This window comes from Sphingobium sp., assembly GCF_041987595.1.
Lineage (GTDB): Bacteria > Pseudomonadota > Alphaproteobacteria > Sphingomonadales > Sphingomonadaceae > Sphingobium.
The window spans coordinates 218-53,901 of sequence record NZ_JBHIWJ010000018.1 but is presented as its reverse complement, the minus strand read 5'-3'; the positions used below and the strand labels follow the sequence as shown (position 1 = coordinate 53,901).

The 53,684-nt window shown below is 65.1% G+C and carries 61 protein-coding genes (1 of these 61 cut by a window edge); 32 read left to right on the top strand and 29 right to left on the bottom strand.

Annotation, left to right across the window (positions count from 1 at the left end):
• Positions 1-22, top strand: partial view of a hypothetical protein gene (locus ACFC3J_RS07155; protein WP_375195508.1) — the 3' portion only. Its footprint begins 1,796 nt before the window's first position; only the last 22 of its 1,818 coding nucleotides appear in the window; its start codon lies off the left edge, out of view; it ends in the stop codon at positions 20-22.
• Here ACFC3J_RS07155 and msrB read toward each other — a convergent pair.
• Genes msrB through ACFC3J_RS07140 form a run of 3 tightly spaced genes read right to left on the bottom strand, consistent with a single transcriptional unit; the run spans position 19 to position 2,679 of the window.
• A complete protein-coding gene (msrB, locus tag ACFC3J_RS07150; RefSeq protein WP_375195513.1) occupies positions 19-495 on the bottom strand; it encodes a peptide-methionine (R)-S-oxide reductase MsrB in 477 nt (158 codons plus the stop codon). The two genes, ACFC3J_RS07155 and msrB, sit on opposite strands and share 4 nt — an antisense overlap.
• A 19-nt stretch (positions 496-514) precedes the next feature.
• Positions 515-1,705 (bottom strand): ABC transporter permease, encoded by a 1,191-nt coding sequence (locus ACFC3J_RS07145; protein ID WP_375195507.1) that lies wholly within the window; start codon positions 1,703-1,705, stop codon positions 515-517.
• Complete coding sequence (locus ACFC3J_RS07140; protein ID WP_375195506.1) at positions 1,702-2,679, bottom strand: ABC transporter ATP-binding protein; 978 nt, start codon at positions 2,677-2,679, stop codon at positions 1,702-1,704. Before ACFC3J_RS07140 ends, ACFC3J_RS07145 begins: the two co-directional genes overlap by 4 nt.
• Before the next feature lie 22 nt (positions 2,680-2,701).
• On the opposite strand from ACFC3J_RS07140, the gene queG reads away from it, so the two are divergent.
• Positions 2,702-3,751, top strand: a complete 1,050-nt coding sequence (queG, locus tag ACFC3J_RS07135; protein WP_375195505.1) for a tRNA epoxyqueuosine(34) reductase QueG — start codon at positions 2,702-2,704, stop codon at positions 3,749-3,751.
• Positions 3,752-3,755: 4 nt separating this feature from the next.
• On the opposite strand, the gene ACFC3J_RS07130 is transcribed toward queG, so the two are convergent.
• Together ACFC3J_RS07130 and ACFC3J_RS07125 are read right to left on the bottom strand one after the other, a co-directional pair.
• Entirely contained in the window at positions 3,756-4,130 is a 375-nt protein-coding gene (locus tag ACFC3J_RS07130; RefSeq protein ID WP_375195504.1) for a hypothetical protein, read from the bottom strand.
• A complete protein-coding gene (locus ACFC3J_RS07125) occupies positions 4,127-4,804 on the bottom strand; it encodes an EI24 domain-containing protein (RefSeq protein WP_375195503.1) in 678 nt (225 codons plus the stop codon). Before ACFC3J_RS07125 ends, ACFC3J_RS07130 begins: the two co-directional genes overlap by 4 nt.
• Before the next feature lie 115 nt (positions 4,805-4,919).
• Between ACFC3J_RS07125 and ACFC3J_RS07120 the strand changes: the two genes are divergently transcribed.
• Entirely contained in the window at positions 4,920-5,921 is a 1,002-nt protein-coding gene (locus ACFC3J_RS07120) for an adenosine kinase (protein ID WP_375195502.1), read from the top strand.
• A 39-nt stretch (positions 5,922-5,960) separates the two neighbouring features.
• On the opposite strand, the gene ACFC3J_RS07115 is transcribed toward ACFC3J_RS07120, so the two are convergent.
• The 3 genes from ACFC3J_RS07115 to tsaD are packed head-to-tail and all read right to left on the bottom strand — an operon-like array spanning position 5,961 to position 9,536.
• Positions 5,961-7,487, bottom strand: a complete 1,527-nt coding sequence (locus tag ACFC3J_RS07115; RefSeq protein WP_375195501.1) for a lipopolysaccharide biosynthesis protein — start codon at positions 7,485-7,487, stop codon at positions 5,961-5,963.
• A 46-nt stretch (positions 7,488-7,533) separates the two neighbouring features.
• Positions 7,534-8,505: an NAD(P)H-dependent glycerol-3-phosphate dehydrogenase gene (locus ACFC3J_RS07110; RefSeq protein ID WP_375195500.1), complete on the bottom strand. Its 972-nt coding sequence runs from the start codon at positions 8,503-8,505 to the stop codon at positions 7,534-7,536.
• Positions 8,502-9,536: a tRNA (adenosine(37)-N6)-threonylcarbamoyltransferase complex transferase subunit TsaD gene (tsaD, locus tag ACFC3J_RS07105; protein WP_375195499.1), complete on the bottom strand. Its 1,035-nt coding sequence runs from the start codon at positions 9,534-9,536 to the stop codon at positions 8,502-8,504. Before tsaD ends, ACFC3J_RS07110 begins: the two co-directional genes overlap by 4 nt.
• A 45-nt stretch (positions 9,537-9,581) precedes the next feature.
• On the opposite strand from tsaD, the gene hemC reads away from it, so the two are divergent.
• The 4 genes from hemC (at position 9,582) to ACFC3J_RS07085 (ending at position 12,948) form a co-directional block, all read left to right on the top strand.
• Positions 9,582-10,508, top strand: a complete 927-nt coding sequence (gene hemC, locus ACFC3J_RS07100; RefSeq protein WP_375195498.1) for a hydroxymethylbilane synthase — start codon at positions 9,582-9,584, stop codon at positions 10,506-10,508.
• A complete protein-coding gene (locus tag ACFC3J_RS07095; protein ID WP_375195497.1) occupies positions 10,505-11,173 on the top strand; it encodes a uroporphyrinogen-III synthase in 669 nt (222 codons plus the stop codon). The genes hemC and ACFC3J_RS07095 overlap by 4 nt, the downstream gene beginning before the upstream one ends.
• A 28-nt stretch (positions 11,174-11,201) precedes the next feature.
• Positions 11,202-12,089 (top strand): hypothetical protein, encoded by an 888-nt coding sequence (locus ACFC3J_RS07090; protein WP_375195496.1) that lies wholly within the window; start codon positions 11,202-11,204, stop codon positions 12,087-12,089.
• Positions 12,090-12,198: 109 nt separating this feature from the next.
• Positions 12,199-12,948, top strand: a complete 750-nt coding sequence (locus tag ACFC3J_RS07085) for an esterase/lipase family protein (RefSeq protein ID WP_375195495.1) — start codon at positions 12,199-12,201, stop codon at positions 12,946-12,948.
• A 9-nt stretch (positions 12,949-12,957) separates the two neighbouring features.
• On the opposite strand, the gene ACFC3J_RS07080 is transcribed toward ACFC3J_RS07085, so the two are convergent.
• The 3 genes from ACFC3J_RS07080 to ACFC3J_RS07070 form a co-directional block, all read right to left on the bottom strand.
• A complete protein-coding gene (locus tag ACFC3J_RS07080; RefSeq protein ID WP_375195494.1) occupies positions 12,958-13,272 on the bottom strand; it encodes a YdeI/OmpD-associated family protein in 315 nt (104 codons plus the stop codon).
• Positions 13,273-13,388: 116 nt separating this feature from the next.
• Positions 13,389-14,717 carry a glutamate--tRNA ligase gene (gltX, locus tag ACFC3J_RS07075; protein ID WP_375195493.1) on the bottom strand — a complete coding sequence of 443 codons (1,329 nt, stop codon included), beginning with the start codon at positions 14,715-14,717 and terminating at the stop codon, positions 13,389-13,391.
• Positions 14,714-16,375: an NAD+ synthase gene (locus ACFC3J_RS07070; protein ID WP_375195492.1), complete on the bottom strand. Its 1,662-nt coding sequence runs from the start codon at positions 16,373-16,375 to the stop codon at positions 14,714-14,716. Before ACFC3J_RS07070 ends, gltX begins: the two co-directional genes overlap by 4 nt.
• Before the next feature lie 119 nt (positions 16,376-16,494).
• On the opposite strand from ACFC3J_RS07070, the gene ACFC3J_RS07065 reads away from it, so the two are divergent.
• Complete coding sequence (locus ACFC3J_RS07065; RefSeq protein ID WP_192670056.1) at positions 16,495-17,430, top strand: ribose-phosphate pyrophosphokinase; 936 nt, start codon at positions 16,495-16,497, stop codon at positions 17,428-17,430.
• A 103-nt stretch (positions 17,431-17,533) separates the two neighbouring features.
• Here the strand turns inward: ACFC3J_RS07065 and ACFC3J_RS07060 are convergent, their stop codons facing one another.
• Positions 17,534-17,770: a hypothetical protein gene (locus tag ACFC3J_RS07060; protein ID WP_375195491.1), complete on the bottom strand. Its 237-nt coding sequence runs from the start codon at positions 17,768-17,770 to the stop codon at positions 17,534-17,536.
• Positions 17,771-17,825: 55 nt separating this feature from the next.
• Positions 17,826-18,254, bottom strand: coding sequence for a VOC family protein (locus ACFC3J_RS07055; RefSeq protein ID WP_375195490.1), 429 nt, complete (start codon positions 18,252-18,254; stop codon positions 17,826-17,828).
• Between the two features lie 78 nt (positions 18,255-18,332).
• Between ACFC3J_RS07055 and hisN the strand changes: the two genes are divergently transcribed.
• Complete coding sequence (gene hisN, locus ACFC3J_RS07050; RefSeq protein ID WP_375195489.1) at positions 18,333-19,139, top strand: histidinol-phosphatase; 807 nt, start codon at positions 18,333-18,335, stop codon at positions 19,137-19,139.
• An 8-nt stretch (positions 19,140-19,147) separates the two neighbouring features.
• Here hisN and ACFC3J_RS07045 read toward each other — a convergent pair whose 3' ends face one another.
• A complete protein-coding gene (locus tag ACFC3J_RS07045) occupies positions 19,148-21,322 on the bottom strand; it encodes an AsmA family protein (protein WP_375195488.1) in 2,175 nt (724 codons plus the stop codon).
• 157 nt (positions 21,323-21,479) lie between these two features.
• On the opposite strand from ACFC3J_RS07045, the gene rpmI reads away from it, so the two are divergent.
• The 6 genes from rpmI (at position 21,480) to ACFC3J_RS07015 (ending at position 27,050) form a co-directional block, all read left to right on the top strand.
• Positions 21,480-21,683 carry a 50S ribosomal protein L35 gene (gene rpmI, locus ACFC3J_RS07040; RefSeq protein ID WP_007689506.1) on the top strand — a complete coding sequence of 68 codons (204 nt, stop codon included), beginning with the start codon at positions 21,480-21,482 and terminating at the stop codon, positions 21,681-21,683.
• Positions 21,684-21,696: 13 nt separating this feature from the next.
• A complete protein-coding gene (gene rplT / locus ACFC3J_RS07035; RefSeq protein WP_007689504.1) occupies positions 21,697-22,059 on the top strand; it encodes a 50S ribosomal protein L20 in 363 nt (120 codons plus the stop codon).
• Between the two features lie 89 nt (positions 22,060-22,148).
• Positions 22,149-22,769 carry a LysE family translocator gene (locus ACFC3J_RS07030; protein WP_375195487.1) on the top strand — a complete coding sequence of 207 codons (621 nt, stop codon included), beginning with the start codon at positions 22,149-22,151 and terminating at the stop codon, positions 22,767-22,769.
• Between the two features lie 68 nt (positions 22,770-22,837).
• On the top strand, positions 22,838-23,929 hold the full coding sequence (pheS, locus tag ACFC3J_RS07025) for a phenylalanine--tRNA ligase subunit alpha (RefSeq protein ID WP_375195486.1): 1,092 nt from the start codon (positions 22,838-22,840) through the stop codon (positions 23,927-23,929).
• Positions 23,926-26,340 (top strand): phenylalanine--tRNA ligase subunit beta, encoded by a 2,415-nt coding sequence (pheT, locus tag ACFC3J_RS07020; protein WP_375195485.1) that lies wholly within the window; start codon positions 23,926-23,928, stop codon positions 26,338-26,340. Before pheS ends, pheT begins: the two co-directional genes overlap by 4 nt.
• Positions 26,337-27,050, top strand: a complete 714-nt coding sequence (locus ACFC3J_RS07015) for a DUF4386 domain-containing protein (RefSeq protein WP_375195484.1) — start codon at positions 26,337-26,339, stop codon at positions 27,048-27,050. Before pheT ends, ACFC3J_RS07015 begins: the two co-directional genes overlap by 4 nt.
• On the opposite strand, the gene ACFC3J_RS07010 is transcribed toward ACFC3J_RS07015, so the two are convergent.
• Positions 26,998-27,525: a hypothetical protein gene (locus ACFC3J_RS07010; protein ID WP_375195483.1), complete on the bottom strand. Its 528-nt coding sequence runs from the start codon at positions 27,523-27,525 to the stop codon at positions 26,998-27,000. The two genes, ACFC3J_RS07015 and ACFC3J_RS07010, sit on opposite strands and share 53 nt — an antisense overlap.
• Before the next feature lie 93 nt (positions 27,526-27,618).
• On the opposite strand from ACFC3J_RS07010, the gene ACFC3J_RS07005 reads away from it, so the two are divergent.
• From ACFC3J_RS07005 to ACFC3J_RS06995, 3 genes are read left to right on the top strand one after another with little or no spacing between them, the layout of a single operon-like run.
• On the top strand, positions 27,619-28,500 hold the full coding sequence (locus ACFC3J_RS07005) for an aldose 1-epimerase family protein (protein ID WP_375195482.1): 882 nt from the start codon (positions 27,619-27,621) through the stop codon (positions 28,498-28,500).
• A gap of 44 nt (positions 28,501-28,544) precedes the next feature.
• Positions 28,545-30,122 carry a peptide chain release factor 3 gene (locus ACFC3J_RS07000; RefSeq protein WP_375195481.1) on the top strand — a complete coding sequence of 526 codons (1,578 nt, stop codon included), beginning with the start codon at positions 28,545-28,547 and terminating at the stop codon, positions 30,120-30,122.
• Positions 30,119-30,739 carry a glutathione S-transferase gene (locus tag ACFC3J_RS06995; protein ID WP_375195480.1) on the top strand — a complete coding sequence of 207 codons (621 nt, stop codon included), beginning with the start codon at positions 30,119-30,121 and terminating at the stop codon, positions 30,737-30,739. The genes ACFC3J_RS07000 and ACFC3J_RS06995 overlap by 4 nt, the downstream gene beginning before the upstream one ends.
• Here the strand turns inward: ACFC3J_RS06995 and metW are convergent, their stop codons facing one another.
• Together metW and ACFC3J_RS06985 are read right to left on the bottom strand one after the other, a co-directional pair.
• Positions 30,740-31,327: a methionine biosynthesis protein MetW gene (gene metW / locus ACFC3J_RS06990; protein ID WP_375195479.1), complete on the bottom strand. Its 588-nt coding sequence runs from the start codon at positions 31,325-31,327 to the stop codon at positions 30,740-30,742.
• Positions 31,324-32,460, bottom strand: a complete 1,137-nt coding sequence (locus tag ACFC3J_RS06985) for a homoserine O-acetyltransferase (protein WP_375195478.1) — start codon at positions 32,458-32,460, stop codon at positions 31,324-31,326. Before ACFC3J_RS06985 ends, metW begins: the two co-directional genes overlap by 4 nt.
• 66 nt (positions 32,461-32,526) lie before the next feature.
• Between ACFC3J_RS06985 and ACFC3J_RS06980 the strand changes: the two genes are divergently transcribed.
• The 3 genes from ACFC3J_RS06980 to ACFC3J_RS06970 are packed head-to-tail and all read left to right on the top strand — an operon-like array spanning position 32,527 to position 35,519.
• Positions 32,527-33,477: a 2-hydroxyacid dehydrogenase gene (locus ACFC3J_RS06980; protein ID WP_375195477.1), complete on the top strand. Its 951-nt coding sequence runs from the start codon at positions 32,527-32,529 to the stop codon at positions 33,475-33,477.
• Positions 33,478-33,516: 39 nt separating this feature from the next.
• A complete protein-coding gene (hisC, locus tag ACFC3J_RS06975) occupies positions 33,517-34,614 on the top strand; it encodes a histidinol-phosphate transaminase (RefSeq protein ID WP_375195476.1) in 1,098 nt (365 codons plus the stop codon).
• Positions 34,614-35,519, top strand: coding sequence for a prephenate/arogenate dehydrogenase family protein (locus ACFC3J_RS06970; RefSeq protein WP_375195475.1), 906 nt, complete (start codon positions 34,614-34,616; stop codon positions 35,517-35,519). Before hisC ends, ACFC3J_RS06970 begins: the two co-directional genes overlap by 1 nt.
• On the opposite strand, the gene ACFC3J_RS06965 is transcribed toward ACFC3J_RS06970, so the two are convergent.
• Genes ACFC3J_RS06965 through ftsE form a run of 4 tightly spaced genes read right to left on the bottom strand, consistent with a single transcriptional unit; the run spans position 35,511 to position 38,359 of the window.
• The gene (locus tag ACFC3J_RS06965; RefSeq protein ID WP_375195474.1) at positions 35,511-36,206 is read right to left on the bottom strand and encodes a lysophospholipid acyltransferase family protein; all 696 of its coding nucleotides are present in this window, start codon (positions 36,204-36,206) and stop codon (positions 35,511-35,513) included. The two genes, ACFC3J_RS06970 and ACFC3J_RS06965, sit on opposite strands and share 9 nt — an antisense overlap.
• A 13-nt stretch (positions 36,207-36,219) precedes the next feature.
• Complete coding sequence (locus ACFC3J_RS06960; RefSeq protein ID WP_375195473.1) at positions 36,220-36,750, bottom strand: YdcF family protein; 531 nt, start codon at positions 36,748-36,750, stop codon at positions 36,220-36,222.
• Positions 36,747-37,649, bottom strand: coding sequence for a cell division protein FtsX (locus ACFC3J_RS06955; RefSeq protein ID WP_375195472.1), 903 nt, complete (start codon positions 37,647-37,649; stop codon positions 36,747-36,749). The genes ACFC3J_RS06960 and ACFC3J_RS06955 overlap by 4 nt, the downstream gene beginning before the upstream one ends.
• Positions 37,649-38,359: a cell division ATP-binding protein FtsE gene (ftsE, locus tag ACFC3J_RS06950; RefSeq protein ID WP_375195471.1), complete on the bottom strand. Its 711-nt coding sequence runs from the start codon at positions 38,357-38,359 to the stop codon at positions 37,649-37,651. The genes ACFC3J_RS06955 and ftsE overlap by 1 nt, the downstream gene beginning before the upstream one ends.
• A gap of 178 nt (positions 38,360-38,537) precedes the next feature.
• Between ftsE and ACFC3J_RS06945 the strand changes: the two genes are divergently transcribed.
• Positions 38,538-39,374 (top strand): MJ0042-type zinc finger domain-containing protein, encoded by an 837-nt coding sequence (locus ACFC3J_RS06945; RefSeq protein ID WP_375195470.1) that lies wholly within the window; start codon positions 38,538-38,540, stop codon positions 39,372-39,374.
• 46 nt (positions 39,375-39,420) lie between these two features.
• Here ACFC3J_RS06945 and ACFC3J_RS06940 read toward each other — a convergent pair whose 3' ends face one another.
• The 3 genes from ACFC3J_RS06940 to ACFC3J_RS06930 are packed head-to-tail and all read right to left on the bottom strand — an operon-like array spanning position 39,421 to position 41,370.
• Positions 39,421-40,326, bottom strand: a complete 906-nt coding sequence (locus ACFC3J_RS06940; protein ID WP_375195469.1) for a pirin family protein — start codon at positions 40,324-40,326, stop codon at positions 39,421-39,423.
• On the bottom strand, positions 40,323-41,030 hold the full coding sequence (locus ACFC3J_RS06935) for a glutathione S-transferase (RefSeq protein ID WP_375195468.1): 708 nt from the start codon (positions 41,028-41,030) through the stop codon (positions 40,323-40,325). The genes ACFC3J_RS06940 and ACFC3J_RS06935 overlap by 4 nt, the downstream gene beginning before the upstream one ends.
• A 52-nt stretch (positions 41,031-41,082) precedes the next feature.
• Positions 41,083-41,370 carry a BolA family protein gene (locus ACFC3J_RS06930; protein WP_375195467.1) on the bottom strand — a complete coding sequence of 96 codons (288 nt, stop codon included), beginning with the start codon at positions 41,368-41,370 and terminating at the stop codon, positions 41,083-41,085.
• A 44-nt stretch (positions 41,371-41,414) separates the two neighbouring features.
• On the opposite strand from ACFC3J_RS06930, the gene ACFC3J_RS06925 reads away from it, so the two are divergent.
• The 7 genes from ACFC3J_RS06925 (at position 41,415) to ACFC3J_RS06895 (ending at position 48,302) form a co-directional block, all read left to right on the top strand.
• Positions 41,415-42,047 carry a J domain-containing protein gene (locus ACFC3J_RS06925; protein ID WP_375195466.1) on the top strand — a complete coding sequence of 211 codons (633 nt, stop codon included), beginning with the start codon at positions 41,415-41,417 and terminating at the stop codon, positions 42,045-42,047.
• Positions 42,048-42,131: 84 nt separating this feature from the next.
• Positions 42,132-43,424, top strand: coding sequence for an Hsp70 family protein (locus tag ACFC3J_RS06920; protein ID WP_375195465.1), 1,293 nt, complete (start codon positions 42,132-42,134; stop codon positions 43,422-43,424).
• Positions 43,425-43,513: 89 nt separating this feature from the next.
• Positions 43,514-44,521, top strand: coding sequence for a cobaltochelatase subunit CobS (gene cobS, locus ACFC3J_RS06915; RefSeq protein WP_192670008.1), 1,008 nt, complete (start codon positions 43,514-43,516; stop codon positions 44,519-44,521).
• 1 nt (position 44,522) lies between these two features.
• Positions 44,523-44,945, top strand: coding sequence for an OsmC family protein (locus ACFC3J_RS06910; protein WP_375195464.1), 423 nt, complete (start codon positions 44,523-44,525; stop codon positions 44,943-44,945).
• Positions 44,942-45,721: a tyrosine-protein phosphatase gene (locus ACFC3J_RS06905; RefSeq protein WP_375195463.1), complete on the top strand. Its 780-nt coding sequence runs from the start codon at positions 44,942-44,944 to the stop codon at positions 45,719-45,721. The genes ACFC3J_RS06910 and ACFC3J_RS06905 overlap by 4 nt, the downstream gene beginning before the upstream one ends.
• Positions 45,721-47,547, top strand: coding sequence for a cobaltochelatase subunit CobT (gene cobT, locus ACFC3J_RS06900; protein WP_375195462.1), 1,827 nt, complete (start codon positions 45,721-45,723; stop codon positions 47,545-47,547). The genes ACFC3J_RS06905 and cobT overlap by 1 nt, the downstream gene beginning before the upstream one ends.
• A gap of 284 nt (positions 47,548-47,831) precedes the next feature.
• Positions 47,832-48,302 (top strand): GreA/GreB family elongation factor, encoded by a 471-nt coding sequence (locus ACFC3J_RS06895; RefSeq protein ID WP_375195461.1) that lies wholly within the window; start codon positions 47,832-47,834, stop codon positions 48,300-48,302.
• An 86-nt stretch (positions 48,303-48,388) separates the two neighbouring features.
• Here the strand turns inward: ACFC3J_RS06895 and ACFC3J_RS06890 are convergent, their stop codons facing one another.
• The 3 genes from ACFC3J_RS06890 to ACFC3J_RS06880 all read right to left on the bottom strand — a co-directional run bounded on the left by ACFC3J_RS06890 (position 48,389) and on the right by ACFC3J_RS06880 (position 49,912).
• A complete protein-coding gene (locus tag ACFC3J_RS06890) occupies positions 48,389-48,880 on the bottom strand; it encodes a Dps family protein (protein ID WP_375195460.1) in 492 nt (163 codons plus the stop codon).
• A gap of 118 nt (positions 48,881-48,998) precedes the next feature.
• Positions 48,999-49,565: a TMEM165/GDT1 family protein gene (locus ACFC3J_RS06885; RefSeq protein ID WP_375195459.1), complete on the bottom strand. Its 567-nt coding sequence runs from the start codon at positions 49,563-49,565 to the stop codon at positions 48,999-49,001.
• A 17-nt stretch (positions 49,566-49,582) separates the two neighbouring features.
• On the bottom strand, positions 49,583-49,912 hold the full coding sequence (locus ACFC3J_RS06880) for a hypothetical protein (protein WP_375195458.1): 330 nt from the start codon (positions 49,910-49,912) through the stop codon (positions 49,583-49,585).
• Positions 49,913-50,129: 217 nt separating this feature from the next.
• On the opposite strand from ACFC3J_RS06880, the gene rpmG reads away from it, so the two are divergent.
• On the top strand, positions 50,130-50,297 hold the full coding sequence (rpmG, locus tag ACFC3J_RS06875) for a 50S ribosomal protein L33 (protein ID WP_007687342.1): 168 nt from the start codon (positions 50,130-50,132) through the stop codon (positions 50,295-50,297).
• A gap of 198 nt (positions 50,298-50,495) precedes the next feature.
• Here rpmG and ACFC3J_RS06870 read toward each other — a convergent pair whose 3' ends face one another.
• Both ACFC3J_RS06870 and ACFC3J_RS06865 read right to left on the bottom strand, forming a co-directional pair.
• A complete protein-coding gene (locus tag ACFC3J_RS06870; protein ID WP_375195457.1) occupies positions 50,496-52,373 on the bottom strand; it encodes a PhoX family phosphatase in 1,878 nt (625 codons plus the stop codon).
• Positions 52,374-52,534: 161 nt separating this feature from the next.
• Complete coding sequence (locus tag ACFC3J_RS06865) at positions 52,535-52,897, bottom strand: response regulator (protein WP_375195456.1); 363 nt, start codon at positions 52,895-52,897, stop codon at positions 52,535-52,537.
• Between the two features lie 73 nt (positions 52,898-52,970).
• Between ACFC3J_RS06865 and ACFC3J_RS06860 the strand changes: the two genes are divergently transcribed.
• Positions 52,971-53,267, top strand: coding sequence for a DUF3572 domain-containing protein (locus ACFC3J_RS06860; protein ID WP_375195455.1), 297 nt, complete (start codon positions 52,971-52,973; stop codon positions 53,265-53,267).
• Positions 53,264-53,684 (top strand): HAD family hydrolase (locus ACFC3J_RS06855; protein ID WP_375195454.1); only part of this gene is annotated, 421 nt, incomplete at its 3' end. The genes ACFC3J_RS06860 and ACFC3J_RS06855, both read left to right, overlap by 4 nt.

Genomic DNA, 53,684 nt, shown 5'->3' with positions numbered 1-53,684 from the left:
AATTTACAGGGTCGTTCCTTAGTCCGGAGCGAAATTGAGCGCGACGCCGTTCATGCAATAACGCTTGCCCGTCGGCTTTGGGCCATCGTCGAAGACATGACCCAGATGCCCTCCGCAGCGGGCGCAATGGACTTCGGTGCGCGGATAGCCGAGGGTGAAATCCCGCGACGTGCCGACGGCCTTGGGCAAAGGCGCCCAAAAGCTGGGCCAGCCGGTGCCGCTGTCGAACTTGGTCTTCGAACTGAAAAGCCGCTGCCCGCAACCGGCGCAGGTGAAGGTGCCGGATCGATGCTCCTTGTTGAGCGGGCTGGTGAAGGGATGTTCGGTCGCCTCATGGCGCAGCACGTTATAGGCCAGCGGACTCAGGCGTTTGCGCCATTCGGCATCGCTCAGCACGAACGGATAGGCCGCCTCGGCCTTGCCCAGACCAGCCTGCCACAAGAACAGCGTCATCGCCGCCGTTGCCCCAGCGCCCATAAATTGCCGCCGATTCATGGGCGCCGCCATAGCAGGATCATCCTGTCGCGCTTCTGAACAGCTGTTTCCACCAGCCGCCGCCCGACTTCAACACATGGCGGCGGAACAGCAGCACGCCGATTCGGATGATGAGCGCCACCCACAGCATCTGCCAGCCGATCGCCAGCAGATGAGGCCAGAGGGCATCGACCTGCGCGGCGCGGGCGATCATGGCGAAGGGCGAGGAGAAGGGAAGCACGGCCGCCGCGATTTCCGGCGGCGACCCCATTTTGTCGACGGCATAGGTGGCGAAGAAGAAGATCAGCATCTGCCCCATGGTCACGGGCATGTTGAGCGTCTGGACTTCCCGCACGGTGGCTGCCTGCGCGCCAATGCCCAGGAAGAGCGAGCCGAGCAGCGTATAGGCCATGCCGAAATAGATGACGGCCAGCATCAGGAAGAGCGGCCAGCCGATGGCCGGTTCCGCCAGGCTGACGCCGGGGGTCTTCAATGCCAGAAACACGCAGAAAGCCGTGCCGCCCCAGAACAGGATGCCGACGAAGCTCATCGCCAGCATCGCTATCAGCTTGCCGAGGAAAATCGCGTCCACCGGCACGGCCGCGGCCAGAATCTCTATGATCTTGTTGGTTTTTTCCTCGACCAGATTGGACAGGATCATGCCCGCCAGCAGGATGGTAAGGAAGAAGATCACCACCTGCGCGATACGGCCAATGACCAGACGGCCCTGCGTCTGCGCACCGACGCTGGTCGAAACCTGCTGCGGTTCGACATGCACCATATGCAGCGATCGTTCGGCTACGGCTGCGCTGGCGATCAGGCTGATGTCACCCTCAAGACGCTGGATATCGTCCGGCTGGCCCGTGATGACCGGGCGAGAGGGCGAACCCGACACGATCACCACGACATCGGCGTGAGGCTTGGCGAGCTGTTCTCGAGGCGCAGGCGACAAAGGGACCCGATGGAGTCTGGGAAGCGCCTTTTCTCCCATGCGTTCGGCCAGCCGTGCCTGGGCGCGCTCCATCCGGGCAGCGTCGGGCGCCGGCATTGCCAACCCTACGACGGGGCGCAGGTCCGTGTTGGAAATCCGGTCGCCCAGCCCACCAAAGGCCATGCCGATGATGATCGGAAACAGCGGCCCCAGCAGGAACAGGATGAAGGTGCGGGACAGCACGACGGCGGTAAAGTCCCGCCGGGCGATGACGAAAGCGGCGCGCATCAATTCCCTCATGCCGCCGCCTCCCGCGCCTGATCGTCCTGCATCTGCCGCGCCGCCGCTTCGCCCACAATGGCGACGAAGGCGTCGTGCAGGCCGGGGCGCTCGATCGACAGGCTCTCGATCCCGGCATTACCGTCGAGCAGGGCGCGCAGCAGCGGTTCGATCCCATCCTGCGGCAAGGCGAAGTGCCAGGCGCCATCCTCGGCCAGCGTTTCGGGCGGAAGCGCGCGCCGCCAGTTCCCGTCGCTGAGCCGCGTGCGCAGGCGGACCTGCGGGCGGAGCCGATCGCGGGCTTCAGCGACCGTGCCGTCGAATCGCACGCGGCCGCCCGCGACAATGGCGATCCGTTCGCAAAGTCGCTCGGCATGGGCGATGACATGGGTGGAGAAAAGCACGGTGACGCCGCGCTTGGCCTGTTCGCGGATCAGGCTTTCCAGCTTTCCCTGATTGAAGGCATCCAGCCCGGAAAAGGGTTCGTCGAGTACGATGAGCCGGGGTTCATGGACAATCGTGCCGAATAGCTGGACGGTCTGCGCCATCCCCTTCGACAACTGGCGGATTGGCTTTTCGGCCGACGCGCCCATGCCGTAATCTTCCAGCATCGCGCGGGCGCGCTGGCGGCCGACCTTCAGCGGCAGCCCGCGCAGCGCGCCCATGAAGGCGACCGCTTCAGAGGCTTTCATCGAGGGGTAGAGGCCGCGCTCTTCGGGCAAATAGCCCACATTGCGCGCCTGTCGCAGCGGGACGGGATCGCCGAGCAGCGCGCGATGTCCTTCATCCGGATCGATGATGCCCAGCAGCGTGCGCAGCAGCGTGGTCTTGCCCGCGCCATTGGGACCCAGAATGCCGTAGATCGACCCTGCGGGAACGGCGATGTCGATCCCGTCGACCGCCCGGAAATCGCCGAACGTCTTGACAAGACCATGGCCTTCGACGGCATAGCTGGGTCCTGAGGTCATGGGAGAAGCCGGAAGGTCGCCGATCATTCGCCTCTGATAGTCGCACAATATGCCAACGCAAAACGAAACCTTGGAAAAGCGGCTGAAGGCCGAAGCGCGGCGGCTGGGCTTTGCCGCCTGCGCCATCGCGCCCGCCGACGCCGCGCCGCGTTCGGCGGAGCGGCTGCGGCAATGGCTGGACGCCGGCCACCATGGCGACATGCTTTGGATGGCGGAGCGCGCCGGTCAGCGCGGATCGCCGCGGGGACTGTGGCCACAGGTGCGCAGCGTCATCATGCTGGGGATGAGCTACGCGCCGGGGCGCGATCCGCTGGTCCTTGGGGACGCGGGCGACCGGGGGCGGATCTCGGTCTATGCGCAGGGGCGGGACTATCATGATGTGGTCAAGAAAGGGCTGAAGGCCCTCGCCCGCTGGCTGGTCGAGCAGCAGCCGGGCGCGCTCAAGGTCTTTGTCGATACGGCCCCGGTGATGGAAAAGCCGCTGGCGCAGGCGGCGGGACTGGGCTGGCAGGGGAAGCACAGCAATCTCGTCAGCCGGGCGCATGGCAGCTGGCTGTTTCTGGGCGCCATCTACAGCGAGATCGCGCTCACCCCCGACGCGCCGGAGACGGACCATTGCGGCAGTTGCTCCGCCTGTCAGGCCGCCTGCCCGACCGATGCCTTTCCTGCTCCCTATGTGGTGGATGCGCGGCGATGCATCTCTTACCTCACTATCGAGCATAAGGGGCCGATCCCGGAGGAATTTCGCAAGGGAATCGGCAATCGCATCTATGGCTGCGACGATTGCCTCGCCGTCTGCCCGTGGAACAAGTTTGCCGACGCGGCGGCCGCCAACCGGGCCTTTATCGGGCGGGCGGAGCTGGCGGCGCCGGAGCTGGGCGATCTGCTGGCGCTGGACGATGCCGGTTTTCGCGAGATTTTCTCCGGATCACCGATCAAGCGGATCGGGCGGAACCGGATGGTGCGCAACGCCGCCGTCGCGGCGGGGAACAGCGGTGACGCCCGGCTGATCGAGCGGTTGCGGCCGCTGACCGGCGACGATGATCCGGTGGTGGCGGAGGCGGCGCGCTGGGCGCTGGCGCAACTGCGCGCCGGATAGAAGCTTATTTCGCCTGAAGCGCGGCGGCGCAGCTGGCCGGATCGACGTCCGCGCCTGCGGGCGTGCGCGCATCGACATGGGTAACAAGCGGCTCCTTTCCCTGCGGCGGGACATAGAGATAGGCGTCGAGCACGCAGCGGCCATTGGCGAATTGCAGCTTGCGCACCGTGGTTTCGCGAACGTCGAGCCGGGGCTGGCCGAACATCTGCATGAGGTGGCGGGCGTCCGACCCGATCAGCGGACCGGGCCGGGTGAAGGCGCTGGCCGGGGGGCCGGCGGGCGGACGGCTTATCTGCGTCGCCGGGGGCGGCACGACGCCTCCGCAGGCGGCAAGAGCCGACGACAGGGCCACGGCAAGCGCCAGACCGGAGCGGTTCATGGGATTTTCCTTCGGGCACCGTGCAGCATGTGCACCGCCATAGCCGCGCTCCAGATCGGCGCAAGCAGGTTGAGGACCGGCACCATGAACAGAAGCGCCGAAACGAAGCCCATGCGCCACCGGCTGCCGCGCGGGATCGGCGGCAGGCCAGGGTGGCGCGGCTCGACCATGTCGGCAAGGTCGCGGCCCAGCAAAATGGCGTTGAGGATCAGGAACAGGCCGATCGTGCCGACGCCCGTCACCAGCAGCAGCACATAGGCGGGCAGTGCGAGCAGGTTCCACCCGATGGTGCGCGCCAGCGAACGCAGGGCGAAATGCAGGCTGCGCCCCCAACCGACCGGGTGGGCGCGAGCAGCGGCTTCCGGATAGCTGTCGCGCTCGACGGCAATGATGATGTCGTCGGCGAACAGATTCATGATGGTCATGGCAACCGCGCGGAACAGCAGCCACGCGGCGGCGGCGATGCCGACCGCCGTGGCGGCGGCTTCGGCCCAGCCTCCCCACGCCGTCGTGCCCCAACCGAAATGCAGGCGGGCCGCATGGAGGGCGAACCAGAGCGCGAACCCCAGCAGGGCGAAGGCCATCAGGCTGAGCAGCAGCGTCTTCAGCGCGAGCCGCAGGGCGGCGCCGTGAAAGATCGAGGGAAAGGCGCGCAGGGCAGCGGTCAGGACCATCGCGCCTTCTTCGCCCGGCAGGCGCTGGCCGTCAATCAGCGCCGTTGCGCCGGACGCCCCGGATAGCTAGAGACAGCGGGATTTTTCCATTCCATTGAATCATGAAGGAATATGCGTGACCGCTGCTGCCCCCACGCTTGACGTTGTTGCCATCGGCAACGCCATTGTCGATGTGCTTGCCCGGAGCGATGACGGATTTCTCGCTGAACATGCGCTGACGAAGGGCGGCATGCAGCTGGTCGACGCGGAAACCGCCGAAAGCCTCTACGCAGACATGGGCGCGGGCAAGGAAATCAGCGGCGGGTCGGCGGCGAACACGCTGGCGGGACTTGCTGCGCTGGGCAAGAAATGCGGCTTTATCGGGCAGGTGAATGACGATCAGCTGGGCGCGGTGTTCGCGCATGACGTCCGGGCGCTCGGCATCCGCTACGATACGCCTGTGATGCAGGGCGACGTGCCGACCGCCCGCTGCCTGATTCTGGTCACGCCTGACGCGCAGCGGACGATGAACACCTTTCTGGGCGCCTCGCAATTCCTGCCTGAAGCCGCGCTGGACCTGGATCTGATCCGTTCAGCCCGCATCCTCTATCTCGAAGGCTATCTGTGGGACCCGGAACAGCCGCGCGCGGCGATGCGCGCGGCGATCGATGCGGCGCGGGGCGCAGGACGCAAGGTGGCCTTCACCCTGTCGGACAATTTCGTGATCGATCGCCATCGCGCCGATTTCATCGATCTGATCGAGCAGGGCCTGATCGACATATTGTTCTCCAATGAGGGCGAAATTCAGTCGCTCGCGCAGGTCGACGATTTCGAAAAGGCCGTGGCGGCGATCGCGGGCAAGGTGCCCATGTTGGTGTCCACCCGCAGCGAAAAGGGGGCGATCGCCGTGGCTGAGGGCACGCGCTATGAAGTGCATGCAGCGGCGGTGTCCGAAATCGTCGACACGACCGGCGCGGGCGACCTGTTCGCGGCGGGCTTCCTGGCGGCGCATCTGGAGGGGCTGGATGTCGAAAAATGCCTGAAGCTGGGCGCCGCTGCCGCGGCCGAGGTGATCTCGCACTGGGGCGCGCGGCCGGAAGAGGATCTTCAGGCGATCCGGGCCCGGACGCTGGGGTAAGAACCGAAAGGCCGGGCGGAAGTCCGGCCTTCTTTTGCGTCAGGCGGCCGCCTTCTGTTTGCGGAACAGGGCGCGATCTTCAGCACCGAAGCCCCAGCGCCAGATCACGAAGCCATAAACGCCGAGGATCGTGAAGACGCCGAAGACCAGTTCGACCCATTCGAGACTGGGGGGCAGCGCGACGAAGGCGGCGCCCACGACGCAGGCCACGCCGGAAGCGCTGAGCAGCGGCCAGCGCCACGCATTGACCTTGGCACCGAGCAGGTGCGAGAGGAGGCGGGCTTTCACCAACGCACTGATGCCCAGCGCAATGCTGAGCGCGAGCGCGGGGGCGGCGGCGATGGCTTCAGGCTTGAGGCCCATGTCGCGGGCGATGAGGATCAGCGCGAAGCTGAGTCCGGCCTGGAGTCCGATCATCAGCAGCGAGATCATCAGATTGCGGTGGCGGGCGATATAGACCAGCGCGGATTCGCTGACGACGGCGGTGGCGGCGACCACTTCGGCCAGCAGCAGGAAGGCGAGCGCCCCCGTGCCACCGACGAAATGCGGGCCGACGAGGCCCATGACCGCTTCGCCCGGAATGCCGAGCGCCAATGCTATTCCCGCCTGCGCGGCGATGATCCAGAAGCCGACCTGACTGACCTGCTTCGCGATGGCGGTCAGATTGCCTTCGGCCAGGTTGCGCGTGATGACGGGGCCGAGGATGGGGTCGAAGCTCGTCTTGAGCTTTTGCGGGAGAGAAGCGACCTGCTGGGCGACATAATAGATGCCGACCACCGCCGGGCTGACGAACAGGCCAAGGATGGCCATGTCGAGGCGGCGCGAACCCCATTCGACCCCATCCGCCGCCGCAAGCGGCAGGTTGCGGCGGGTAAGGCGCCAGAGTCTCCCGAAATCGGGGCGCCAGCCATAGGGGATGCCATAATGGCGAGTCATCGGAATGATGGAGGCGATGAGCGCCGAGACCATCGAGAGGACATAGGACAGGATCAGCCCGTCCCGCAGCGAATAATAAGCGAAACCGAAGGCGCCGATGCTGATCGCCCACGGCTCGATGACCGATCGCGCGCGTACGGTGGCGCCAATGTCGAAGCGGTAGGCGCAGGCGGCGAGCGCCACGTCTGACCCGGCGACGGCGATGACGATCAGGGCGAGCAGGCGGTCCAGACCATTGATGCCGCTGTTCGGGAACATCGCCTGCGGGAAGGCGACGAGGACCGCGCTGCCGATGAGGGAGGCGATCAGCGTCACCAGCATCGCGTCGGTCACGACGTGGCTGTGCGGGCGTTCGGTCTGCGCAAGAGCTCCGGCGAGGCCGCGTTTCAGGCCCAGCGTGGCAAGCTGGGCGACGAATTCCACCACCAGCACCGCATAGGCGAAGCGGCCCAGCGCATCGGCGCCATACCAGCGGCCAGCGATGAACAGGAACGGCAGGCGCGCGGCAAGACGGAGCAGAAAACCGAACACGTTGGTCCGTCCACCCTTGGCGAGCGCCGCAATATCATCCTGCTGCGCGGGAGAGGCCCCATCAGCCGCCAAAGAACTATAATCCCCCTGTCGCGTCATTCTGTGGAGCCGGATAGTAGCAATAAATGAGGATGGGGCGATGAATTTATTCGGCGCGCAGCGGACGGGCGAGCAGCGCGTCCATCACCTGGGCCAGCGGCGCCGCGTCTTCGAGCAGCGCGCAGACGGCCTCGACCACCGGCATTTCGACGCGGGCAGCGCGGGCAGCTTCGCGCAGGACGGGGGCGGTGAAGGCGCCTTCCGCTACGGTCCGCCGGTTCGACAGCAGCTCTCTGGCGGACCGCCCCTCCCCCAACCCTTTGCCCAGCGAGAAGTTTCGGCTGTTGGTGGAAGAGCAGGTGAGGACCAGATCGCCGAGGCCGGAAAGGCCTGCAAGGGTTTCGGGGCGGGCGCCGCGAGCCAGGCCGAAGCGGGTCATTTCGGCAAAGCCCCGGCTGATGAGCGAGGCGCGGGCGTTGAGGCCAAGACCTGCGCCCTCCGCGACGCCGCAGGCGATGGCGAGGACGTTTTTCACCGCGCCGCCGATTTCCGCGCCAACCACGTCATCGGAAAGATAGGGGCGAAAGGCAGGGCGCGCGATGCGGGCGGCGATGTTCGCCGCGAGGGCGGCGTCCGCGCAGGCGAGCGTAATCGCGGTGGGCAGGCCCCTGGCCACCTCATGCGCAAAGGTCGGGCCGGAAAGGACGGCAATAGGGGATGTCGGCTGCGCCTGCGCGGCGACTTCGGACATGAGCAGGCTGGTGCCCGACTCAATGCCCTTGGAGCAGAGGATGAGGGGCTTGCCTGCCGGAGCGTCCGCAACGACCCTGCGCAGATGCTGGGCCGGGCTGACGATCAGCAATATGTCGCGGTCGGCCATGCCGGACATGTCGCCGGTCGCTTCGATTGAGGCGCTGAGCGGGATGTCGGGAAGATAGAGCGGGTTCTGGCGGTCCTTGTTGACGGTCTCCACCACTTCCGGCTCGAGCGCCCAAAGACGAACATGCTGGCCGTCCGCCGCCAGCGTTTGGGCGAGCGCGGTGCCCCAGGCGCCTGCGCCGATCACTCCGGCCTTCATGCTTTTACTCCTGCTCCGCGCGCTTTTTCCGCGCCGGGGTCGAGCGGCCAGCGCGGGCGGGCCGGAACGGTGAGGTCATCGATCAGTCCAGCCGCGTAGCGCTCGGCGCCCGCCCAGGCGATCATCGCGGCATTGTCCGTGCACAGCCAGAGCGGCGGCGCGACGAAGGGCAGGCCGTGCCGGGCCGCGAGGGCTTCCAGGGCGGCGCGGATCGACTGATTGGCCGCGACCCCGCCCGCGACGACGAGGGCAGTCATGCCCCGATGCTCGGCCAGCTGCTTTTCGGCGCGGTCGATCAGGCAGTCGATCACCGCCTGCTGGAAGCTCGCGGCGATATCCTCGATCGAATATTGTCCGGACTGGACAGCGCGCATCACCGCGCTCTTGAGGCCAGCGAAGGAGAAATGGGGTTCGGCCGTGCCGACCAGCGGACGCGGCAGAGGGACGGCCTTGGGATTGCCCTGCGCCGCGGCTTTCTCGACCGCCGGACCGCCGGGATAGCCGAGGCCCAGCAGCTTCGCCGTCTTGTCGAAGGCTTCGCCGCTGGCATCGTCGATGGTGGTGGCAAGACGGCCATAATCGCCCGGGCCGCGCACCTCCAATATCTGGCAATGGCCGCCCGACACCAGCAGCAGCAGATAGGGGAATTGCAGGCTGGGGTCCGCGAGGCGCGGCGAAAGGGCGTGGCCTTCGAGATGATTCACGGCGATCAACGGCTTGTTCGCCGCATGGGCGAGCGCCTTGCCGGTGACGAGGCCGACCATCACCCCGCCGATCAGACCGGGACCGGCGGTGGCGGCGATCACGTCGACCTCGTTCAGGCTGAGGTCCGCATCCCTGAGCGCCGCTTCGATCAGGGGCACAAGCGCCTCGACATGGGCGCGGGCGGCGATTTCGGGGACGACGCCGCCATAGGGGCGATGCGCCTCCTCCTGCGTGGCGAGGCGGTGGGCGAGGATCCTGCCCTCCGCCGTCACGAGCGCCGCTGCGGTTTCGTCGCAGCTTGATTCCAGGCCGAGGATGATCGTCATTGCTGCTTCCATCTAATGCCCGCGATCATTAGAGCAAGCGGGATCATGCAAAAGCCTTCCCGCCCTCTCCGCCTTGGCACCCGTGGTTCTCCGCTTGCGCTCGCGCAGGCGCATATGACGATGGCGGCGCTGCGCGCGCGCCATGGTTGGGATGAGAGCTCGGTCGAGATCGTGGTGGTGCAGACCAGCGGTGACCGGATTCAGGACCGGGCGTTGGCCGAGATCGGCGGCAAGGCGCTGTGGACCAAGGAGTTGGACCGGGCCCTGCTGGCGGGCGAGATCGATTTTGCCGTGCATTCGATGAAGGATGTCGAGACGCTGCGCCCGGCAGAAATACGGATCGCCGCGATGCTGCCGCGTGCCGATGTCCGCGACCGGCTGGTGGGGGCGGGCAGTTTCGAGGCTTTGCCCGAAACGCCGGTGGTGGGGACCAGCTCGCCGCGCCGGGCGGCGCAGGTGAAGCGCTTGCGGCCTGATGCGCAGGTCGTGCTGTTTCGCGGCAATGTGGCGACGCGCTTGAGTAAGCTGGCGGCGGGGGACGTCCATGCGACCCTGCTGGCGGCGGCGGGACTGGACCGGCTGGGTCAGGGCGATGTGGGCGTGACGATCCCGGTGGAGACGATGCTGCCCGCGCCGTCGCAGGGGGCGGTGGGGATCGAGACGCTGAGCGGCAATGAGGCGATGCTGGAATTGCTGGCCACGATCAGTGACGCGGATACGTTCGACTGCGTGATGGCGGAGCGGGCGGTGCTGGTCGGCCTGGGCGGCACCTGCCATTCGCCGATCGCCGCGCTCGCGCGGCTGGAAGACGGCCGAATTCATCTGCGTGCGGAAATCATCAGCCCCGATGGACTGGAAACTGTGGGCCAAGAGGATCGGGTTGCGCGAGGCGATGCCGCTGCGGCCGAAGCCCTTGGACGCGGGTTGCTCGGGCGGGCAAGTCCGGCGCTGCGGGCGCTGTTCGAGGCGTGACACGGGTCGTCATCCTGCGGCCCGAGCCGGGCGCCAGCAGGACCGCCGCTCGCGCAGCGGAGCTAGGACTGGTTGCGGAAGTTCATCCGCTGTTCGCGCCGCGTGCGATCGATTGGGCGGCTCCATCCCCTGACCGATTCGATGCCCTGTTGCTGACCAGCGCCAATGCAGCGCGGCTCGCCGGAGCGCGGCTGACAGACTATCGGGTCTTGCCGACCTACGCGGTGGGGCGGGCCACAGCCAGGGCATTGGCGGAGGCGGGACTGGCCGGCGCCGTCGCCGGGGACGGAGACGGAACCGCGATTGCGCGAAGGATTGCCGACGACGGGCATCGCGTGGTTCTGCATCTCGCCGGACGGACGGTTGCGCCGATGGAAGCCGGTTTGCTGACGATCGAGCGCGTCGCCGTCTATGAAATGCGGCGCACCGACGAGGATGGGCTGGCCGACCGGCTGGAGCCGGGCAGCATCCTCCTGGTCCATTCCCCGCGCGCGGGCGGGATATTGGCGGAGCGGGTGAGCGTTGACCAACGCGGCGGCCTGCACCTGATCGCGATCAGCCCTGCCGCGCTGGCCGCCTGCGGCGCGGGTTGGGCGAGCGCCGAGGCGCCCGATACGCCCGATGATGAGAGGATGCTGGCCCTTGCCGTCCGATTATGCGAATGATTCGCCCCCAAATGAGGAAAGGCCTTTGATGAGCGATCCGGACGGCTTGGCCGTTGCCCCCGTAGCAGGTGGACCGGAGACGGATGCGCCCGTGCGGCGGCGCAGCCTCTGGTTGATGCTGATCCTGTTGCTGATGGCGTTTGCGATCGGGGTGGTCCTCACGATTCTGGCCATGCCGCAGCTTCAGCGCTGGCTGGGCAACCCCAAGCCGCAGACGGCGATGACCGATCCGTTGCTGAACGCTGTCACGCCGGGCGTGCCGATGCGACCGCTTAACGGCGATGCCGCCCAAATGCTGGATGCGCGGGTGATGCAGCTGGAGGAGCGGCTCAATCGCATAACGGTCGAGGCGCAGGCGGCTTCGGGCAATGCCGCGCGGGCAGAGGGCCTGCTGGTCGCCTTCGCGGCGCGACGGGCGCTCGATAGCGGGACGCCGCTTGGCTATATTGAGGGACAGTTGAGACTCCGTTTCGGGCAGGCCCAACCGCGCGCAGTGGCGACGATCATCAATGCGGCGCGGGAGCCGGTGACGCTGGCGGATTTGCGGGCCGGGCTGACGGCTCTGGGTGATCAGCTGACGGTTCCGCCCGCCAATGCAAGCTGGTGGGAAGCGCTTGAGCATGAAGCGCGGGAGCTGATCTCCTTTCACAAGGAATCCACCCCCTCGCCCCGGCCGCAGGCGGCGCTGGACCGGGCGATTCGCTATCTGGACGGGTCGCGCGTGGGCCCGGCGCTGGCCGAGGTGGAGAAGATGCCGGGACGGGCTGCGGCCGACCGCTGGATGCAATATGCCCGGCGCTATCTGGAGGCGCGGCGGGCGCTGGACCTGATCGAAACCGCCGCGATCCTGGAGCCGCGGCAGTTGCGGGCGGCAGACGGCGGGACGGTGGCCCAGACGTCGCCTTTGGCGCCCTGAAAGACTGTCACAAACGACAAACGGTTGAAACTTGTCGATGAAAGGCGTGGACGCGCGCCTGCCTGTCATGAGAATGTCATCTTTCCCTTTGGAAACAGGATGCCTTCTCTTGCCGCCTTATGCCGACACCATAACCAGCTTCTGGAAAGGCCGTCTGGCCAGCGGCCCGCGGGCGGCTGAACGCCCCTCGCTCCAGCATTTGCTGGGCAATGCTTCGGTACCGTTCGATCTGGTTCGGACCAGAGCGCAGGCTGCGACGCTGGCGCAAGCGATGCGTGGCGATGGACGGAAAGTGCTGCTGCTCCCCGGTTTGCTGGCGTCGGAGAAGCGGATGGAGCCTTTGCGTCATGTGCTGAATGCAGCGGGCTATGAAGCGCATGGCTGGGGCATGGGACGGAATTTCGGGCCGAAGCCGGAGACTCTGGAGCAGATCGACCGGCGGGTGGATTTCATCCGCCACCGGAGCGGCGCGCCGGTGACGCTGGTGGGCTGGAGTCTGGGTGGGTTGTTTGCGCGCGAATATGCCAAGTTCGCGCCGAACAAAGTCAGCGGCGTGGTGACCATGGGGACGCCCTTTTCGGGCGATCCGCGCGCCAATCATGCCTGGCGGCTCTATCAGCTCGTTTCCGGCTTTCCCGTGGACCGGCCGCCCTTTGCCTGCGATCGCGAGGCGAAGCCGCCGGTGCCGACCGTAGCGCTCTGGTCCCGGCGGGACGGGGTGATTCTGGCCGAATGCGCGAGGGGTCGCGCCGGGGAGCGCGACCGGGCGATTGAAGTGGACTGCACGCATATGGGCTTTGCCGCCGCGCCCGAGGGCATTCTCGCGGTAGGCAAAGCGCTTGAGGCGATGCGGGACTGAAAGCCCCGCTTACGGCCTGCCCTTCGCCTGCCGATCGATCAAAACGGCCTGTTGCCATCGACCCGGCGCCTTATCGGTGCGATGTATGCAGCCCGCCCAACAGCAGGGACGTTTCCTGCCCTCCAACAATTCCTCGCGGGTTCGCTCAATGCGGCGTAGCCGCGTCTTCGGCTGTTTCGCGTCGTCCACCCAGCAGATGAACTCGTTCCGGCCAAGCGGCGTCAGGCCTTCCCACAGGGCAAAGATTTCGGGGTCCGATCGCAAGGCCGTTTGAAGGTCCTCGCCTGCTTCGTGCACGGTGCCGTGTGGGAAGGGGTTTGCCATAGAAACTCCAGGATGCCGCCCGCAAACCGGGTTCACCGCCTCTCCCTGGAATGACGGCTTTCCAAGTCTGCCCCCCTGAACGATGGAATGTCCACCGTCGGCAGAAAACCGAACCGTCAGAGGCTGAGGCGTTTCAGTGCCTCATCCTTACCGATCAACGGCAGCAACAGGCCCATGTCTGGACCATGATCCAGTCCCGTGAGCGCGCGCCGGAGAGGCAGGAACAGCGCCTTGCCCTTGCGGCCCGTTTCCGCTTTCAGCCTTTCGGTAAGGCTGCGCCAGACGGTAGCGTCGAAGTCGCCTGTCAGCAGCGCAGCGTGCGCGAGGGCCAGGAATTCTCGATCTTCCGCGGCCGGTTCGGGGGTGTCGATGGGGCCGGTGACGATCTGCCACCATTCCGAAGCTCCCGAAACGGTTTCGAGATTGGGGCGGATGGCTTCCCAGGCGGCTTCGTCCATGCCCTCGGGCAACCGGCCGAACACGGCGTCATAGGGCAGGATGTGGACGATCTTCTGATTGAGGGTCGCCAGTTCCGCCTCGTCGAAGCGCGCAGGGGCGCGGCCGAAATGGGCGAAGTCGAAACTGTCGATCAAGGGCTGCATGTCCGAGAACGGTTCGATCGGCATGGAACTGCCCAGACGGGCGAGCAAAGACGCGATGGCGGCCGGCTCGAGGCCCATCTCGCGGAAATAAGCGACGCCCAGCGAGCCGAGACGCTTGGAAAGCTTGCCCTCGCTGCCGGTGAGCAGGGCTTCATGGGCAAATGCCGGAAGCGGCGCGCCCAGAGCGGTGAACATCTGAATCTGGGTGGCGGTGTTGGACACATGGTCCTCTCCGCGCAGGACGTGGGTGACGCCCATGGCAATGTCGTCGATCACCGAGGGGAGCATGTAGAGCCAGCTGCCGTCGGCGCGGCGGATCACCGGGTCGGAGAGCAGTTTCGGGTCGAAACGCTGCTCGCCACGAATAAGATCAGTCCAGACGATGGACTGGTCGTGGTCCAGCCTGAAGCGCCAGTGAGGCTGGCGGCCTTCGGCCTCGTAGGCGGCGATCTGCTCGGGGGTCAGCGAGAGAGCCGCGCGGTCATAAACCGGCGGCAGGCCCCGGCCGAGCAGTATCTTGCGGCGCAGTTCCAGTTCCTGTTGCGTCTCATAGGCCGGGTAGACATGGCCCGACGCTCTCAGGGCTTCGAATTTCTCTTCATAAAGGGCGAAGCGGTCGGACTGCTTTTCCTCCCCATCCCAGTGGAGGCCGAGCCAGTCCAGATCAGCCTTGATGCCTTCCGCATATTCCGGACGCGAGCGCTCGAGATCGGTGTCGTCGAGGCGCAGCCAGAACTGGCCGCCGCTTTTGCGCGCAAACAGCCAGTTGTGCAGCGCGGCGCGGATATTGCCGACATGGAGGTTGCCGGTCGGCGACGGGGCGAAGCGGGTGATGACGGTCATAGGGTCCGGAAGGCGTTGGTGATGGGATAGCGGCGATCGCGGCCGAAATTGCGCGATCCCAACTTCACGCCCGGGGGCGACTGGCGACGTTTATATTCGGCGACGTAGAGCAGTCGCTCGATGCGGGAAACCATGTCCTTGTCGAAGCCGCGGGCGACCAGTTGCTCGACCGACAGTTCCTCTTCGACCAGACCGTAGAGGATCGGGTCCAGCACCTCATAGGGTGGCAGGCTGTCTTCATCCTTCTGATTGTCGCGCAGTTCGGCGCTGGGCGGCTTGGTGATGACGCGCTCGGGCATGACCGGACCTTTGGGACCGAACGCCTCGCCCAAGGACGGGACATTCTCGTTACGCCAGCGGCAGAGATCGAACACCGTTGTCTTATAGGCGTCCTTCAGCACCGAATAGCCGCCCGCCATATCGCCATAGATGGTGGCGTAGCCGACCGACATCTCGCTCTTGTTGCCGGTGGTCAGCAGCATATGGCCGAATTTGTTGGAGAGGCCCATCAGCGTCACGCCCCGGATGCGGGACTGGATATTTTCTTCGGTAAGGTCGCGCTGGCGGCCGGCGAAGACGTCGGCCAGCATGGAATCGAAAGCGGCGACCGCCGGTTCGATCGGGATGGTGTCATAGCGGACGCCGAGCAGCCGGGCGCATTCCACCGCGTCGTCCAGGCTTTCCTGACTGGTGAAGCGCGAGGGCATCATCACGCACCAGACGCGGTCGGCGCCCAGCGCGTCAACGGCGACGGCGGCGGAGAGCGCGGAATCGATGCCGCCCGACAGGCCGAGGACCACGCCGGGGAAACGGTTCTTGTTCACATAGTCGCGCAGGCCGAGCACCATGGCATTATAGATATCGGCCGGGCGCGGATCGGGTTGATGGCGTTCGCCGGGCAGGCAGACCCACTGGCCGTCCCATTTTTCCCAGTTGGTGAGGACCAGCGCCTCCTCCCAGTCGGGAAGCTGCTGGGCGAGGCTCAAATCGCCGTTCACGACGAAGGACGCGCCGTCGAACACCAGTTCGTCCTGCCCGCCGACGCGGTTGAGATAGATGAGCGGCAGGCCGGTTTCGCGGACGCGGGTGCCCGCGACGGCGTTGACGCGGCGGTCGTCCTTGTCGACCTCGAACGGAGAGCCATTGGGGCTGATCAGGATTTCCGCGCCCTCTGCCCGCAGATGCGCGGTGACGAAGGGGAACCAGATATCCTCGCAGATCGGAACGCCGATCTTCACCCCCTTGAAATCGATCGGCGCGGGCAGCGGGCCGGGCGCGAAAAGGCGCTTTTCATCGAATGTCCCGTAATTGGGCAATTCGCGCTTCTGACGGATGGCGGTGACGGCGCCTTCTTCCAGCAGGGCGACGACATTGAACAGCACCCCCTGCGAGGCGACCACCGTGCCGACCAGCATGGCGGGGCCGCCATCAGCCGTGGCTTGGGCGAGCCGGTCGAGTTCATGGTTGGCGCGGTCGACCAAGGCGGGCTTCAGCACCAGATCTTCAGGCGGATAGCCGATCAGTTGCAGTTCGGGATAGACGATGAGGTCAGCATCCATCGCCCGCGCACGCCATTCCAGCATCGCGTCGGCGTTAGCGGTGAGATCGCCCACCGACTGCGTCATCTGGGCAAGGGCTATCACGAGTTTGTCGGTCATAGGAAGCGCCCCTAATCCATTTTGCGGCAACGCGCAAAAGCGCCTTTTCAGCGAGAGGTTCGACCGCTAAAGGGGCCGCGTTCCGACCAGCGTCATCAATTCGTCACAGGGGTTTGGCCATGAAACTCATGACCGGCAATTCCAACAAGCCGCTTGCCGCCGCCATTGCCGACTATATCGAAATTCCCCTGACCGACGCGAGCGTCCGCCGCTTCGCCGATGAAGAAGTTTTCGTGGAAATTCATGAGAATGTCCGCGGCGAAGATGTGTTCGTGCTGCAATCGACCAGCTATCCGACGAACGACAATCTGATGGAGCTGCTGATCATGATCGATGCGCTGAAGCGCGCGTCGGCCAAGCGAATCACGGCGGTCGTCCCCTATTTCGGCTATGCCCGGCAGGACCGGAAACCCGGTCCCCGCACCCCGATTTCGGCCAAGCTGGTCGCCAACCTGATAACCACCGCGGGCGCGGACCGCGTGCTGTCGGTCGACTTGCACGCCGGACAGATTCAGGGCTTTTTCGACATTCCGACCGACAATCTGTTCGGCGCGCCGGTGATGTCGGCGGACATTCAGGCCCGCTTCGGCGACAAGAATATCATGGTCGTGTCGCCTGACGTGGGCGGCGTGGTCCGTGCGCGAGCGCTGGCAAAGCGCCTCGACAACGCGCCGTTGGCCATTGTCGACAAGCGTCGTGAGCGCGCGGGCGAATCGGAAGTCATGAACATCATCGGCGATGTTTCGGGCCGCTTCTGCATCCTGATCGACGACATCGTCGATTCGGCCGGCACGCTCTGCAACGCGGCGGCCGCGCTGAAGGCCGCGGGCGCCGAGGACGTCGTCGCCTATGTCAGCCATGGCGTGCTGTCGGGCGGCGCCGTCGCCCGCGTCGAGGCGTCGGAACTGCGCGAACTGGTCATCACCGATTCGATCCAGGGCACCGATGCGGTGAACGGGGCGAAGAGCATCCGCCACCTTCCCATCGCCCCGCTGCTGGGCGAAGCGATCAAGCGCATTGCAGACGAAAGCTCGGTTTCCAGCCTGTTCGACTGAGGGGACGGATCATCCGCTTTTTTGAGCGCCGCCGGTGGCTTCGCCGGCGGCGTTTTTTTGGCCGAACCCCGGCTGCCAGCCAAAGTTGCGCGGCGCGACTTTGTCAGTTTCGAGGAAAAAGCAGCAGCGGCAGGCTGCACACCAGCGCCATGACCAGGAAAATGCGCTGGCTGAATGAAATGCCGAGAGGCTTTTCCCTCCAGAGCAGCGGGCAACTGAGCAGCGAGAGCATGAACAGCATGTTCGCCAGCATCGGCGAACCATCGGCAGGCATGTCCTGCCATAAAGCCAGCCCGCCAAACAGGGCTGCGAAACTTATGATCCAGCCGACCAGCGCCACGCGCAACTCCCACCGATGAATATCAGCCAGTAGGACGGATTGGCGCCGGAAAGCTTTAAACGGAATTTGCCCAGGGGTCGTAAGTGCCGAAGCTCCAGACATTGCCCTCCGGGTCCAGCGCCTCATAGCCGCGCCCCGGATAGCCCTGATTGTCGTGCGGTTCGCTCACCACCACGGCGCCTTCGTTGCGAGCGTGGAGGCAATGGGCGTCGGCATCGGGCACCACCACATAGATGCAGGTGGTGACGCCGCCCAGTTCCCTCGGCGTCGTCCAGCTGTAAAGCGACTCCCCTTCCCCGTCGCGGGCGCTGCCCAGCATCACCATCCCTTCGCCCAATACGAGTTCGGCATGGTGGACGACATGCGGGTCGGCCTCATCCTCGTAGCAGGCGCGGACCTCAAAACCGAAGGCGTCGCACAGAAAGCGGATGGCAGCGGGCGCATCGGCATAGCGCAGGCCGGGGATGACGGGTGAACCGGGCATCTGTTCCCTCCTTGATTTTCGAGGAATCGGGATGGCTTAGCCTAGCGCGGGAGGCGCTTTACCGCTAGGTCCAGCGCCATGACGACCCGCGATGATCTGGCTCTTGCCAACCGCCTTGCCGATGCCGCCGGGATGGCGATCCGGCCCTTTTTCCGTGCCCGCTATGACATGGAAATCAAATCCGACAAATCGCCGGTGACGGAGGCCGACCGGGCCGCAGAAGCCGCGATTCGGGCCATATTGGAGAAGGAACGGCCGCAGGACGGGATCATCGGCGAGGAATATGGTTCTGTCCGCACCGATGCCGAGCGGGTGTGGATCCTCGATCCGATCGACGGAACCCGCAGTTTCATTGCCGGACGGCCGATCTTCGGCACGCTCATCGCCTTGACGCAGGCGGGGTGGCCGACCATCGGCATCATCGACCAGCCGATTGCGCAGGAACGCTGGGCTGGCATGTCGGGGCAGCCGACCACCTTCAACGGCAAGCCGGTGCGCACCCGTTCCTGCCGGGAACTGGAGGGCGCAGGCATCGCCACCACCAGTCCGCACCTGTTCGCCGACGGCGATGTGCCCCATTATATGGCGCTGGTCGCGGCGGTGTCGGGCGGCGCACCGCGGCAGGGACCGGTCTATGGCGGGGATTGCTATAATTACGGCCTGCTCGCTTCGGGCTTTCTCGACATCGTTATCGAATCGGGGCTGAAAAGTTATGATTTCGCCGCACTGGTGCCGGTGGTCGAGGGCGCGGGCGGCCTGATGTGCGACTGGAATGGCGAGCCGCTGACCGCGGAAAGTGAAGGCCATGTGCTGGCGCTGGGCGATCCGGCGCGGCTGGAAGACGTGCTGGAAGCTTTGCACGCGGCCCACGACCATCATCATTAGGGCGCTAATTATTTTACGCCGGTGCCCATGAATTTCTTCTTCTCGTCCTTATTCTCCCTTGCAACGCCCTTGCCCGCCTCTTCCTTCGCGGTGGTGCCGTGGCCGACATCGTCGCGGGACTTGCCGCCCCTGGTGCGCTGGGCGGCGGCGGTCGCGCCCGCGAGCACGGGGCCGCAGGCGGCGCTTTTCGCGTCGCCAATATCGACAAAGGCCAGCATCCCGGCGAGTGGGCTGGCGGCAATGCCCAGCGCTGCGCCGACGCCACCGCGGGCGATCAGCTGAGGGCTGATAACGTCGATATGGGGTCTGGCGAAAGTGCCGTCGAGGCCGACCGGCGACTGGCCGGAGAAAAGGCTGAACTTCTTACCGTCGGCGCGGAAGGCAAGGTCTAGGCTCTCGTCGCGGAAGGAAAAGCCGCCCCGCCCCAGCAGCACATTTTTTTCGGTGTCGATGATGATCGGGTCCGCCGCCGCCACGCCGTTGCGCACGGTAAAAGCGATGAGGCCGCAATTGATCTGCACGGGCTTCTTCAGCTTGCCGGAAAACATCTTGGTGACGAAGGTGCCGATATCGAGTTCGGACAGCTGGATGTTCCGGGTCCACATCGACCCGGCGGGCAGTATGACGGCGATGCGGCCGTTGGACGTGCTGAGCGAATCGTGCAGCGTGTCGCCAACGCCCGCCATCTGGACCCGCGCCTTGATCGTGCCCGAGGTTCCGGATTCCTCCACTCCCCAGCGCGCCAGCAGTTTGCCCATCGGCGTGGGCGAGAGGCGAATATCATAGCGGGAGCGAACGGGGTGGCCGCGCGCGTCGATGGCAATGTCGGAACTGACATGGCCGCCCGACATGTCAAAAGTCAGCGGCGACATGGTCAGCAGGCTGCGCTCCAGCGCCAGGGTCAGCCCGATATTGGAGATCGGCACATGTTCGGCGCGGACGCGACGGACATTATAGGTGAGCCGGGCGTCGAAATTGCGCAGCGCCTCGACCCTAAGCGGCGCGTCGGGCAGGATGCGCGGCGCGCCATTGACGGTGCTGATCGCGCCGTTCGCGCCCTGCCTCTCCAGCTTCTGCGGATCGTAGCCGATGAAGGGGCCGACATCGAGAATGTCGAGCGTCCGGGTGGAAAGATCGGCCCTCATCAGCAGGCGATCGTTCGGCAACGAAACCGTCAGACGCCCCGCCAGATCGCTGTCGCCGAAGCGACCCTTGAGATGGGTGAAGCGCCACTCGCCCCCCTGTTTGGTAAGGGCCGAAGTCAGACGGTAGCTGCGGGTTTCGGGGATGGCGACGCCGAGAAAATCGAACAACAGGGCGAGATTGGGGCCATGGGCGGCAAGACGCAGATCGGCGCCCTCGATCTCGGTCGCGCCAGGCAGCGTGCCGCTGACCTCCAGCACGGTCGCACCTGCCTCCGCGTGCAGGGCGAGGCTGTTCCTGCCGCCCGTCACCGTCTCGTCGGGCGACAACAGCCCGCCGCGCAGGATGAAGGGGCGCTCGCGCATCGTGCCGGTGCCGGAAAAGCGCACATCGTTGGCAAAACGCGTGTCATGCGCCTTCACCGTTTCGAAGCCGATGTCGGTGGCCAGATGCATCCTGGGATCACGGTAGCGCAGTGTCGCACCCGCCAGCAGCGCGCGGCGGATCAACGGCAGGTTGAGCGGCTTGCCCTTTTTGTTGGGGTCACCGAAGGTCCATGTGTTGCTCTTTCCGTCGCGGTTCCATTCAAGATCGGTTGCGGCGTTGCGCAGTTCGAGCCAGCGAACCTTATATTTGTCGCCGAAGAGGAGACTGAGCGGCGCGATCCGGCTGTCGATCAGATCTGCGCGAAAGAATTCCCTGCGGCTGGCCCATGGCGTGTTGGCGATCGCCATTTTTTCGGCCCGGAACTTGAGGGTGATGGGATCGAAATAGAGCTGGAAGTCGCCTCCCACCTTGACCGGGCGTTCAAGGCGGTGGGTCAGGAAACGTTCGAACGGGTGTTTGAGAAAACGCCCCTTGGTGATGAACAGGATCAGCCAGAGAGCGAAGATGATGCCGATGATCCAGAGCAGGATGCGGAGTGGCAGCGGCATTTTGCGCCAGCGTGCATGCGCGCCGCTCACATAATGACGCACGCCGCGATAATGCGGCACCGTTTGCGCCGGGCTGTCCGGCCGGAGGGGATCGGCATCGGCCATGGCGGTTCAACGCCGAGCCGCGATTTTGGGTCCGAATCGCTTGCCTTTCGGCGCGGGTCCGACTATGGGCCGCCCTTCGCGATATTCGGAAGGACCGCCCGGCTAACTAGGGCTGCCGTGGCTGTCCGTAATCGTCGCGCTGAAGAAGGAGACGAAAATGCCCAAGCTCAAGACCAAGAGCGGTGTGAAGAAGCGCTTCAAGTTCACCGCTTCCGGCAAGGTCAAGCACGGCGTCGCTGGCAAGCGTCACCGCCTGATCAGCCACAACGCCAAGTATATCCGCCAGAACCGCGGCACCTCGGTCATGTCCGACGCCGACGTCGCTCATGTGCGCCTCTGGGCGCCCTATGGCCTCAAGTAAGGAGTAGGGACTCATGGCACGCGTAAAACGTGGTACGACCACCAAGGCGAAGCATAAGAGGATTCTGGATCAGGCGAAGGGCTATTATGGCCGTCGCAAGAATACGATCCGCATCGCCCGCCAGGCTGTCGAAAAGGCCGGCCAGTACGCCTATCGCGACCGCAAGGTCAAGAAGCGGACCTTCCGTGGCCTGTGGATTCAGCGCATCAACGCTGGCGTCCGCGCCGAAGGCCTGACCTATTCGCAGTTCATGCACGGCCTGAAGCTGGCCGGCGTGGAGCTGGACCGCAAGGTTCTGGCCGACATTGCGATGCACGAAGGCGAGGCGTTCAGCGCCATCATCGCCCAGGCGAAGGCTGCGCTGCCCGCGGCCTGAGTTCAGAACGATCGCTTGGATCGCAAAGGGGCGCCGGGGCAGATGCTTCCGGCGCCCTTTTTCGTTTCCGAGCCTCTGGGAGAATCCCCATGTCGCTGCATATATGGTGGTTGTACGTCACGGCGGTTTTCCTGATCTCGGCCACGCCGGGACCAAATATGCTGCATGTGATGACCCAGAGCATCCATCATGGACCGCGACGGGCCATCGCCACCATGGCGGGGCTGATGAGCGCGATCCTGCTGTGCCTGATCGCTTCGGCGTTGGGTTTGGGGGCATTGCTGAAAGCCTCTCCACGCCTGTTTGATATTCTGCGCTATGCAGGGGTGGCCTATCTGCTCTGGCTGGGTATCAAGGCGTGGCGCGCGCCAGTCGGCGAAGCCGGGGAAGTCGGCGCGACGCGGACGCGCTCGCTGCGGGCGCTTTATGGCACAGGGCTGCTGACGGGGTTATCCAATCCCAAGCTCATCATCTTCGCCGCCGCGCTGTTTCCGCAGTTCATCGATACGGACCGGCCCTTCGCGGTGCAGCTGGCGATATTGGTTGTCAGCTTCGTCGCCATCGAATTCGGCTGGCAGTGCGTCTATGCGCTGGGCGGGGTGAAGCTCGCCCGCTGGCTGGCGCCCGCGAACCGGCAGCGGCTGTTCAATCGGGGGACGGGGCTGATGTTCATCGGTTTCGGCGGGGCGCTGTTGGGCGCCAGGTCCTGACCCTTTCCTTGTGCGGCGCGCCCCGCTAAGGCGCCCCCATATTTCCGCCTTCTCAGGAATGATTTTGGATGAGTGAGATTGCCAATCTGAAAGCCGGCCTGATCGCCGACATTGCCGCCGCCGATACGCTGGAGGCGTTGGAGGCGCTGCGTGTCGGTGCCATGGGCAAGAATGGGGTGGTAACGGGGCTGCTGAAGACCCTCGGCCCGATGAGTCCGGAGGAGCGCCTGGAGAAAGGCCCGCCGATCCAGGATTTGCGGGAGGGCGTGACGGCGGCGCTGGCCGAGAAGAAGGCTTCGCTGGAGCAGGCGGCGCTGGACGCGAAGCTGGCGGCGGAGAAGATCGACATGACCTTGCCCGCCGAGATCGGCCCGCAGGGGTCGGTCCATCCGGTGTCGCAGGTCATGGATGAGCTGGCAGAGATTTTCGCAGATCTGGGTTTCTCCGTCGCGACCGGGCCGGAAATAGAGGACGACTGGCATAATTTCACCGCGCTCAACATTCCGGAAACGCATCCGGCGCGGGCGATGCATGACACTTTCTATTTCCCCGATGCGGGGGACGGGAAAAAGATGCTGCTGCGCACCCACACGTCGCCGGTGCAGATCCGCACGATGATGAATGGCGAGCCGCCGATCCGCATCATCGCGCCGGGCCGGGTCTACCGCTCCGATTCCGATGCGACGCATACGCCGATGTTCCACCAGATCGAGGGGCTGGTGATCGACAAGGGGATCACGCTCGGCCATCTCAAATGGACGCTGGAGACTTTCCTCAAGGCCTTTTTCGAGCGCGACGATATCGTGCTGCGGCTGCGGCCGAGCTATTTCCCCTTCACCGAGCCATCGGTCGAAGTGGACGTCGGTTATACGCTTGCCAACGGCCAGCGGGTGATCGGCGGCAACGGCGATGCGCCCGGCGGCGGCTGGCTGGAAGTGCTGGGCAGCGGCATGGTCAACCGCCGCGTGATCGAGGCGTGCGGGCTGGACCCGGATGAATGGCAGGGCTTTGCCTTCGGCACCGGCGTCGACCGGCTGGCCATGCTGAAATATGGGATGAACGACTTGCGCGCTTTCTTCGACGGCGACCTGCGCTGGCTGAAACATTATGGCTTCTCGGCTCTGGATGTTCCTACTCTCAGCGGAGGAGTGGGCGCATGAAGTTCACGCTGAGCTGGCTCAAGACGCATCTTGCGACCGATGCGGACCTGCCGACGATCCTGAAGGGCCTGACCAATATCGGGCTGGAGGTCGAGGGCGTCGAGAATCCGGCGGAGAAGCTGGCGCCGTTCCGCATCGCCAGGGTGCTGACCGCGGAGCCGCATCCCCAGGCGGACAAGCTGCAGGTGCTGACCGTGGATGCGGGCGCCGGCGCGCTGCAGGTCGTGTGCGGCGCGCCCAACGCCCGCGCAGGTCTGGTCGGCGTGTTCGGCACCGAGGGTGCGGTGGTGCCGGTCAACGGCATGGTACTCAGGAAAACCGCCATTCGCGGTATCGAATCCAACGGCATGATGTGTTCGTTCCGCGAACTGGAACTGGGCGAGGATCATGATGGCATCATCGAGCTGAACCCGGATGCGCCGGTCGGACAGGTCTATGCGCAATGGGCAGGGCTTGACGATCCGGTCATCGATGTATCGATAACGCCGAACCGGCAGGACTGCATGGGCGTGCGCGGCATCGCCCGCGATCTGGCGGCGGCGGGTCTGGGTACGCTGAACGCGATCGTCGTGCCGACCATCGAGGGCGTCGGGCCGGGTCCGGACGTGCGGGTCGAAGATGCTGATGGCTGCCCCGCCTTTTTCGCGCGGACGGTGAGGGGCGTGAAGAATGGCGCGTCGCCCGAGTGGATGGCGAAGCGACTGAAGGCCATCGGACAGAAGCCGATCAGCGCGCTTGTCGACATCACCAACTATATCATGATCGACCTTGGGCGGCCGCTGCATGTCTATGACATGGCGACGCTGAAAGGTCCGCTGGTGGCGCGCAGGGGCAAGGCCGGTGAAGAGGTGCTGGCGCTCAACGGCAAGACATACACCGTCGACGAGACGATGACGGTCATCGCCGACGACGATGCCGTGCATGACATTGGCGGCATCATGGGCGGCGAACATTCGGGCGCCACGGAAGCCACGACCGACGTGCTGATCGAATGCGCCTGGTTCACGCCGGAGCGGATCGCGGTGACGGGGCAGAAGCTGGCCCTCACCTCCGACGCGCGCGGGCGGTTCGAGCGCGGGGTGGACCCGGCCTTCCTCGACGATGGCCTGTCGATCGCGACCTATCTGGTGACGGAACTGTGCGGCGGCACGGCGAGCGAGGCGACGCGGGCGGGAACTCCGCCGGTGACGAACAAGGTCGTGACCTATGAGCCTTCACAATGTCTGGCGCTGGCCGGGGTCGATGTGCCCGAAGGCGAGCAGAAGCGCATCCTCGAAAGCCTCGGCTTTGGCGTTCAGGGGAATGATTCGACCTTCGAATATCAGGATGGCATGCCGGTGACGACACCGGCCAACTGGACCGTCAGCGTGCCGAGCTGGCGCCGGGACGTCGATGGCTGGCCCGATATCGTCGAGGAAGTGGTGCGCATCGTCGGGCTGGATCAGGTGCCGTCCACCCCCCTGCCCCGCGCACCCGGCGTCGCAAGGCCGACCGCCACGCCCGAGCAGACCATCGAACGGAAGGTCCGCCGGACGGCGGCTGCGCGGGGACTGGCCGAAGCGATCAACTGGTCCTTCATTTCCGAGAAGGAAGCGGCTTCGGTCGGCGGCGGTGCCTGGACGCTGACCAATCCGATTTCGGAGGACCTCAAGGTCATGCGGCCTTCCCTGCTGCCCGGCCTGCTCTCGGCCACGCGGCGGAACGTGGATCGCGGCGCGGCTTCGGTGCGGCTGTTCGAACTGGGGCGGCGCTATTTCGCGGATAAGGAACGCGCCACGGTCGGCTTCGTGCTGGCGGGCGAAAAAGTGCCGCGCGGTTGGCAGACAGGCAAGGCACAGGCCTTCTCCGCGTTCGATGCCAAGGGCGAGGTGATAGCGCTGTTGGCCGCCGCTGGCGCGCCGGTGGCGAACCTCCAGAGCTTTGGCGACGCTTCGGCCGCCTATCATCCGGGCCAGTCGGGCACACTGCGGCTGGGACCGAAGGTCGTGCTGGCCGAATTCGGCGTGCTGCACCCCAGCCTCGCCAAGCAGTTCGGTCTGACGGGCACGCTGGTCGCGGGGGAGATCTTCCTCGACGCTATCCCGCTCAAGCGCAAGAGCGGCTTCATGCGCGCGCCCTATGCACCGCCCGTCCTGCAGGCGGTGAAGCGCGACTTCGCGTTCGTCATCGACGAATCGGTCGACGCCGATGCGCTCGTCCGTGCCGTCAGGAATGCGGACAAGAAGGCCATTGTCGACGCGCGGCTGTTCGACCTCTTCGTGGGACCGGGCGTCGAGGATGGCAAGAAGAGCATCGCCATCGAGATTACGCTGCAACCGGGGGAAAAGAGCTTCAGCCAAGAGGAACTGGACGCGATCAGCGCGGCGGTGGTGAAGGCCGCCGAAAAGCTGGGCGGCTCACTGCGCGCATGAGGCTGTTCGTCGGGATGGAAGGGACAGCCCGACTCGCCGGCCTCTTCATTCTCGGCGGGATGGCCGCGCGGGTCGTCGGCGATGCCGTGTTCCGCGCGGCCTTGGTCGTGCCCGGCTCGGGGCGGGAAACGGCACGCAACATCGAGGACTTCCCCTGGGCGTACCGGGCCGGAGAATTGGCCGATCTGGTGGCGATCTGCGCCATGCTGGCGGCGACTTCGCTGCTCTACGCGCTGTTCGCGCCGGTAGGGCGGCAACTGACGCGGACGGCGGCACTGATCTCCGTCGCCGGGATTGCGACGCTGGGGGCAAGCGGGGTGTTGGCCATGGCGCCACTGGTGCTGCTCGACGGGGCGCCGCGTCCGGGGATCAGCGTGGCGGAGAGCCATTCGCTGATCGAACTGGCGCTGGTCCTGCGCGATCAGGTTGAAGGCGTCGCGCATATTCTTCTGGGGCTGTATATGTTGCTGCTGGGTCTGCTGATCTTCCGGTCGGGCCGCTTGCCGCGGACCTTGGGGGGTGGTCTGGCGCTGGGCGGGCTGATCCAGGTGATCGTTCGGACTGTCGCGCTGATCGTGCCCGATCTGGCCAAAGCTATGGTCATTCAAGCCGATATTGTCGCCTCGATCGTTGAAACGCTCTTTGCACTGTGGCTGGTTATTTTTGCGGCTCGTCGTCCTTCTTTTCCTGCGGAGTCGGCGGCAAGCTGACGATCTTGCAGCCACGCTCAGCCGCGATTCCCCGTAGAAAGCCGCGACGGGCGATTCCGGCAGTCACCGCTGCCTGCAGACGGCGTTCAGCGGGGGCGGCGCCGCTGATCTCCCGCACCAGCCCGCGAAAGGGGATGAGGGAATTCACGATCGTCTTGCCTACCGCTTCGGCGATCTTGCCCGTGCGATTTTCATTAGCCTTCTGACTTACGGTGAAGTCTGGGCCGAGAACGGCATTCAGATCGTCCAATGATGCCTTGAGCGCCTTGCACGTCCGCGACGGCGGACGCCTATAGGGGTCCTCGACGGCCCTTTGCAGCACATCGGGAATCTTGTCCTTGTCGATACCCACGTCGCGGGCCGGTTGGGTGGCGATGCTCCCGGCCTTTTGCAGCGTGTCGTCCTTCTTTTCCTGTTCCTGCGCCAGAGCGGGGGTCGAGAAAAGCAGCAGCGTCGTCAGACCAAGCCATTTCATCCCTTTTTCTCCTTGTTTTCCCAAACCTTGGAGAGAGGCCATGGTTCCCGGCCTGCGTCGCCGCTATGCAAGGAGCGAAGGAGATTGCCGCGCATGACGGACGAGTTCATCACCATTACTTCAGGCGACCTTAGCGCCAGCATCAACCCGCTGGGGGCGGAGTTGTGGTCCCTGACGGATGCCGAGGGGCGAGAGTTGATGACCGACGCCGATCCGCGCTGGTGGACGGGTCATGCTCCCCTGCTCTTTCCTTTTGTCGGCCGCTCGCGAGGAGACGTGTATCGGCTCGATGGAAAGGATTATCCGATGCCGCAGCACGGCTTTGCGCGGCGCATGGTCTTTGCTGTAGCGGAGCAGGCCCGCAGTGCCGTGACCTTACGACTGGAGGCCGATGCCGGGACGCGGGCAGTCTATCCATTCGATTTCCGGCTCGACATGCACTTCGCCGTTGAGGGCCGGACGCTGCGGATGACGGCAACCGTGTCGAACCGGGACGAGGCGGATATGCCCTGTTCCTTCGGCTACCATCCGGCCTTTGCCTGGCCGCTGCCCTATGGCGGCGGCGTCGAAGACCATCGGGTGATGTTCGAGAAGGACGAACCCGCGCCGATCCGCAAGGTAGGGCACGAGCCGGGGCTGATCGCCCTGGAAAGCGTGGCAACGCCGGTCGAGGGGGCAGTGCTGGCGCCGACCCACAGGATGTTCGAGGGGGACGCGCTGATCTGGGACCGGATGGAGAGCCGAAGCCTGTTCTGGGGCGTGCCGGGGCGGACCGGCCTTCAGATCGACTTTCCCGACACAGCCTGGCTGGGACTGTGGCAGAAGCCGGGCGCGCATTATCTCTGCGTCGAGCCTTGGGCCGGAATGGCCGATCCCGTCGGTTTTGAGGGAGATGTCTGGGCGAAGCAGGGCATATTGCGCCTCGCGCCGGGCGAGGCGCGGGCGTTTCGGATGGACGTCAGCCTCACCGGCTGAGGCCCGACTGGCGAATCCCCTGAGAATCGCTATATGGGCCGCCCATGAGTATTCCGTCACGCCGCACCTTTGCCATCATCTCGCACCCTGACGCGGGTAAGACCACGCTGACCGAAAAGCTGCTGCTGGAAGGCGGCGCGATTCACCTGGCGGGCGAGGTCAAGGCGCGCGGGGCGAACCGGCGCGCGCGGTCGGACTGGATGAAGATCGAGCAGCAGCGCGGCATTTCGGTGACGTCCTCGGTCATGACCTTCGAGCGGACGCGTGACGGCGAAACGATCACCTTCAACCTGCTGGACACACCGGGACACGAGGATTTCAGCGAAGACACCTATCGCACGCTGACCGCCGTGGACTCCGCCGTCATGGTGATCGACGCGGCCAAGGGGATCGAGCCGCAGACCCGAAAGCTGTTCGAGGTCTGCCGCCTGCGCAACGTGCCGATCATCACCTTCGTCAACAAGGTGGACCGCGAAGGGCGCGAAACCTTCGGCCTGCTGGATGAAGTGGCCGACCAGCTGCAGCTCGACGTCTGCCCGATGAGCTGGCCGGTCGGCATGGGCGCCGATTTCGAGGGCATCTACGATTTCGCCACCAACCAGCTGATGCAGCCGGTTGGCCCCTCCAAGGAATTTGACGGTACGCGGCATCAGTTCAGTGGGCTGGATGATCCGAAGCTGGCCGATTATCTGTCCCCCCGCGCACTGGCGAAGCTGCGCGAGGAAGCGGAGCTGGCGCAGGGCGGCTATGCCGAGTTCGACCTTGGCCGCTATCGCCATGGCGACCTGACCCCGGTCTATTTCGGGTCTGCACTGAAGCTGTTCGGCGTCACCGAACTGATCGATGCGCTGGCCGCCCACGCGCCGCCGCCCCGCGCCCAGCCTGCCGAGCCGGCGCCGATCGAGCCGGAGCAGAGCGAAGTCACCGGCTTCATTTTCAAGGTGCAGGCCAATATGGACCCGATGCACCGAGACCGCATCGCCTTCATGCGGCTGGTGTCCGGCAAGTTCCGACGCGGCATGAAGCTGACTCCGAGTGGGTCGGGCAAGGCGCTGGCCGTGCATTCGCCGATCCTCTTCTTCGCGCAGGACCGCGAACTGGCCGACGAGGCTTTCCCCGGCGACATCATCGGCATCCCCAATCATGGCGCGCTGCGCGTTGGCGATACGCTGTCCGAGAAGCCGGGACTACGCTTTACCGGCCTGCCCAATTTCGCGCCGGAAATCCTGCGCCGCGTGGCGCTGAAGGACCCGACCAAGACCAAGCAGTTGCGCAAGGCGCTGGACGATCTTTCCGAAGAGGGCGTGATTCAGGTCTTCTATCCCGAGATCGGATCGAACTGGATCGTCGGCGTCGTCGGGCAGTTGCAGCTGGAGGTGCTGATTTCGCGACTGGAAGCGGAGTATAAGGTCGCGGCCGGGCTGGAGCAGTCCCCCTTCGACACGGCGCGCTGGGTCTCCGGAGATGACGCCGCGGTCAAGGATCTGGTGTCGTTCAACGGCGCCAATATGGCCAAGGATCGCGACGGCAACCTCGTCTTCATGGCGAAGAGCGCCTGGGACATCGGCTATCAGCAGGAGCGCCATCCCAAGGTCAAGTTCAGCGCGACCAGGGAGCGTTGACGCCGATCCTCTACAGCTTCCGGCGCTGCCCCTATGCGATGCGGGCGCGCATGGCGCTGCTGGCGAGCGGACAGGCCGTGGAACTGCGCGAGATCCTGTTGCGCGACAAGCCGACGCCCATGCTGGAGGCCTCGCCCAAAGGGACGGTTCCGGTGCTGCTGCTGCCGGACGGTTCCGTGCTGGAGCAGAGTCTGGACATCATGCGCTGGGCGCTCGACCAGAATGACCCGCAACGCTGGCTGGCGGGCGAGGACAGTGCGCTTATCGCCGCCAATGACGGCCCGTTCAAAACCCATCTCGACCGCTATAAATATGCCAGCCGCCACGCGTCCGATCCGCTGGCGCATCGGAACGAGGCGACGGCATGGCTGGGCGAGCTGGAGAGCCGGCTGGAGCGTAGCCGCCATCTGACCGGCGACCGGGCGAATTTGACCGACATCGCGATCTTTCCCTTTGTCCGCCAGTTCGCCGCGACGGAGCCGGACTGGTTTGCTGGGCAACCCTTGCCGCAGGTCCGGCGCTGGCTGGGCGAGCATCTGGCGTCGGATGTCTTTGCCCGCGCCATGCTGCGTGTGAAGCCCTGGGCCGAAGGCGACGCGCCTTTGTTTCTGCGCTGATTATTTCCGCAGCAGGAACACCGCATGTTCAGCGAACAGATTGGCGTTGGCGTGGGTGGTTTCCCTGTCGCCCTTGAGGAACCACTGGCCGTCGATCGTCCAGCCGCGATCCTTCACTAATGCGCGAAAATCGTCGACCGTGACATGGTGGATGTTGAGCGTGTCATACCAGGTGTCGGGCAGCAGCCGCGTCACCGGCATGCGCCCGCCCCAGAAGAGCGACAGCCGCCCGCGCCAATGGGCGAAATTGGGGAAAGAGACGAAGGCCTGCCTGCCGATGCGCAGCAGTTCATCGACCACGCGATCCGGGCGGCGGGTGGTCTGGAGCGTCTGGCTGAGGATGGCAAAGTCGAAGCTGGCGTCGGGATAATAGATAAGGTCGGTGTCGGCGTCCCCCTGCACCACGGACAGGCCCCGGCCCACGACGGCGGCGACATTGCGGGCGTCGATCTCAAGGCCCCGGGCGTCGACCTGCTTGCTGTCGCGCAAGGCGGCCATCAGCGCCCCGTCGCCGCAGCCCACGTCAAGGACGCGAGCGCCCGGTGTCACAGTGCGCGCGATCAGTGCAAGGTCCGGGCGCAGGCTCATCCGCGGCCGCCCTTCAGGAACCCATCCACCACGCGGTTGAGTTCGGGGCATTCCAGCAGGAAGGCGTCATGACCGAAGGGGCTGGACAGTTCGACGAAGCTCGCCTGCGCGCCGCTGGCGTTGAGCGCGTGGACGATGATTCGCGATTCCGCCGTAGGATAGAGCCAGTCCGTATCGAAGCTGACGAGGCAGAAGCGCGCTTTGGAGGCGGCAAAGGCTTTGGCGAGGCTGCCGCCATGATCCTCGGCAATGTCATAATAGTCCATGGCGCGGGTGATGTAGAGATAGCTGTTGGCGTCGAAGCGCTCGACGAAGCTCAGACCCTGATGGCGCAGATAGCTTTCGACCTGAAAGTCGGCGTCGAAGCCGAAGGTCTTGGCGTCTCGACCCTGGAGGCGGCGGCCGAATTTCTCAGTCAGCCCCGCCTCGGAGAGATAGGTGATATGCGCGGCCATGCGGGCGACGGCGAGTCCCGCGCTGGGGATAGCGCCGTCGGCATAATAGTCGCCGCCGCGCCAGTGGGGATCAGCCATGATCGCCTGTCGCCCGACTTCATGAAAGGCGATGTTCTGGGCACTATGGCGGGCGGTGGACGCAATGACGACGCAGCTTTCAACCCGCTCCGGATAAAGCGTCGGCCAGGTCAGCGTCTGCATGCCGCCCATCGATCCGCCGATGACGGCCGCGATCCGATCCACGCCCAGATGGTCGAGCAGCATCGCCTGCGCGCGGACCATGTCGGCGATGGTGATGACCGGGAAGCGCATCGCATGGGGTTCGCCGGACGCCGGATCAAGGCTGGCGGGACCGCTGGAGCCCATGCAGCTGCCGATGACGTTGGCGCAGACGATGAAATGGCGGGCCGGATCGACCGGCTTGCCCTCCCCCACCAGCCGCCACCACCAGCCCGGCTTGCCGGTGACGGGATGCTCCGACGCGACATACTGGTCGCCGGTCAACGCATGGCAGATAAGGATGACATTGGAGCGATCCGCATTCATCTGCCCATAGGTTTCATAGGCGATATCGACCGGACCGAGCGAGGCGCCGCTGTCGAGGCCAAGAGGCCCGTCAAGGCGCACATGGCGGCGCAGGCCGAACCGGGTGTCATCGGAAAGGGACGCGCTGGCCATAGGGTTCCGGGCTAGGGCGGCGGCCTGACTCTGTCAATTGCCCGCCCTTTCCCCTAGATCGAGCGCATGACCGATACCGCTCCCATCCCTGTCGTCGCATTCGGGCCGCTTTATCCCTATCTGAACGGAGAGCTGGAGCGGCGCTTTGCCGTCCACCAAGTGGCGGCGGATGCCGACCTCTCCGCCCTGCCGCCGGAAGTGCGGGAAGCGCGGGCCTTGGTGAGCTTCGGTTCGGTCGGCGCGCCTGCCGCGATCATGGACGCGTTGCCGAAGCTGGAGATCATCGGGCTGTTTTCGGTGGGCTATGACAAGGTCGATATCGATCATGCGCGGACGAACGGCATCCGCGTCACCAATACGCCCGATGTGCTGACAGACGATGTGGCCGATCTGGCGGTCGGGCTGCTCTATGCGACGGTGCGCAATATAGCGGCAAATGACCGGATGGTGCGCGCAGGCGATTGGGCGAGGGGCGCAAAGCCTTCGCTTTCGGGCCGCGTGACCGGGCAGAGGATCGGGATTTTGGGCCTGGGCCGGATCGGGCAGGCCATCGCCCGGCGGCTGGAGCCGGTGGCGGGGGAAATCCTCTATCACAATCGGCGGCCGGTGATGGACAGCGACTATCGCTATGTGGCCGATCCGATCGATCTTGCGCGTCAGAGCGACGTGATCATCGTCGCGACCTCGGGCGGGCCGGAAGCGCGCAAGCTGGTCGACGCGGCGATGCTGGACGCGCTGGGGGCCGAGGGCGTGATCGTCAATATCAGCCGGGGCAGCGTGATCGACGAGGAAGCGCTGGTGGCGGCGCTGGCGGAAAAGCGGATCGCGGGCGCAGGTCTCGACGTGTTCGTGGACGAACCGCATGTGCCGGAAGCGCTGATGGCGATGGATCAAGTCGTGCTGCAACCGCATCAGGGCAGCGCGACCGTCGCCACCCGCAAGGCGATGGCCGATCTGGTGCTGGCCAATCTGGATGCCTGGGCGGCGGGTCAGCCTTTGCTCACTCCCGTCGTGTGAGACTTTGCGTTTCGCCTCGATGACGCTAAAGCGCGGCGCATGACCAAGCCTGCACCCAAAGACTGGATTCTCGGTATTTCGGCCTATGTGCCGGGTAAATCGGCGGCGGATGACGGCCGGCCGCTGGTGAAGCTGTCCGCCAATGAAAATCCGCTGGGCACCGGGGAGGCTGCGCGGGCCGCTCTGGTGGCGGCGACGGCGGACCTCGCCACCTACCCCGATCCCGGCGCCGCGAAAATGCGCGAGGCCATCGCGGCGATGCATGGCCTGGACCCGGCGCGGGTGATCTATGGCACCGGATCGGACGAGCTGCTGCACATCGCGGCGAGCGCCTATGCCGGGCCGGGGGATGAGGTTCTCTACGTCCGCTATGGCTTTTCGGTCTATGATATCGCTGCGCGGCGCGTCGGCGCAACGCCGGTCATTGCGCCGGACGCCGACTATGCGACCGATGTGGATGCGCTGCTTGCCTGCGTGACGGAGAAGACCAAGGTGGTTTTCCTCGCCAATCCCAACAATCCCACCGGCACCATGACGTCGCGGGAAGACATAGCACGGCTGCATGCAGGGTTGCGGCCCGATATCCTGTTCGTGCTGGATCAGGCCTATGCCGAATATCTGGACGCTGACGAGGATGATGGCGGGCTGGAACTGGCGAAGACCGCCGCCAACATATTCGTGACGCGCACCTTTTCCAAGATTTACGGGCTGGCGGCCGAGCGGATCGGCTGGGGCTATGCCAGTGCCGAGGTCATCGACGTGCTGCATCGCATCCGCGCGCCGTTCAATGTGACGACGGCAGGACAGGCCGCAGCGATTGCGGCGGTGAACGACACGGCCTGGGTCGAGGCCAGCCGGGCGCATAATCGCCAGTGGCGCGAGTGGCTGGCGGGCGAAGTGGCTTCGCTCTCCAACCATGGGCTGCGCGCCGTGCCGAGCAAGGCGAACTTCCTGCTCATCCTGTTCGACGGCAAGCTGACGGCAGAGGCGGCGATGAAGGGCCTGTGGGACGAAGGGTTCGCCACCCGCTGGCTGCCGGGTCAGGGCCTGCCCAACGGGCTGCGCGTCACCATCGGCACGGAGGATCAGGTGCGCAAGGTCGCGGCCAAGCTGCGCGCCATGGCGGAAGCGGCCTGATGCTGCCCTTTGCCCGCGTCACCATTATCGGGCTGGGCCTGATCGGTTCCTCTCTGGCGCGGGCGATCCGCGAGACGATGCCGACCGTGCGCGTCACCGGCTACGACGCCGACGCAGGGGTCCGGGAAATCGCGCGTGCGATCGATTTGTGCGACGATGTGACCGACACGGCGGGCGCTGCAGTGACCGACGCCGATCTGGTGGTGTTGTGCGTGCCGGTCAGGGCCATGGGCGCAGCGGCGGCGGAGATTGCCGACGATCTGCCCGCCGAGGCGATCGTCAGCGATGTGGGGTCGTGCAAGGCCGATGTGCTGGCGCAGCTGAATGGGGCTTTGCCGGGGCGGGCGATCATTCCGGCGCATCCCGTCGCAGGAACCGAGAATAGTGGGCCGGAGGCGGGCTTTGCCTCGCTGTTCAAGGGGCGCTGGTGCATCGTGACGCCACCCGCCGATGCGAATCCTGCGGCGGTCGAGCGCGTCGCCGAATTGTGGCGGCGCGTCGGGGCTGATGTCGAGACGATGGACCCGCAGCATCATGACCTGGTGCTGGCGGTGACGAGCCATTTGCCCCACCTCATCGCCTATACCATCGTCGGCACGGCCAGCGATCTGGAGGATGTGACCCAGTCGGAGGTCATCAAATATTCTGCCGGCGGTTTCCGCGACTTCACCCGCATCGCGGCGTCCGATCCGACAATGTGGCGCGACGTGTTCCTCGCCAACAAGGACGCCGTGCTGGAGATGCTCCAGCGCTTTTCGGAGGACCTGTCGGCCTTGCAGCGGGCGATCCGGTGGAACGACGGCGATACGCTGTTCAACCTGTTCGCCCGGACCCGGGCGATCCGGCGGTCGATCATTGAACAGGGGCAGGACGATCCCAAGCCCGATTTCGGGCGGTCACACTGACCGGTTCAGCGCATTGATGGCGGCGTGGACGCGGGCTTCGGCTTCATCGCGGTCAAGGCCGGGGGGCACGATTTCGCCGACCTTGTAGGTAATCGTCCCGGCGCGCTTCAGGAATTTGCCGCGGGGAGATACCCGGCCGCTATCGATCGCGATCGGCACCACCGGCAATTTGAGCAGCGAATAGATGCCCGCGAAGCCGGACCGCAGCGGCGGGCTTTCCCCATGGGGGACGCGGGTGCCTTCGGGGAAGAGGCAAACGGCGCGGCCCTGCGCAGTCGTTGCCTTGGCGGCGGTGCGCAAGGCGCGCAACGCGGTGGCGCCCGCAGTGCGTTCGATCGGGATCAGGCCGTAGCGGCGGGCGATGCCGCCCCAAAGCGGAATATCGAACAGCTCGCGCTTGGCGGCAATCGCGGGGCGATCCAGCAGGCAAAGCAGGTCGATCGTCTCGAACATCGATTCATGCTTGAGGATGTAGAGATAGGGTCCCTTCGGCAGATCCCCCTCTACCCTGATCCTCTGCCCGAGCAGCCAGCGAACGCAGAGGCGGTGAAAGCGGCTCCAGCCGGTCGCCACCGCCGGGATCGACTGGGGCACGGCCAGATTGACCGCCATCGCCGCCAGCACGAACAACAGCGAGCCGACGTAAAAGGCCAGCATGAAGGCAAGGGAGCGCAGGGCAGTCAGCATGGATGGAAAACCGTCAGATACCGATAAGAGCCGCCGCCCGGCGCAGCAAATATTTATTATATTCGCGCACCAATATCCGAAGGCTTGGGCGGCTGGGGACGGCGTCGTAGACCAGCGTGACCCGCTCCGGCAAGGCCTGCCGCAGTTCCAGCGCGGAGCGGCGCATATGCCAGTCGGTGGTGATGAGGCGCACCGTTTTGAAGTCGCGGCGTTCCAGCCAATGTGCGGTTTCGATGGCATTGGAGCGGGTGTCGATGGCTTCCCGGCCCAGGGTGATGCAACAGGTGAAGAAGCGTTCGGGCGTATTATATTGCGCGGCCAGCTCCGCCGGGCGGACCGAGCGGTCGACGCCGGAGATCAGCATCCGCTTTGCCGCGCCCTCGCGCAGCAGCGACAGGCCCCGGTCGATCCGTCCCGCCCCGCCGGTCAGCACGACGATGGCGTCGGTCTGCCGCCCGTCCAGCGGCTGCGGCAGGAAGATCGCGAACCAGGCAAAGCCCAGCATCCAGCCCAGCAGGGAGACAGCGATGAAGCGGACGATCATAGCAGCCGTCCCAGGGATCGCAGCACGGTCCAGCGCGCGGCAAGCGTCGCCAGAGCCACGCAACCCACCGGCAGCGCGGCGAGAAGGACCCAGCTGGTCCATGGCAATTGGATGGCGATGAGCAGTTCGGAGCCGGTGGCGAGCGACCTTGCGCCCAGCAGCACTATCACCAGCAACGCCAGGGTGAAACCAAGCGCGCCGCCTAACAGCGCGTCAAGGCCGATCCGGCGCTGAAACAGACGAGCGATCTGGACATCTGTCGCGCCCATCAGGTGCAGCACGTCGATGGTGCCGCGATGGCTGTCATGCGCGGCGCGGGCAGCCAGCACTACCACCGCGCCCGTCGCCAGCGTCATCAGCAGCACGATACCACCCGCCAGCCAGCCCAGTGCTGACAGAAGGCCCGCCAGCGGCGCGAGGAAGGCGGCGTGGGGCTCTATCCGAACCTTCGGCGAGACGGCGGCCAACTGACGACGCAGGCGGTCGACCTTTGCGTCGGTCTGGCCGGGCGTAAGCTCTATGTCGATCAACGCGGGAATGGGCAGGTCGCCGCTTGCCGCGTCCTGCCCGAGCCAGGGACGGATCTGGTCGGCCAGCGTGGTTGCCGGAACGGGCCTTACGGCGCGGACATAGCCGACCTTCTGCAGTGCCTGAGCGACATGGGTGCTCAGCCGGTCGCGTTGCTCGGCATTGGCCTCGACGATCTGAACCGTGGCGCGACCGGCAAGGTCCGCGCCCATCGCCTTCACCGCCGCACCCAGACCCAGCCCGGCCGAAGCAGACAGCACGGTCAGGAACATCATGATCGCAATGATCCACGGCATCGGCCCGGCCACCCTGCCCTCCGGCAGCAGGCGGTGGCGCGCAGCGGCGGCAGCGCGGCGATCCGCACCCGCCATCAGCTGGCCACCTGCGGCCTGGGCGGATAGCGCAGCGATCCGGTGGGATCGGACAGGCGGCCCCTGTCGAGCTTCATCATCTGCGCGCTTCCGACCTGCGCGATCAGCGGCAGATCGTGGGTGGCGACGACGATGGTGGTGCCCAGACGGTTGAGCGCTTCGAACAGGGTCAGCAGGCGGCGGGCCATGTCGGCGTCGACGTTGCCCGTCGGTTCGTCCGCCACCAATATTTCCGGGCGGCCGATCACGGCGCGGGCGATGGCGACGCGCTGCTGTTCCCCGCCCGACAGCGTCGCCGGGCGCGCCTGCCCCCGGTCGCCCAGCCCCACCCAGTTCAGCATTTCGCTGACCGGGGCGTCGATTTCGGCCTCCTCCATGCCTGCCACCCGCAGCGGCAGGGCGATATTGTCATAGACCGACAGATGCGGGACGAGGCGAAAATCCTGAAACACAACGCCGATGCGGCGGCGGAAACCGGGCAGGCGCCTGCGGGGCAGGGTCACCACATCCTCGCCGAACAGGCGGATGACGCCGCGGCTGGGCCGCTGGGCGAGGTAGAGAAGCTTCAGCAGCGAGGTCTTGCCCGCGCCCGACGCGCCGGTCAGGAAATAGAAGCCCCCGCTGGCTAGCGAGAAGCTGACGTCGGACAGCGTCTCGCTATCCAGACCATAGCGCAGGCCGACATTTTCGAACTGGACGATGGTCGACATGCGTGTTTTTGGCGCCTGCGCGCTCCCTGCTTCCCCGACATGTCTGCCATGGCACAGCGGACGGGCGGCCGTAAAGCCCATCCGCAACCCGATCCGGCCTGACTCCGCGAGTCGCGGCTCGACTGTTGTCATGTTGAAGCCGCTTGCCCTCGAATCCAACTCATGCCTATGAAGCGACATGATCCTGGTGTGTCCCAATTGCGCCACGCGCTATATTGTGCCGGACAGCGCCGTCGGCCCGAACGGCCGCCAGGTTCGCTGCGCCGCCTGCAAACATAGCTGGTTCCAGGAAGGAGCCGTGCTTGTCCCGCGCGAGGAAGCGCTGGCCACGGCCGGCGCGCCGGAAATGGCCGCGCCGCCGCCCCCTCCTGCCCCTCCCCCGCCACCGCCTGCGCCGCCGCCTCCTGCGCCGGTCGAGGCAGTGATGGCGCCCGTCGTGCAATCGGTCGAGCGGGAAGAGGAGCCAGCCGCCGCGCCGGTGGCCGCTGCCGCGACGCCGGATTATCGGTTCGACGACATTTATGGCCGGGCCGCGGCCGAAGCGCCCGCGCCGGACGAATGGGCGGATGCCGCCCCGGCGCCGGTCAGGCCGCGCCGCAACCGGCTGAAGATGCTGACCTATGCCGCCGTGCTTTTCTGCCTGGCGGTGGGGGCTGCGGGCGGAGCGCTCTGGTATTTCGGGACGCCGAGCTGGGCGGTCAATCTGGGGCTGGTGCCCGAAGAGGGTGACCCGGATCTGCTCTTCTACCTCTCCAAGCCGGCCGAGCGGCGCAAGCTGCCGACGGGCGAGGAATATTTCGCCTTCGGCGCACGGATCGTGAACAGCGGCAAGCAGCAACTGCCGGTGCCGCCGGTGCTGGTGCAACTGCGCGACCGTCAGAACCGGCTCGTGTTCAGCTGGACGACCAAGGCGGATCGCACCAGCCTGAAGCCGGGCGAGGAGGCCTCGATTAACGAGAGCCGGATCGACATTCCCAAAAATGCCGAGAATCTGTCGCTGACTTTTGTGCAGTGACCGTCATTCTCCGTCATTCCCGCGAAAACGGGAATGACGGTTCGCACTATGGATAGCTGACGGTCTTGGGACGTCCTTGCGGGATCGGGATAAATTCCTGATCGTCGCCGGGAATCAGCGGGAAACGCATCGCGTCCCAATCCTCGCGGGCCTGCATGATGCGGTCGGTCGAGGAAGAGACGAAATTCCACCAGACATGGCGCGGACTCTGGAAAGCCTCGCCGCCGCAGAGCATGACGCGGCCGCCATCGACGCTCATCAGCGTGGCGCGGGTGCCGGGCCGCAGGACGTAGAGCGTCTGGGGCTGGAGCAGCATTCCGTCGAGCGCCGCGTCGCCGCCGGAGACGTAGATGGCGCGCTCCTCGGCTTCCGCGTCGATCGGGATGGTGCCGCCGGGCGAAAGCTGGATATCGGCGTAAATGGTCTTCGCATAGGTAGTGACGGGGGACGTCTCGCCCCAGAGGCTGCCCATGATGACCCGCGCGCGGGCGTGGCGGCTTTCGATGATCGGCAGGCCGCCTTCGCTGACATGTTCGAAGGCCGGGTCCATTTCCTCGTCGCGGTCGGGCAGCGCCAGCCAGGTCTGGATGGCGGAAAGTTTGGAGAGCTTCGCCCGCTCCTCATTCGGCGAGCGTTCGCTGTGAACGATGCCCCGGCCCGCCGTCATCAGATTGACCGCGCCCGGATCGATCAACTGTTCCGTGCCGAGGGAATCGCGGTGAAGGAAGCTGCCCTCATACATATAGGTGACGGTGGCGAGGTTGATGTGCGGGTGCGGGCGCACGTCCACCCCCTGCCCCGGCGCGATCCGGGCAGGACCGGCCTGATCGAAGAAGATGAAGGGGCCGACCATGGTGCGCTCCTTCGCCGGGAGAGAGCGATGGACCCGGAAATCGCCCAGATCATGGGTGATGGGCGTGATGGTCTGGATGATCGGGTCGGTGGGTGTCATGCGGCGTCCAGTTCGGGATAGTGGCGGAAGATGCCTTCATCGGTGAAGGGCAAGCGCCGGTCACTCGCCAGATAGTCCTGCAATTCGGGGAGCGCCGCAACCCGCTCATGCAGGGCGTCGAGGCGCGGAAAGGAGGGCATCACCGTCGCCATGCGCAGGGGAAAGGCATGGCGCAGCCCGGCGATCAGGTGAAAAAGCGAGAGATCGGCATAGCTCCAGCGCTGCCCGGCCAGCCAGTCGCCCGGCTCGGCGCTTAGCGCATGTTCGAAATAGGTCAGGAATTTGGGAATGCGGCTGGCGCGGAAGCCCTGGGCGGCGCGCAGGGCTTCAGGCTTCTGATCCTCATAATAGAGGCCCGCACCGATCGGATGGTGCACGTCATGGGCTTCGGCCACCATGTCCATGATGGTGAGTTGCACCTGCGCGAGCCAATAGCGGGCCTTCATGCCGGTGGGGCCGCATTCATGGCGTTCGGCAAGATAGAAGAGGATGTTCGCGGTCTGCGCCACGGTCCGGCCGTCGGTGACCAGATAGGGCGGAGCGAAGGCGGGACCGGCATCGTGGCGCTCCATGTCGGCCATCAGCGCTTCGTCGCCGTCGATGCGGGCGCGGTCCCGATAGGCGATGCCGCATGCTTCCAGTGTCAGCCGGACGAATTCGCCCCGTCCGGGAATGGTGGACCAATACCAGAAATCATAGGCCATGCGCTGTTCCTCCTTGGCGACGGCGGGTCAACGCATGGCGGCGTTTACGGTCTCATGCCTCGCCCGGCGCGCGCGCCTTGATGGCGAGGGCATGGACCTTTTCGGGCAGCAGGTCGGCAAGCGCGGCATTCACCAGACGCTGGCGGGCGACCCGGCTCTGGCCGGTGAACCGATCCGAGACGATCTCTACCGTGAAATGGCTTTCGCCCGATCCGTCATGGCCCGCATGGCCGCGATGCATCTCGCTGTCGTCGGTCACGGCGAGTTGTGCGGGAGCAAGGGCGGCGCGCAGCCGGGCTTCGATTTCGGTGGCAACGGGGCCTTTTGCAACATCAGTCATGGCGCCTATATAGGCCCTTTGCCCGTAGTTGCATCAGGACAATCTTGGCCAGCGATCCCTTCTCGACCCGGCGTTTCAACCGTTTCCATGGCCGCGTGGAAAGCGACCGCCCCTGCGCGGTCCCCGGCTGCGAGGAGCCGGGCGAGTTTCGCGCACCGCCGCTCGACGGGCATGGTTCCCATCAGGAAGGCCCGCGCTGGCGCTGGCTATGCCTCGATCATGTCCGCGCCTTCAATCAGGGCTATAATTTCTTCACCGGCATGAGTCCGGAAGAAATCGCCGCCGCCCAGCGTCCCTATGCTGGATGGGAGCGGGAGACGCGGGCCTTTTCCTCCAACGCCGCCAGCCCGCCGCCTAAATGGTCGGACTTTCAGGACCCGCTCGACGCCATCGGCGCGAAGTTCCGGGATCGGGTAGCCAAGGCGCGGGCCGACGCCGTAAATCAGAATGGGCAGATGCGGCAGGACGGAAAATTCGTTTCGGGTGAGGAGCGTAAGGCTCTGTCCGTGATGGGGCTGCCGATCGATGCCGACCGCAAGGCGCTGAGACAGCGTTATACCGAACTGCTGCGGCGCTATCATCCCGACCATAATGGCGGGGACCGGACGCATGAAGCCGCGTTGCAAGGCGTAATCGAGGCCTATCAGTTGCTAAGAAAGGCGCCGGTTTTCGCTTAGCGCGGTTTTGACGTTCCCGCGCAGGGTTGTGATTACCGCGCCGCGCTGCCATAGGCGCCGGCCCCTCTTCCCCCGGAGATCCTTATGACCACCCCGCCCCGCGCCCTGGGCCTCGATTTCGGCACGACCAACAGCGTGGCGGCGCTCGCCGACGGCAGCGGGTCGGATCTCGTGGAATTTTCCGGCGCGCAGGCGAACGGCGCGGTGTTCCGATCGGCGCTCTGCTTCTGGCATGACAGTGCGGTGAAGGGCGGCATGGCGCACGAGGCCGGTCCCTGGGCCATCGCGGAATATCTGGAATTTCCCGAAGACAGCCGCTTCCTGCAATCGTTCAAGTCCGTCGCCGCCAGTCCGATCTTCGAAAGCGCCGGCGTGTTCGAGAAGCGCTTTCGCTTCGAGGAGCTGGGGCAGATGTTTCTGGGGCGGATGGTCGGTCATGCGGGCGGAATACTGGACAAGCGACCGGAGCGGATCGTGGTCGGGCGGCCGGTGGAATATGCCGGGTCGCGGCCTGATGAGGCGCTGGCCCGGCGACGCTATGACGCCATGTTTGCCGGCTTCGGCACCGAGATTCACTATGTTTACGAGCCTTTGGGCGCGGCGTTCAGCTATGCCAGCCGCCTGACAGAGGCGGCAACGATCCTCGTCGCGGACTTTGGCGGCGGCACCAGCGACTTTTCCGTCGTGCGGGTCGAGGCGCCCGGCGCCGCGCGGCGCTGCGTGCCCTTGGGATCGGCGGGCATTGGCCTCGCAGGCGATCGGTTCGACTATCGGATCATCGATCATCTGGTGCTGCCGATGCTGGGCAAGGGCGGGACCTATCAGAGCTTCGGCAAGGAGCTGGAGATTCCGCGCAGCTATTTCGCCGACTTTGCCGACTGGTCGCGGCTGGCGCTGATGCGCAACCGGCGGACGATGGAGGAGCTGGCGCGGCTGCAAAAGGCGGCGAATGACCCGGACGCCATCGGCCGCATGATAACGGTGATCGAGAAGGAACTGGGCTATCCGCTTTATGATGCGGTGGGGTCTATGAAGCGGCGCTTGTCCGAGGCGGAGAGTGCGCCCTTCCGCTTCGAGGGCGGCGGCCTTTCGATCGAGGCGGAAGTGACGCGGGCCGATTTCGAGCGCTGGATCGCGCCCGACATCGCCCAGATCGAGGCGACGGTGGACAGGGCGCTCGCCAAGGCCGGCGTCGGCCCCGAGGGCATCGATCGGGTGTTCCTGACCGGAGGCACCTCGCTGATCCCGGCGATCCGGGCGATCTTCCAGCGGCGCTTCGGCGCGGAGCATATCGCGACCGGCGGCGAGCTGACCTCCATCGCCCATGGGCTGGCGCTCATCGGACAGGAGGCCAGTTTGGCCGAATGGGCTGCTTGATCCCGGCGGCATAAGACCCCAATCTATCGACATGCCCGTCCCGCATGGTTAGGGCAGTGCCGACACGACTGCTGACAAGAGACAATAAGATGACCGACATCCCCAACGTCCAGCCCGATACCCGCGCAGAAACGCTGTTGGCCGCGCCCGACCGCGAAGTGGACGCGCGGGAGGTATTCGGCGTCGATGTCGACATGAAGATCCCGGCCTTTTCGGAGGCAGACGAACGGGTGCCCGACCTTGACCCCGCTTATGTGTTCGATCCGGACACGACCCTCGCGATCCTGGCGGGCTTTGCCTATAATCGCCGCGTGATGGTGCAGGGCTATCACGGCACCGGCAAGTCGAGCCATATCGAGCAGGTCGCCGCCCGTCTGCGCTGGCCGTGCATCCGCATCAACCTCGACGCGCATATCAGCCGTATCGATCTGGTCGGCCGCGACGCCATTGTCCTGAAAGACGGGCAGCAGGTGACGGAATTCCGCGAGGGCCTGCTTCCCTGGGCGTTGCAGCGGCCGGTCGCTCTGGTGTTCGACGAATATGATGCGGGCCGTCCGGACGTGATGTTCGTGATCCAGCGCGTGCTGGAAACCGACGGCAAAATGACGCTGCTTGACCAGAATCGGGTGATCCGGCCGAACCCCTGGTTCCGCCTGTTCGCGACCGCCAATACCGTGGGTCTGGGCGATACGACCGGCCTTTATCACGGCACCCAGCAGATCAACCAGGGGCAGATGGACCGCTGGAATCTGGTGGTGGCGCTTAACTATCTGCCCGCCGCGACCGAGGCGCAGGTGGTTCTGGCCAAGTCGGGCGAATATGATCATGAAGGCGGCCGCAAGGAGGTCGAGAACATGATCAAGGTGGCGGAACTGACCCGTCAGGGCTTCATCAACGGCGATATCTCAACCGTGATGTCGCCTCGCACCGTGATCAGCTGGGCGCAGAATGCGCTCATCTTCAAGAATATCGGCTTTGCCTTCCGCCTGTCCTTCCTCAACAAATGCGATGAGGCGGAGCGGGCGCTGGTGGCCGAATATTATCAGCGCGTGTTCGGCAAGGACCTGCCCGAAAGCGTCGCCCATCGGGTAGCGTGACATGATCGTCGTCGAACGGATCGATCCGGCGGGCGGTTCCGCCCATCGGATCAACATTCGCGGTCATGAGCTGATCGCCGACATGTCGGCGCCGGACGGCCATGATGCCGGGCCGGACCCGCACGACCTGTATGATTCGGCACTGGGCGCGTGCAAGGCGATGACCATGCTCTGGTATGCCCAGCGCAACGGCATTCCGCTCGAGGGCATCCATGTCGGCGTGATTCGCGACAATAGCGAGGAGCGCAAGGGCATCTACCGCCTGACCACGCGCATCGCCCTGAGTGGTCCGCTGAGCGAGGAGCAGCATGACAAGCTGATCGCCGTCGCCGCCAAATGCCCGGTCCACAAGCTGATGAGCGAAGTCGAAACGCAGATCGAAACGATCGCCGTGCCCTATGTGGGTGAGGGCGAGCGGCCGTGAGCGAGACGATCGCCCTCACCGGACATGCCGGGCTGCCGCTGGGCAGCGCCTTCAACCTGCGCGATTTCGGCGGCTATGCGACCGCCGACGGGCGTTGCGTGAAGCGCGGCATGCTGTATCGGTCGGGGACGATGGCGCTGCTGACCGACGGCGATGCGGCGCAGCTGCGCGCGCTGGGCATCCGGGCGATCTGCGATTTTCGCCGGGGCAATGAGCGCACCGCCGAACCGACGCGCTGGCATGGCGCGGATGTGGATTATTTCTGCCGCGACTATAGCGAAAGCAGCGGCCTGCTGGGCGAGATGCTGAAAAGCGACGACGCAACGGCGGAAGATATGCGTCGGACCATGGTCGCGCTCTATCGCGAAATTCCCGTCGATCATGCCGAATCCTACCGCGCCATGTTCGCCCGGATCGTCGAGGGACGGGTGCCGCTGCTGATCAACTGTTCGGCGGGCAAGGACCGCACCGGCGTCGGCGCAGCTCTGGTGCTGGCGTCGCTCGGCGTGCCTCGCACCACGATCGTCGAGGATTATCTGCTGACCAACGACCATGCCGATTGGGATTGGCTGTTGGCACAGCGCAATACGCTGGTGGCGCGGATGCGGTCCTCCAGGGCCGAGACGCTGAAGCCCCTGCTGGTGGCGGATGCCGCCTATCTCGATAGCCTGTTCGCCACGCTGGACGAGCGCCATGGCGGGGTCGATGGCTATCTGGAGACGCTGGGCGTGGACTCGGCGGCCCGGAACGCCATGCGCGGGATGCTGCTGAACTGATGACCGAACGTTCGCCCCTCGACGCCTTCAAGGATGTGCTGTCCGGCGCATCGCGGTCGATCGCGCGCGATGCGGAGGTGGAGGTCAGCTTCACCGCCGACACGCCGCATATGGTCGGCAAGGCGATCAAGGTGCCGACGCCCGGCCGCAACCTGCCCGCCGAACAGGTGGCGCTGGCGCGCGGCTTTGCCGATGCCAATGCGCTGAAGCTGCGGCATCATAATGCGAAGGTCCATGGGGCCGCCGCGCCGTCCGATGCGGTGGCGCGGGCGGTCTATGACGCGGTCGAGCAGGCGCGGGTCGAAGCGATCGGTTCGCGGGCGATGGAGGGTGTTCGTGCGAACCTCAACCACGCGCTGGACCTGCGGCTGAAGTCCGATCCGATCCGCCGGGCACGTTCGGCGGACGAAGTGCCCCTGTCCACGGCGCTGGCGCTCAAGGTGCGCGAGCGGCTGACCGGACAGGCCGCGCCAAAGGATGTGCTGCCGGGTCTGGCGATGGTCGACCAGTGGATCGAGGACAAGGCCGGGGCCGATCTCGATGCCCTGTCCATGGCGATCGACGACCAGCGCGCTTTTCAGAAGCTGACCTCTGCCATGCTGGAGCATCTCCAGCTGATCGACGCCGACACGCCACCGGAAACCGACGATTCCGAGCCGCAGGAAGAGGGCGAGGACGAGGAACAGCAGCAGGAAGAGGGCGACAGCGGCGAGGATCAGGCCGGCGACAGCGACGCTTTTGCCGAGGCCCGCGCCGAGGATCAGGGCGGCGATACCGAAGAAGGCGAGACCGAGTATAGCGACGAGTTCGACGCCGACAGCGAGGAAGGCGCGGACGACATGGGCGAGGAAGGCATGATGCCGGTCCGCCCGAACCGGCCGATGTCGGACCTGCCGCCCGGCTTCGACTACAAGGCCTATACCCTGCTGCATGACGAGGTCGTGACCGCCGAGGATCTGTGCGACGAGGATGAGTTGCTGCGGCTGCGCGGCTTTCTCGACCAGCAGCTGGTCAGCTTGCAGGGCGCCGTGACGAAACTCGCCAACCGATTGCAGCGGCGGCTGATGGCGCAGCAGTCGCGGTCGTGGGACTTCGATCAGGAAGAAGGGCTGCTCGACGCGGCGCGGCTGGCTCGGATCGTGATCGATCCCACACGCTCGCTGTCCTACAAGATCGAGCGGGATACCGAATTCCGCGACACCGTCGTAACGCTGCTGATCGACAATTCGGGTTCGATGCGCGGGCGGCCGATCTCCATCGCGGCGATCAGCGCCGACATCATGGCGCGCACGCTGGAGCGGTGTGGGGTCAAGACCGAAATTCTCGGTTTTACCACCCGCGCGTGGAAGGGCGGGCAGAGCCGTGAGGACTGGCTGGCGGCCGGCCGTCCCCCGATGCCGGGGCGGCTCAATGACCTGCGGCACATCGTCTACAAGAAGGCCGACGAACCGTGGCGCCGGGCGCGCAAGAATCTGGGCCTTATGATGCGCGAAGGGCTGCTCAAGGAAAATATCGACGGCGAAGCGCTGCTCTGGGCGCATAACCGGCTGATCGCCCGCCACGAGGAGCGCCGCATCCTCATGGTGATTTCCGACGGCGCGCCCGTCGACGATTCCACCCTGTCGGTGAACAGCGGCACCTATCTGGAGCGGCATTTGCGGCAGGTGATCGAATGGATCGAGAACCGCTCGCCCGTGCAACTCGTTGCCATCGGTATCGGGCATGACGTGACGCGCTATTATCGGCGCGCGGTGACCATCATGGATGCCGAACAGCTCGGCGGGACCATGGTGGAGCAGCTCGCCGGGCTGTTCGACGAAGATTAAGGACATGCGGGATTTCACCTCATGGCGGGCTGCAAATCGCGGCTTTCTGCGCTTCCGGTGCTCCCGACCCTTTAGGTCGCTGCATCGAAGCGAGGCCCGTGACTCGCTTCGAGGTTCTCGAAATCCACTATTTTCGCTCCACCCTGAGCTGAAACCCCGCATGTCCTAGAAGCCCTGCTCGTTCGGGCTTCGGCGATGGCGAAACCCGGACCTTCCCTTGAAAAGAAGATCGGCAATCTCGACCTCGTTCAAGCGCCAGCGGGCGTTTTGTGCAGGAGAGTGCAATGAGTGTCGCCTTTCGTCGCGAGAGTGACGAGGAGCATCTGGAACCCACTTTCGAAATTCCGTTGCCGTCCGGTCCCAACTGGGTGACGGCGCGGGGCCTGCGATTGACGCGGGGGAAGGTGGACGCACTGGAAGCGGTCGAGACCGAAGCCATGGCAGAGGAGGACGCCAAGAAGCACAAGCGCGAACTGCGCTATTGGCGCACCCGTCTGGCGACCGCGGAAGTCCGGCCGGTGCCGGATGGGGAGGCGGTCGCCTTTGGCAGCCGCGTGACCTATCGGCTGAATGGCAAGGAGAAGCAGATTTCGATCGTGGGCGATGATGAAGCGAACCCGACCGAAGGGCGCATCGCCTTTTCCGCACCGATCGCCCGCGCGATGATGGATGCCGAAGAGGGCGAGGCCGTCGACTTCGGTGGCAAGCCGGGGGCCCTGACGATTCTGGCGATCGACCCGATCATCGAGGAATAGGCGCACCGTTTCTCGTCTTCGCCTGGACGGAACGGATGCCGGCAAAGAAAAAGCCCTCCAGTTTCGGCCGGAGGGCTTTGATCCTGTCAGGCGTTGCGGCCGGCTTCGAAGAGGAACCAGGCGCGTTCCTCGGCCTGATCGGTCCAGTCGTCGATAATGCCTTCCGTCGCATTGTCGCCCGCTTCGGTGGCGGCCGCCTTGGCGGCGCGCAGAGCCTCGACCAGCTTCAGATTATCTTCGCGCAATTCGTTCAGCATGTCGCCGGGGCTGACATAATCAGCGTCATTGTCGGTCACCGTCTGGTGGCGCGAAATGTCGCCGATCGAGCGCAGCGTCGTATTCCCCGTCTTGCGCACCCGTTCGGCGATCAGGTCCGTCGTCGCCAAAATCTGCGTCGCCTGGTCGTCGAACATCAGATGATAGTCGCGAAAATGCGGACCCGAGACGTGCCAGTGGAAATTCTTCGTCTTGAAATAAAGCGCATAGCTGTCCGCCAGAATGCCGTTCAGCGCCTGTGCGACCGATTTGGTGGCGTTGCTACGCAGGTCCGTGGGAGTTTTGAGGTCGGGGGCTGTCATGCTTTGCTCCTGTCTGGGGATATGTTTCGCATATAGAATGATCCATCATCAATAAGGTGCCATGACAAGCCGCGAATTTCGCGTCGAAATTGTCGTTCAGTCTGATGAAGGGCGTCGATCAGGTAAGATGCAGCGCCGAAATGGCTGCTCCCATCGCCCCCAGAAGGAACAGCAGCGCGCCTGCGAGACGAATCGCGCGCAGCGGCAGGACCCTGAAAAGCTGTTCGCGCAGCAGGATCACGGGCAGCCATGCGGCGAACATGCCGATGGCGCCCCCTGTAGCGGCAAGGACCGGATCAGCGGTTCTGGCGGCGACGCCCAGGATCAGAAATTGGGCTCCATCGCCGAAGCCCAGGATGAAAAGGCCCAGCGCCGCGGTGAGGAAGGGGCCGATGCGCCAGTTGGCGAGCGGATCGGGCCGCTTGACCGGCCAGGCCATGCCGCCTGCAAGGAACAGAAGCGCCAGCGCGAGAAACAGGAGCCGGGCGTCGCTTCCCAGCATCGGCGCCAGAAAGCCGCCTGCCACGGCACCCAACGCAGCGTTGGCGGCGGCGGCGAAGGCGATGCCCGCTATCAGAGCGCCGGTCCGCTGAAACCGGGTGGACAGCGCCAGCAGGAGCCATTGCCCCTTGTCCCCCATCTCCCCCAACAGGCAACCAAGCAGCCCGATCAGCAAAGCATCCATCGGCGCCGTCAGGTCGTTCAGGCGGAAAGATGCGGGCCATATACCGCCGGTTTGGCGGCCATCGGCATCGGAATGATATCGGCCTCGGGCATTTCCGCCGCGATCGCGTCGCGCATCAGGTCGAGATAGGAGAGGACCACCGGCCCCGCCCCCTGCAGCGACAGCGCCGATTGCAGCGTCCCCGCCAGGCACTCCACCGTATCGATGTGGAAGGCCCGCGCGATATGCCTGATCTGATCGATTTCGTCGCGCAACCGGGGCACGGACACATGCCCTCGCTCCCCCGCGAGTCCATCGACCCGGCGCAGCAGATCGGCAAGAATGGCCAGTATAGGATCATGCCTCATGGAGAAGACTCCCCCCGTCTTGTGGCTCCGACTCCGATCATGCACGCAGGCGGTTAAGGCCGCGTAAAGTGTAGCATGAACCATGGATTTCCGCCACGAGCCTTGACATCAATCCGAATCTGCCCCAAGGGGCACCGCTGAAACGGGGCGGTCCCTTCCTCGATGAGATTGGGGGCCGCTTTTCTTTTTACGATATTCACGACCAGGGACTAAGGCCATGGCCAAGCCAGCAACCGTCAAGATTCGCCTCGTCAGCTCAGCTGACACCGGCTTCTTCTATGTGACCAAGAAGAACCCGCGCACCAAGACCGAGAAGCTGAGCTTCCGGAAATATGATCCCGTCGTGCGCAAGCATGTCGAGTTCAAGGAAGCCAAGATCAAGTGATCTGATGGCGGCCTCGGCCGCCTGAAGGCATTTGCGGTTCGTGGCTTTCGCCCGAACGAAGAGGCCCGTCCCCTTTGGGGAACGGGTCTTTCCTTGTCGGCTTGATGGAGTCCGGGATGGCGGTTTTGGGTGGCGCCCCCGTCCCATGTGCGGGAGGGGGCGTCGGGAAGTGCCCAGAACCGGCCACATGAAGGCCGTTCAGTTGCCGACCGGCTGGCCATCCGTGCGGCGCACCACGATGGTCGAGGATCGCGGCTGCTGACCCGATACGGGCCAGTTGCCGGTTGGATGCTGGATGTTGATGAAGAAGTTTTTGAGGTCCGGCGTATAGGCGATGCCGGTAATCTCGCAGCCGGCAGGACCAACCAGAAAACGCTTCGACAGCTTGGTCGTCTGGTCGACATGATACATGCTGTTGTTGCCGAAGGCCTGGGTCATATTGACCGCCGTGCCGTTCAGCGTGCCCGCATTTCCGGTCAGATTATGGTCGGTTTGGATCCATAAGCGGCCCTGGGGATCCATGCGCAGGCCATCGGGGCTGGAGAAATAATCGCCGTTGATATTTCCCTTGAGATTCGCTTCGGCAAGGCCGGGATTGCCCGCCAGCAGGAACAATTCCCAGGTAAAGCTGGTCGCGAGCGGCGAATCGCCATTTTCGCGGAACTTCAGGATGTGGCCGTGCAGGTTCGTGACGCGCGGATTGGGCGCATCGGTGACCCTGCGGCTGCCGTTATTGGTCAGCGTCACGAAAATGGCCTGCCTGTTGGGCGCGACCGTGATCCATTCCGGGCGATCCATCAGCGTGCCGCCCGCGACGCGCGCTGCCGACTGGGTGTTGATCAGCACATCGGCCGTCGAATTGAAGTTGACCGTGGTGGGAGCGGGCGCAGTGGCCGACTGGCTGACATTGCCCGGATCCGAAGCACCGGCGACAAGACCGTTTTGCCCCTGCACCAACGCCCGCCATTCCCCCGTGCCGTCAGCGTTGAAGCGCGCGACGTAAAGCGTGCCATAGTCGAGAAGATCGGTGTTGGCTGCGCGATTGCTGGTGGAATAGGCGCGGTCGGGAACGAACTTGTAGATGCAGCCCGGCGTCGAATCGTCACCCATGTAGAAGGCGACCCGGTTGTTGCTGTCATTGAGATAGGCCACATTTTCGTGGGAGAAGCGGCCCATGGCGGTGCGTTTGGTCGGCGCGGCCAGTTCCTGATAGGGGTCGATCTCGACCACCCAGCCGTAGGCGTTATTCGGCTGCGTCGGATCGAGATAATTGTTGGTCGTTTCCTCGCAGGTCAAATAAGTGCCCCATGGGGTCCGGCCCGAGGAGCAATTGTTGAGCGTACCGCGAATCGTCGACGGCAACAGACCCGCAGCCGGACCGCCGACGCGATAATCGGTGTTGCCGCTGTAGCGCTTGTTGAACCGCGACCCGGCCTTGACCGTAAACTTGCCGTCCGCACCCTTGGCGATTTCGACGACCGACACGCCGACGGCGGACAGAGCCATGGCCTTCTGGTCGGCCGTTGCCGTCGCGGCGTTGTAGCTGCCGCTGGCGAAGAGGATGTTATAGTCGGGCAGTTCATGGTTGATCGCCAGCAGGCCGCCATCATTGGCGTTGACCCCCGACAGCTCGAAAAATTCCATGCCGTCATGGTTGCCGCCGGCCCAGAGATTGGTCTGGGTCGCACTGCCGGGGAAGCTGCCTGGCGCGTAGGCCGTACCGACTTCAACCGAATCGCCTGCCTTCAGCAGCACGTCGACGGTGTAGCCGGCGGGGACGGTGACGGTGTCGTTGCTGTTGATCGCGACCGAGGCGAAGCTGATGGCGTAGCTGACCGACGGAGTGGGGGTCGGCGTCGGGCTGGGGGTCGGCGTGGGCGAGGCGGAATCATCGTCGCCGCAGGCCGCGAGCGCGCCCAGCATGGGCAGCATGGACAGGCCCATCAGGCCGTTTTTCAGAATTGTGCGGCGCGCCGGATTGGCTGCGACGATGGCCTCGAGGCTGTCTTCGCCCAGAGCGATTTTGGGCTGCGCATCGCGAAACGGCGCGCGCGCCTCGTCAGTCAGATGAGACATGGATGATACCCCTGTTTGCGGATCGGGCTGTCGGCGGAACACCGCGCCCTTGCGGCGGGGGCATGACAGGGATGAATGACGCCCATGCTGCACAAGCGGGACAGTCCGGTGAAAGGGGAATTACAGCCCTGTTACATAAGGCCCTTTGCATAAGGCCTTTGTCACAACAGGCCGTTCACCTGTTCGACGAAGCGGAGCACCGAAATCGGCTTGGACACATAGGCCTGCGCCCCTGCCCCTCTGATCCGCTCCTCATCGCCCTGGCCCGCATAGGCGGTGACGGCCATGACCGGCACCGATGACAATTGCGCGTCGCGCTTCAGAGAAACGATGAGGTCCAGACCGCTGATATGCGGCAGATGGATGTCCGTGATCACCAGATCAGGGTGGAACTCTCGGGCCTGGTGCAGCAGGTCGCGCCCGTCGCGCAAAGGCAGCACCTCATGCCCGTGCGCGCGCAGCAGGTCGCAAAAAAGTTTGAGATTGAGTTCGTTGTCCTCGACAACGAGCACGCGCTTTGCCACCAGTCACCCGCGTCTGAAAAAATGCGTAAATGGAAAGCGCGCCCCCTAAAGCCGCCCCCAGCTGAGATCAACCATGCGCCCCGAGATTAACCATGGCAAGCAACATAGCCCAAGCGCGGACCAAGAACCATCCGTGCTGGCGCTGATGGCGCTGGCCTGGACGCTGGCCGATGACCGTCGCGCCGACCGGCTGCTGGCGCTGACCGGGCTGGACGCCCAAACGCTGCGGGCCGGGGTGGGCGATCCGGCGATACTGGGTGCGGTGCTGGGCTTTCTGGCCGAATATGAACCCGATCTTGTCGCCTGCGCCGAAGCGATCGACAGCACGCCCCAGGCCCTGATCGCCGCGAAGGAGGCACTGCACGGATGAGCCGTCCGCTGATCATCACCGATTGCGATGAAGTGCTGCTGCACATGGTCGTGCACTTCAAGGAATGGCTCGAGACGAGCCAAGGGGTCAATTTCCACCTTAAAGGGCACAATTTTGCCGAAGCCCTGCGCTGGCAGACCAGCGGCGAATTGCTGCAACCGGTCGATATCTGGCGGATGCTGGGGCGGTTCTTCGATACCGAAATGGACAGACAGCAACCCATCAAGGGGGCGGTCGAGGCGATCAACACGCTTGCCGAAGTGGCCGATGTGGTGATCCTTACCAATCTGATCGATGAACGGCGCGACAAGCGCGCCGCCCAACTCGCAGCCATCGGCATCCATGCCGAGGTCTATACCAATCAGGGGCCCAAAGGCCCGGCCTTGCAGAAGATCATCGCCGAACATGCGCCCTCGA

Bases quoted from the DNA above. Each gene is read 5' to 3' on its own strand.
- ACFC3J_RS07080 (WP_375195494.1), bottom strand. From the start codon at position 13,272: ATGGCAAACCCCTTCCCACACGGCACCGTGCACGAAGCAGGCGAGGAC.
- ACFC3J_RS06945 (WP_375195470.1), top strand. From the start codon at position 38,538: ATGATCCTGGTGTGTCCCAATTGCGCCACGCGCTATATTGTGCCGGAC.
- ACFC3J_RS06910 (WP_375195464.1), top strand. From the start codon at position 44,523: ATGATCGTCGTCGAACGGATCGATCCGGCGGGCGGTTCCGCCCATCGG.
- ACFC3J_RS06940 (WP_375195469.1), bottom strand. From the start codon at position 40,326: ATGACACCCACCGACCCGATCATCCAGACCATCACGCCCATCACCCAT.
- ACFC3J_RS06890 (WP_375195460.1), bottom strand. From the start codon at position 48,880: ATGACAGCCCCCGACCTCAAAACTCCCACGGACCTGCGTAGCAACGCC.
- ACFC3J_RS07030 (WP_375195487.1), top strand. From the start codon at position 22,149: ATGTCGCTGCATATATGGTGGTTGTACGTCACGGCGGTTTTCCTGATC.
- pheT (WP_375195485.1), top strand. From the start codon at position 23,926: ATGAAGTTCACGCTGAGCTGGCTCAAGACGCATCTTGCGACCGATGCG.
- ACFC3J_RS06930 (WP_375195467.1), bottom strand. From the start codon at position 41,370: ATGACTGATGTTGCAAAAGGCCCCGTTGCCACCGAAATCGAAGCCCGG.
- ACFC3J_RS06965 (WP_375195474.1), bottom strand. From the start codon at position 36,206: ATGCTGACTGCCCTGCGCTCCCTTGCCTTCATGCTGGCCTTTTACGTC.
- ACFC3J_RS07015 (WP_375195484.1), top strand. From the start codon at position 26,337: ATGAGGCTGTTCGTCGGGATGGAAGGGACAGCCCGACTCGCCGGCCTC.
- ACFC3J_RS07070 (WP_375195492.1), bottom strand. From the start codon at position 16,375: ATGACCGACAAACTCGTGATAGCCCTTGCCCAGATGACGCAGTCGGTG.
- pheS (WP_375195486.1), top strand. From the start codon at position 22,838: ATGAGTGAGATTGCCAATCTGAAAGCCGGCCTGATCGCCGACATTGCC.
- ACFC3J_RS07045 (WP_375195488.1), bottom strand. From the start codon at position 21,322: ATGGCCGATGCCGATCCCCTCCGGCCGGACAGCCCGGCGCAAACGGTG.
- hisC (WP_375195476.1), top strand. From the start codon at position 33,517: ATGACCAAGCCTGCACCCAAAGACTGGATTCTCGGTATTTCGGCCTAT.
- cobS (WP_192670008.1), top strand. From the start codon at position 43,514: ATGACCGACATCCCCAACGTCCAGCCCGATACCCGCGCAGAAACGCTG.
- ACFC3J_RS07115 (WP_375195501.1), bottom strand. From the start codon at position 7,487: ATGACGCGACAGGGGGATTATAGTTCTTTGGCGGCTGATGGGGCCTCT.
- metW (WP_375195479.1), bottom strand. From the start codon at position 31,327: ATGAGCCTGCGCCCGGACCTTGCACTGATCGCGCGCACTGTGACACCG.
- queG (WP_375195505.1), top strand. From the start codon at position 2,702: ATGCCAACGCAAAACGAAACCTTGGAAAAGCGGCTGAAGGCCGAAGCG.
- ACFC3J_RS07000 (WP_375195481.1), top strand. From the start codon at position 28,545: ATGAGTATTCCGTCACGCCGCACCTTTGCCATCATCTCGCACCCTGAC.
- ACFC3J_RS07145 (WP_375195507.1), bottom strand. From the start codon at position 1,705: ATGAGGGAATTGATGCGCGCCGCTTTCGTCATCGCCCGGCGGGACTTT.
- hisN (WP_375195489.1), top strand. From the start codon at position 18,333: ATGACGACCCGCGATGATCTGGCTCTTGCCAACCGCCTTGCCGATGCC.
- hemC (WP_375195498.1), top strand. From the start codon at position 9,582: ATGCAAAAGCCTTCCCGCCCTCTCCGCCTTGGCACCCGTGGTTCTCCG.
- ACFC3J_RS07130 (WP_375195504.1), bottom strand. From the start codon at position 4,130: ATGAACCGCTCCGGTCTGGCGCTTGCCGTGGCCCTGTCGTCGGCTCTT.
- cobT (WP_375195462.1), top strand. From the start codon at position 45,721: ATGACCGAACGTTCGCCCCTCGACGCCTTCAAGGATGTGCTGTCCGGC.
- ACFC3J_RS06885 (WP_375195459.1), bottom strand. From the start codon at position 49,565: ATGGATGCTTTGCTGATCGGGCTGCTTGGTTGCCTGTTGGGGGAGATG.
- ACFC3J_RS07065 (WP_192670056.1), top strand. From the start codon at position 16,495: ATGAAACTCATGACCGGCAATTCCAACAAGCCGCTTGCCGCCGCCATT.
- ACFC3J_RS06985 (WP_375195478.1), bottom strand. From the start codon at position 32,460: ATGGCCAGCGCGTCCCTTTCCGATGACACCCGGTTCGGCCTGCGCCGC.
- ftsE (WP_375195471.1), bottom strand. From the start codon at position 38,359: ATGTCGACCATCGTCCAGTTCGAAAATGTCGGCCTGCGCTATGGTCTG.
- ACFC3J_RS06935 (WP_375195468.1), bottom strand. From the start codon at position 41,030: ATGGCCTATGATTTCTGGTATTGGTCCACCATTCCCGGACGGGGCGAA.
- ACFC3J_RS07005 (WP_375195482.1), top strand. From the start codon at position 27,619: ATGACGGACGAGTTCATCACCATTACTTCAGGCGACCTTAGCGCCAGC.
- rplT (WP_007689504.1), top strand. From the start codon at position 21,697: ATGGCACGCGTAAAACGTGGTACGACCACCAAGGCGAAGCATAAGAGG.
- ACFC3J_RS06860 (WP_375195455.1), top strand. From the start codon at position 52,971: ATGCGCCCCGAGATTAACCATGGCAAGCAACATAGCCCAAGCGCGGAC.
- ACFC3J_RS06955 (WP_375195472.1), bottom strand. From the start codon at position 37,649: ATGGCGGGTGCGGATCGCCGCGCTGCCGCCGCTGCGCGCCACCGCCTG.
- rpmG (WP_007687342.1), top strand. From the start codon at position 50,130: ATGGCCAAGCCAGCAACCGTCAAGATTCGCCTCGTCAGCTCAGCTGAC.
- ACFC3J_RS06870 (WP_375195457.1), bottom strand. From the start codon at position 52,373: ATGTCTCATCTGACTGACGAGGCGCGCGCGCCGTTTCGCGATGCGCAG.
- ACFC3J_RS06895 (WP_375195461.1), top strand. From the start codon at position 47,832: ATGAGTGTCGCCTTTCGTCGCGAGAGTGACGAGGAGCATCTGGAACCC.
- tsaD (WP_375195499.1), bottom strand. From the start codon at position 9,536: ATGACGATCATCCTCGGCCTGGAATCAAGCTGCGACGAAACCGCAGCG.
- rpmI (WP_007689506.1), top strand. From the start codon at position 21,480: ATGCCCAAGCTCAAGACCAAGAGCGGTGTGAAGAAGCGCTTCAAGTTC.
- ACFC3J_RS07125 (WP_375195503.1), bottom strand. From the start codon at position 4,804: ATGGTCCTGACCGCTGCCCTGCGCGCCTTTCCCTCGATCTTTCACGGC.
- ACFC3J_RS07090 (WP_375195496.1), top strand. From the start codon at position 11,202: ATGAGCGATCCGGACGGCTTGGCCGTTGCCCCCGTAGCAGGTGGACCG.
- ACFC3J_RS06920 (WP_375195465.1), top strand. From the start codon at position 42,132: ATGACCACCCCGCCCCGCGCCCTGGGCCTCGATTTCGGCACGACCAAC.
- ACFC3J_RS06960 (WP_375195473.1), bottom strand. From the start codon at position 36,750: ATGATCGTCCGCTTCATCGCTGTCTCCCTGCTGGGCTGGATGCTGGGC.
- gltX (WP_375195493.1), bottom strand. From the start codon at position 14,717: ATGACCGTCATCACCCGCTTCGCCCCGTCGCCGACCGGCAACCTCCAT.
- ACFC3J_RS06980 (WP_375195477.1), top strand. From the start codon at position 32,527: ATGACCGATACCGCTCCCATCCCTGTCGTCGCATTCGGGCCGCTTTAT.
- msrB (WP_375195513.1), bottom strand. From the start codon at position 495: ATGAATCGGCGGCAATTTATGGGCGCTGGGGCAACGGCGGCGATGACG.
- ACFC3J_RS06970 (WP_375195475.1), top strand. From the start codon at position 34,614: ATGCTGCCCTTTGCCCGCGTCACCATTATCGGGCTGGGCCTGATCGGT.
- ACFC3J_RS07055 (WP_375195490.1), bottom strand. From the start codon at position 18,254: ATGCCCGGTTCACCCGTCATCCCCGGCCTGCGCTATGCCGATGCGCCC.
- ACFC3J_RS07110 (WP_375195500.1), bottom strand. From the start codon at position 8,505: ATGAAGGCCGGAGTGATCGGCGCAGGCGCCTGGGGCACCGCGCTCGCC.
- ACFC3J_RS06880 (WP_375195458.1), bottom strand. From the start codon at position 49,912: ATGAGGCATGATCCTATACTGGCCATTCTTGCCGATCTGCTGCGCCGG.
- ACFC3J_RS07140 (WP_375195506.1), bottom strand. From the start codon at position 2,679: ATGATCGGCGACCTTCCGGCTTCTCCCATGACCTCAGGACCCAGCTAT.
- ACFC3J_RS07010 (WP_375195483.1), bottom strand. From the start codon at position 27,525: ATGAAATGGCTTGGTCTGACGACGCTGCTGCTTTTCTCGACCCCCGCT.